53 protein-coding genes and 3 pseudogenes (1 of these 56 cut by a window edge) are annotated in these 55,516 nt (G+C 70.2%); 24 read left to right on the forward strand and 32 right to left on the reverse strand.

Features of this window, described 5'->3' with window-relative positions:
* Positions 1-179: 179 nt before the first annotated feature.
* Both ACZ60Q_RS33285 and ACZ60Q_RS33290 read right to left on the reverse strand, forming a co-directional pair.
* Entirely contained in the window at positions 180-335 is a 156-nt protein-coding gene (locus ACZ60Q_RS33285; protein ID WP_469641302.1) for a hypothetical protein, read from the reverse strand.
* Between the two features lie 174 nt (positions 336-509).
* Positions 510-1,028, reverse strand: a complete 519-nt coding sequence (locus ACZ60Q_RS33290) for a hypothetical protein (RefSeq protein WP_469641303.1) — start codon at positions 1,026-1,028, stop codon at positions 510-512.
* Positions 1,029-1,420: 392 nt separating this feature from the next.
* Here ACZ60Q_RS33290 and ACZ60Q_RS33295 point away from each other — a divergent pair, with 392 nt between their 5' ends.
* The 3 genes from ACZ60Q_RS33295 (at position 1,421) to ACZ60Q_RS33305 (ending at position 4,519) form a co-directional block, all read left to right on the forward strand.
* Entirely contained in the window at positions 1,421-3,058 is a 1,638-nt protein-coding gene (locus ACZ60Q_RS33295) for a penicillin-binding transpeptidase domain-containing protein (RefSeq protein WP_469641304.1), read from the forward strand.
* Between the two features lie 94 nt (positions 3,059-3,152).
* Positions 3,153-3,671, forward strand: a complete 519-nt coding sequence (locus ACZ60Q_RS33300) for a YbaK/EbsC family protein (RefSeq protein ID WP_469641305.1) — start codon at positions 3,153-3,155, stop codon at positions 3,669-3,671.
* Entirely contained in the window at positions 3,668-4,519 is an 852-nt protein-coding gene (locus ACZ60Q_RS33305) for an EamA family transporter (protein ID WP_469641306.1), read from the forward strand. The genes ACZ60Q_RS33300 and ACZ60Q_RS33305 overlap by 4 nt, the downstream gene beginning before the upstream one ends.
* A 61-nt stretch (positions 4,520-4,580) precedes the next feature.
* On the opposite strand, the gene ACZ60Q_RS33310 is transcribed toward ACZ60Q_RS33305, so the two are convergent.
* The 4 genes from ACZ60Q_RS33310 to ACZ60Q_RS33325 all read right to left on the reverse strand — a co-directional run bounded on the left by ACZ60Q_RS33310 (position 4,581) and on the right by ACZ60Q_RS33325 (position 8,072).
* Entirely contained in the window at positions 4,581-6,125 is a 1,545-nt protein-coding gene (locus ACZ60Q_RS33310; protein WP_469641307.1) for an alanine/glycine:cation symporter family protein, read from the reverse strand.
* A 635-nt stretch (positions 6,126-6,760) separates the two neighbouring features.
* Complete coding sequence (locus ACZ60Q_RS33315) at positions 6,761-6,961, reverse strand: DUF397 domain-containing protein (RefSeq protein ID WP_469641308.1); 201 nt, start codon at positions 6,959-6,961, stop codon at positions 6,761-6,763.
* Positions 6,962-6,987: 26 nt separating this feature from the next.
* Positions 6,988-7,197: a DUF397 domain-containing protein gene (locus ACZ60Q_RS33320; protein ID WP_469641309.1), complete on the reverse strand. Its 210-nt coding sequence runs from the start codon at positions 7,195-7,197 to the stop codon at positions 6,988-6,990.
* Positions 7,194-8,072, reverse strand: a complete 879-nt coding sequence (locus ACZ60Q_RS33325) for a helix-turn-helix domain-containing protein (RefSeq protein ID WP_469641310.1) — start codon at positions 8,070-8,072, stop codon at positions 7,194-7,196. Before ACZ60Q_RS33325 ends, ACZ60Q_RS33320 begins: the two co-directional genes overlap by 4 nt.
* Before the next feature lie 164 nt (positions 8,073-8,236).
* On the opposite strand from ACZ60Q_RS33325, the gene ACZ60Q_RS33330 reads away from it, so the two are divergent.
* Together ACZ60Q_RS33330 and ACZ60Q_RS33335 are read left to right on the forward strand one after the other, a co-directional pair.
* Complete coding sequence (locus tag ACZ60Q_RS33330; RefSeq protein WP_469641311.1) at positions 8,237-8,680, forward strand: ATP-binding protein; 444 nt, start codon at positions 8,237-8,239, stop codon at positions 8,678-8,680.
* 339 nt (positions 8,681-9,019) lie between these two features.
* A complete protein-coding gene (locus ACZ60Q_RS33335; protein ID WP_469641312.1) occupies positions 9,020-10,066 on the forward strand; it encodes a hypothetical protein in 1,047 nt (348 codons plus the stop codon).
* A gap of 54 nt (positions 10,067-10,120) precedes the next feature.
* Here ACZ60Q_RS33335 and ACZ60Q_RS33340 read toward each other — a convergent pair.
* Positions 10,121-10,258 (reverse strand): annotated as a pseudogene (locus tag ACZ60Q_RS33340) (MerR family transcriptional regulator); the annotation flags it as partial.
* Here ACZ60Q_RS33340 and ACZ60Q_RS33345 point away from each other — a divergent pair.
* A complete protein-coding gene (locus ACZ60Q_RS33345) occupies positions 10,235-10,642 on the forward strand; it encodes a GNAT family N-acetyltransferase (protein WP_469641369.1) in 408 nt (135 codons plus the stop codon). The pseudogene ACZ60Q_RS33340 and the gene ACZ60Q_RS33345 overlap by 24 nt on opposite strands.
* Positions 10,643-10,826: 184 nt before the next feature.
* Here the strand turns inward: ACZ60Q_RS33345 and hemC are convergent, their stop codons facing one another.
* From hemC to ACZ60Q_RS33380, 7 genes and pseudogenes are all read right to left on the reverse strand, one after another.
* Positions 10,827-11,759, reverse strand: coding sequence for a hydroxymethylbilane synthase (gene hemC / locus ACZ60Q_RS33350; protein WP_469641313.1), 933 nt, complete (start codon positions 11,757-11,759; stop codon positions 10,827-10,829).
* 18 nt (positions 11,760-11,777) lie between these two features.
* The gene (locus ACZ60Q_RS33355) at positions 11,778-12,353 is read right to left on the reverse strand and encodes an O-methyltransferase (RefSeq protein WP_469641314.1); all 576 of its coding nucleotides are present in this window, start codon (positions 12,351-12,353) and stop codon (positions 11,778-11,780) included.
* Positions 12,346-13,326, reverse strand: coding sequence for a hypothetical protein (locus ACZ60Q_RS33360; RefSeq protein WP_469641315.1), 981 nt, complete (start codon positions 13,324-13,326; stop codon positions 12,346-12,348). The genes ACZ60Q_RS33355 and ACZ60Q_RS33360 overlap by 8 nt, the downstream gene beginning before the upstream one ends.
* A 118-nt stretch (positions 13,327-13,444) precedes the next feature.
* Positions 13,445-13,900: pseudogene (locus tag ACZ60Q_RS33365) on the reverse strand (GNAT family N-acetyltransferase); the annotation flags it as partial.
* A 55-nt stretch (positions 13,901-13,955) separates the two neighbouring features.
* Positions 13,956-14,762, reverse strand: a complete 807-nt coding sequence (locus ACZ60Q_RS33370; protein WP_469641316.1) for an SDR family NAD(P)-dependent oxidoreductase — start codon at positions 14,760-14,762, stop codon at positions 13,956-13,958.
* Positions 14,759-15,925: a serine hydrolase domain-containing protein gene (locus tag ACZ60Q_RS33375; RefSeq protein WP_469641370.1), complete on the reverse strand. Its 1,167-nt coding sequence runs from the start codon at positions 15,923-15,925 to the stop codon at positions 14,759-14,761. The genes ACZ60Q_RS33370 and ACZ60Q_RS33375 overlap by 4 nt, the downstream gene beginning before the upstream one ends.
* A gap of 351 nt (positions 15,926-16,276) precedes the next feature.
* Positions 16,277-16,498, reverse strand: a pseudogene (locus ACZ60Q_RS33380) (hypothetical protein); the annotation flags it as partial.
* A 390-nt stretch (positions 16,499-16,888) separates the two neighbouring features.
* Here ACZ60Q_RS33380 and ACZ60Q_RS33385 point away from each other — a divergent pair.
* The gene (locus ACZ60Q_RS33385; RefSeq protein ID WP_469641317.1) at positions 16,889-17,323 is read left to right on the forward strand and encodes an SsgA family sporulation/cell division regulator; all 435 of its coding nucleotides are present in this window, start codon (positions 16,889-16,891) and stop codon (positions 17,321-17,323) included.
* Between the two features lie 20 nt (positions 17,324-17,343).
* Here the strand turns inward: ACZ60Q_RS33385 and ACZ60Q_RS33390 are convergent, their stop codons facing one another.
* Complete coding sequence (locus ACZ60Q_RS33390; protein ID WP_469641318.1) at positions 17,344-18,129, reverse strand: helix-turn-helix domain-containing protein; 786 nt, start codon at positions 18,127-18,129, stop codon at positions 17,344-17,346.
* Positions 18,130-18,352: 223 nt separating this feature from the next.
* Between ACZ60Q_RS33390 and ACZ60Q_RS33395 the strand changes: the two genes are divergently transcribed.
* The 3 genes from ACZ60Q_RS33395 (at position 18,353) to ACZ60Q_RS33405 (ending at position 20,874) form a co-directional block, all read left to right on the forward strand.
* The gene (locus ACZ60Q_RS33395) at positions 18,353-19,018 is read left to right on the forward strand and encodes a DUF4097 family beta strand repeat-containing protein (RefSeq protein ID WP_469641319.1); all 666 of its coding nucleotides are present in this window, start codon (positions 18,353-18,355) and stop codon (positions 19,016-19,018) included.
* Positions 19,019-19,117: 99 nt separating this feature from the next.
* Complete coding sequence (locus tag ACZ60Q_RS33400) at positions 19,118-20,080, forward strand: ATP-binding cassette domain-containing protein (RefSeq protein ID WP_469641320.1); 963 nt, start codon at positions 19,118-19,120, stop codon at positions 20,078-20,080.
* Positions 20,077-20,874, forward strand: a complete 798-nt coding sequence (locus ACZ60Q_RS33405; RefSeq protein ID WP_469641321.1) for an ABC transporter permease — start codon at positions 20,077-20,079, stop codon at positions 20,872-20,874. The genes ACZ60Q_RS33400 and ACZ60Q_RS33405 overlap by 4 nt, the downstream gene beginning before the upstream one ends.
* 200 nt (positions 20,875-21,074) lie before the next feature.
* Here ACZ60Q_RS33405 and ACZ60Q_RS33410 read toward each other — a convergent pair whose 3' ends face one another.
* A complete protein-coding gene (locus ACZ60Q_RS33410) occupies positions 21,075-23,294 on the reverse strand; it encodes an MMPL family transporter (RefSeq protein ID WP_469641322.1) in 2,220 nt (739 codons plus the stop codon).
* A gap of 120 nt (positions 23,295-23,414) precedes the next feature.
* The gene (locus tag ACZ60Q_RS33415; RefSeq protein ID WP_265601105.1) at positions 23,415-23,987 is read right to left on the reverse strand and encodes a TetR/AcrR family transcriptional regulator; all 573 of its coding nucleotides are present in this window, start codon (positions 23,985-23,987) and stop codon (positions 23,415-23,417) included.
* A 195-nt stretch (positions 23,988-24,182) separates the two neighbouring features.
* Between ACZ60Q_RS33415 and ACZ60Q_RS33420 the strand changes: the two genes are divergently transcribed.
* Complete coding sequence (locus tag ACZ60Q_RS33420; protein WP_469641323.1) at positions 24,183-27,578, forward strand: S41 family peptidase; 3,396 nt, start codon at positions 24,183-24,185, stop codon at positions 27,576-27,578.
* 830 nt (positions 27,579-28,408) lie between these two features.
* Here ACZ60Q_RS33420 and ACZ60Q_RS33425 read toward each other — a convergent pair.
* From ACZ60Q_RS33425 to ACZ60Q_RS33440, 4 genes are all read right to left on the reverse strand, one after another.
* Positions 28,409-28,603: a hypothetical protein gene (locus ACZ60Q_RS33425; protein WP_469641324.1), complete on the reverse strand. Its 195-nt coding sequence runs from the start codon at positions 28,601-28,603 to the stop codon at positions 28,409-28,411.
* Between the two features lie 99 nt (positions 28,604-28,702).
* A complete protein-coding gene (locus ACZ60Q_RS33430) occupies positions 28,703-29,596 on the reverse strand; it encodes an SDR family oxidoreductase (RefSeq protein ID WP_469641325.1) in 894 nt (297 codons plus the stop codon).
* Positions 29,593-30,546 carry an alpha/beta fold hydrolase gene (locus ACZ60Q_RS33435; protein WP_469641326.1) on the reverse strand — a complete coding sequence of 318 codons (954 nt, stop codon included), beginning with the start codon at positions 30,544-30,546 and terminating at the stop codon, positions 29,593-29,595. The genes ACZ60Q_RS33430 and ACZ60Q_RS33435 overlap by 4 nt, the downstream gene beginning before the upstream one ends.
* Entirely contained in the window at positions 30,543-32,141 is a 1,599-nt protein-coding gene (locus tag ACZ60Q_RS33440; RefSeq protein WP_469641327.1) for a flavin-containing monooxygenase, read from the reverse strand. The genes ACZ60Q_RS33435 and ACZ60Q_RS33440 overlap by 4 nt, the downstream gene beginning before the upstream one ends.
* Before the next feature lie 168 nt (positions 32,142-32,309).
* Between ACZ60Q_RS33440 and ACZ60Q_RS33445 the strand changes: the two genes are divergently transcribed.
* A complete protein-coding gene (locus ACZ60Q_RS33445; RefSeq protein ID WP_469641371.1) occupies positions 32,310-32,954 on the forward strand; it encodes a MerR family transcriptional regulator in 645 nt (214 codons plus the stop codon).
* A gap of 136 nt (positions 32,955-33,090) precedes the next feature.
* Here the strand turns inward: ACZ60Q_RS33445 and ACZ60Q_RS33450 are convergent, their stop codons facing one another.
* Entirely contained in the window at positions 33,091-33,906 is an 816-nt protein-coding gene (locus ACZ60Q_RS33450; protein ID WP_469641328.1) for an exodeoxyribonuclease III, read from the reverse strand.
* A gap of 118 nt (positions 33,907-34,024) precedes the next feature.
* On the opposite strand from ACZ60Q_RS33450, the gene ACZ60Q_RS33455 reads away from it, so the two are divergent.
* Positions 34,025-34,516: a GNAT family N-acetyltransferase gene (locus ACZ60Q_RS33455; RefSeq protein ID WP_469641329.1), complete on the forward strand. Its 492-nt coding sequence runs from the start codon at positions 34,025-34,027 to the stop codon at positions 34,514-34,516.
* Between the two features lie 49 nt (positions 34,517-34,565).
* Here ACZ60Q_RS33455 and ACZ60Q_RS33460 read toward each other — a convergent pair whose 3' ends face one another.
* On the reverse strand, positions 34,566-35,027 hold the full coding sequence (locus ACZ60Q_RS33460) for a GNAT family N-acetyltransferase (RefSeq protein WP_469641330.1): 462 nt from the start codon (positions 35,025-35,027) through the stop codon (positions 34,566-34,568).
* A 44-nt stretch (positions 35,028-35,071) separates the two neighbouring features.
* Complete coding sequence (locus tag ACZ60Q_RS33465) at positions 35,072-36,613, reverse strand: sigma-70 family RNA polymerase sigma factor (protein WP_469641372.1); 1,542 nt, start codon at positions 36,611-36,613, stop codon at positions 35,072-35,074.
* Between the two features lie 139 nt (positions 36,614-36,752).
* On the opposite strand from ACZ60Q_RS33465, the gene ACZ60Q_RS33470 reads away from it, so the two are divergent.
* Positions 36,753-37,841, forward strand: a complete 1,089-nt coding sequence (locus ACZ60Q_RS33470) for a helix-turn-helix domain-containing protein (RefSeq protein ID WP_469641331.1) — start codon at positions 36,753-36,755, stop codon at positions 37,839-37,841.
* Positions 37,842-37,895: 54 nt separating this feature from the next.
* Here the strand turns inward: ACZ60Q_RS33470 and ACZ60Q_RS33475 are convergent, their stop codons facing one another.
* The gene (locus ACZ60Q_RS33475; RefSeq protein ID WP_469641332.1) at positions 37,896-39,107 is read right to left on the reverse strand and encodes a S1 family peptidase; all 1,212 of its coding nucleotides are present in this window, start codon (positions 39,105-39,107) and stop codon (positions 37,896-37,898) included.
* 631 nt (positions 39,108-39,738) lie between these two features.
* Between ACZ60Q_RS33475 and ACZ60Q_RS33480 the strand changes: the two genes are divergently transcribed.
* The 3 genes from ACZ60Q_RS33480 to ACZ60Q_RS33490 all read left to right on the forward strand — a co-directional run bounded on the left by ACZ60Q_RS33480 (position 39,739) and on the right by ACZ60Q_RS33490 (position 41,989).
* On the forward strand, positions 39,739-40,077 hold the full coding sequence (locus tag ACZ60Q_RS33480; RefSeq protein WP_469641333.1) for a hypothetical protein: 339 nt from the start codon (positions 39,739-39,741) through the stop codon (positions 40,075-40,077).
* Between the two features lie 161 nt (positions 40,078-40,238).
* Positions 40,239-40,877, forward strand: coding sequence for an RNA polymerase sigma factor (locus tag ACZ60Q_RS33485; RefSeq protein WP_469641334.1), 639 nt, complete (start codon positions 40,239-40,241; stop codon positions 40,875-40,877).
* A complete protein-coding gene (locus tag ACZ60Q_RS33490; RefSeq protein ID WP_469641335.1) occupies positions 40,874-41,989 on the forward strand; it encodes a CU044_5270 family protein in 1,116 nt (371 codons plus the stop codon). The genes ACZ60Q_RS33485 and ACZ60Q_RS33490 overlap by 4 nt, the downstream gene beginning before the upstream one ends.
* A gap of 295 nt (positions 41,990-42,284) precedes the next feature.
* On the opposite strand, the gene ACZ60Q_RS33495 is transcribed toward ACZ60Q_RS33490, so the two are convergent.
* Positions 42,285-42,845: a TetR/AcrR family transcriptional regulator gene (locus ACZ60Q_RS33495; protein ID WP_469641336.1), complete on the reverse strand. Its 561-nt coding sequence runs from the start codon at positions 42,843-42,845 to the stop codon at positions 42,285-42,287.
* Positions 42,846-42,941: 96 nt separating this feature from the next.
* Between ACZ60Q_RS33495 and ACZ60Q_RS33500 the strand changes: the two genes are divergently transcribed.
* Complete coding sequence (locus ACZ60Q_RS33500; protein ID WP_469641337.1) at positions 42,942-43,535, forward strand: DUF2867 domain-containing protein; 594 nt, start codon at positions 42,942-42,944, stop codon at positions 43,533-43,535.
* 44 nt (positions 43,536-43,579) lie between these two features.
* Here the strand turns inward: ACZ60Q_RS33500 and ACZ60Q_RS33505 are convergent, their stop codons facing one another.
* Both ACZ60Q_RS33505 and ACZ60Q_RS33510 read right to left on the reverse strand, forming a co-directional pair.
* A complete protein-coding gene (locus ACZ60Q_RS33505) occupies positions 43,580-44,236 on the reverse strand; it encodes a YdcF family protein (RefSeq protein WP_469641338.1) in 657 nt (218 codons plus the stop codon).
* 535 nt (positions 44,237-44,771) lie between these two features.
* Positions 44,772-45,608 carry a S1 RNA-binding domain-containing protein gene (locus tag ACZ60Q_RS33510; RefSeq protein WP_469641339.1) on the reverse strand — a complete coding sequence of 279 codons (837 nt, stop codon included), beginning with the start codon at positions 45,606-45,608 and terminating at the stop codon, positions 44,772-44,774.
* A gap of 217 nt (positions 45,609-45,825) precedes the next feature.
* On the opposite strand from ACZ60Q_RS33510, the gene ACZ60Q_RS33515 reads away from it, so the two are divergent.
* Positions 45,826-46,371 carry a hypothetical protein gene (locus ACZ60Q_RS33515; protein WP_469641340.1) on the forward strand — a complete coding sequence of 182 codons (546 nt, stop codon included), beginning with the start codon at positions 45,826-45,828 and terminating at the stop codon, positions 46,369-46,371.
* 199 nt (positions 46,372-46,570) lie between these two features.
* Here ACZ60Q_RS33515 and ACZ60Q_RS33520 read toward each other — a convergent pair whose 3' ends face one another.
* Positions 46,571-46,888 carry a helix-turn-helix domain-containing protein gene (locus ACZ60Q_RS33520; protein ID WP_469641341.1) on the reverse strand — a complete coding sequence of 106 codons (318 nt, stop codon included), beginning with the start codon at positions 46,886-46,888 and terminating at the stop codon, positions 46,571-46,573.
* A 72-nt stretch (positions 46,889-46,960) separates the two neighbouring features.
* Between ACZ60Q_RS33520 and ACZ60Q_RS33525 the strand changes: the two genes are divergently transcribed.
* The 5 genes from ACZ60Q_RS33525 to ACZ60Q_RS33545 all read left to right on the forward strand — a co-directional run bounded on the left by ACZ60Q_RS33525 (position 46,961) and on the right by ACZ60Q_RS33545 (position 51,177).
* Positions 46,961-47,893: a hypothetical protein gene (locus tag ACZ60Q_RS33525; protein WP_469641342.1), complete on the forward strand. Its 933-nt coding sequence runs from the start codon at positions 46,961-46,963 to the stop codon at positions 47,891-47,893.
* Positions 47,890-49,686, forward strand: a complete 1,797-nt coding sequence (locus tag ACZ60Q_RS33530) for a hypothetical protein (protein WP_469641343.1) — start codon at positions 47,890-47,892, stop codon at positions 49,684-49,686. The genes ACZ60Q_RS33525 and ACZ60Q_RS33530 overlap by 4 nt, the downstream gene beginning before the upstream one ends.
* Positions 49,687-50,149: 463 nt before the next feature.
* Positions 50,150-50,551, forward strand: a complete 402-nt coding sequence (locus ACZ60Q_RS33535; RefSeq protein WP_469641344.1) for a hypothetical protein — start codon at positions 50,150-50,152, stop codon at positions 50,549-50,551.
* Between the two features lie 52 nt (positions 50,552-50,603).
* Positions 50,604-50,771 (forward strand): hypothetical protein, encoded by a 168-nt coding sequence (locus ACZ60Q_RS33540; protein WP_469641345.1) that lies wholly within the window; start codon positions 50,604-50,606, stop codon positions 50,769-50,771.
* Positions 50,772-50,976: 205 nt separating this feature from the next.
* Positions 50,977-51,177, forward strand: a complete 201-nt coding sequence (locus ACZ60Q_RS33545) for a hypothetical protein (protein WP_469641346.1) — start codon at positions 50,977-50,979, stop codon at positions 51,175-51,177.
* A gap of 431 nt (positions 51,178-51,608) precedes the next feature.
* Here the strand turns inward: ACZ60Q_RS33545 and ACZ60Q_RS33550 are convergent, their stop codons facing one another.
* The 3 genes from ACZ60Q_RS33550 to ACZ60Q_RS33560 form a co-directional block, all read right to left on the reverse strand.
* Positions 51,609-52,703 carry a 2-oxoacid:ferredoxin oxidoreductase subunit beta gene (locus ACZ60Q_RS33550; protein WP_469641347.1) on the reverse strand — a complete coding sequence of 365 codons (1,095 nt, stop codon included), beginning with the start codon at positions 52,701-52,703 and terminating at the stop codon, positions 51,609-51,611.
* Complete coding sequence (locus ACZ60Q_RS33555; RefSeq protein WP_469641373.1) at positions 52,696-54,549, reverse strand: 2-oxoacid:acceptor oxidoreductase subunit alpha; 1,854 nt, start codon at positions 54,547-54,549, stop codon at positions 52,696-52,698. The genes ACZ60Q_RS33550 and ACZ60Q_RS33555 overlap by 8 nt, the downstream gene beginning before the upstream one ends.
* Before the next feature lie 205 nt (positions 54,550-54,754).
* On the reverse strand, positions 54,755-55,516 hold the 3' portion of the coding sequence (locus ACZ60Q_RS33560; RefSeq protein ID WP_469641348.1) for a dihydrolipoamide acetyltransferase family protein. Its footprint extends 543 nt past the window's final position; 762 of the gene's 1,305 nt are visible here — the last part of the coding sequence; its start codon lies off the right edge, out of view; the stop codon is at positions 54,755-54,757.

Raw genomic sequence — 55,516 nt, forward strand, 5'->3', positions numbered from 1 at the left:
CGGCGGGGCCGCGGGGGGGGGGCCGTTTGTGGGGGGCCCCCGGTGTTCGCCCCCCCCCCGCCCCCCCCCCCGGGGCCCGGGGGGGGGGGGGCCCCCCCCCCGGGCCCCCCCCCCCCCGCCCGCATTTCACAGGATCCCGTTCGTTGACGGAATTCCCGGCTTCTCCTCACCCCCGAGGGTCAGAAGAAGTGCTTTCGCCCACCGACCGCGCGGCCGGTCGCACCCAGGATCCAGAGGATGGCGCCCACCAGGACAAGGACGCCGCCGACCGTCGTCAGCAGGCCCATACCGACAAGCAGGCCGATAATCAGCAGAACAAGCCCAAGGAGGATCATCTTCGTTTCCCATCGTCGATTCCGTTTCAGACGCGTATACGCCTGCGCTTCACAACGACCTCAGGGCAACCCACCGGCATATCCCGGCTCCGAATGCCGCCAGGACCTCGTTGCGAAGGTCCGTGTGCCCGGCAATTCGACGCTCACACACATCACTCACACACATCTTCCGAATCATGTTCGCCGCTGTCGTGCCAGAAAGACCGCGGCCGCCCCCGACAGCAGCAGGAAGAACGCGGCGGCCCCGGCCGACAGCCACGCCAGCAGGGCCGCGCCGCCGCCCCCGACATCGTCTTCGCGGGCGACCACCCGCGGATCATCCGCCTGGTACCGGACGGTCATGGCGGCGCCGACGGATTGCTTGCCGCCTCCGCTGCCCACCGGGAGGTCGGCCACCACGGTCCGCCCACCGGCCTCGAACCTCACCTCGCACTGGCCCGACATGCACGCTCCGGCCGTGTGCAACGTCGCCCGAGCCCGCTCGCCGCCCTGGAGGGAGCGCAGGTGCTGGGCCGCCGGAAACATCACCAGCGCCGACAGCGCCCCCAGCAGCAGGGCGAGAGCCAGCGACATCAGCATGGACGCGCGAGGCCCCACGCCACTCGCGCCGCCGCCGGCCGTGTCCGCGTCCGCGCTCGACGGGGCGCGCACCCCGGGCGCACCCCCGTTCGCTCTGCCGTCCAACCGGCCCACCCCCCTTGCCCGTCGGCACCGCGCCGACGTTTCGTTTTCTCATGTCCGAGCAGGGTAGGCGGGTCAGCGAGGTGAATTCAGTGGGTGATGTCGGCACACAGGGCCCGGCCCGACTGCCTGTTGTCGGCAACCACGGCCGGGGTGTCAGCGCTCCCGCGCAGGTTGAGCGCCGTCGCAGTCGAACAGAAGGCGCAGGGCATCGCAGCGCAGCGCGGGGAGCACGCCACCCCGGACCGCCCCGCACCGCCCCGTACCGCACGGCAGAGAGCGCTTCCGGCCGAGCATTCCGGTCCGGTAACAACGCCCTCACCGTCTGCCATACCCCTTTAGGGTTCCTCACAGTTGCCCCTTGAACGCGTTCAAGGGGCTCTCCTGGGGAGGGGGACCGCGAGATGCGCAGTGGAGCGAAGGTCGCCGTGATCGGCGGAGCGTTCGTCCTGATGGCCGGAGGGATCGGTTACGGGGCGTACAGCATGCTCGGGGACACGGTCGGCGGGGACGGCGGGCCGCGGAGCGCGTCCGAGTCGTCGGACGTGAAGACGGGACCGCCGAGCGCGGAGGAGATAGCGGAGACGTCGAAGGGCTTCCTCGACGCGTGGGCGGCGGGGGACGCGAGGGCCGCGTCCCTCCTCACCAACAACGAGGCGGGCGCGGAACCGGTGCTCGCCTCGTACGGCGAGGACGCCCGCATCGGCGAGGTGAAGATCACCCCGGGCCCGGCCGTCGGCACGAAGGTGCCCTACAAGGTCAAGGCCACTGTCTCGTACGACGGTAATTCCAAGCCCCTTGTCTACGCCTCGGAGTTGACCGTGGTGCGCGGCCTGACGACGGGCAAGGCCCTGGTCGACTGGGCCCCGACGATCGTGCACCCGCAGCTGACGGAGGGTGCGACGCTGAGGACGGGCGAGTCCTCGACGCCGACGATCGAGGCCGTCGACCACAACGGGACGGCGCTGACCAAGGAGGAGTACCCCTCGCTCGGGCCGATCCTGGACACGCTGCGCGAGAAGTACGGGGCGAGCGCGGGCGGTTCACCCGGCATCGAGACATGGATCGAGCCCGCCGACGAGACCCAGCCGGACGTCATTCTGCTGACGCTGGCCAAGGGCAAGCCGGGCAAGGTGCGGACGACGATCGACGCGGGCGCTCAGGAGGCGGCCGAGCGGGCGGTGAAGAAGTACGCGGAGGCCTCCGTGGTCGCGGTGAAGCCGTCGACGGGGGCGATCCGCGCGGTGGCCAACAATCCGGCGACCGGGTTCAACACGGCGATGCAGGGAAAGCAGGCGCCCGGCTCGACGCTGAAGATCATGACGGCGGCGATGCTGCTGGAAAAGGGCCTGGTCACGGCCAACGGGGCGGCGGAGTGCCCCAAGGAGGCCAGGTACTACACCCGCACGATCCACAACCTGAAGCACTTCTCGCTGCCGGACGGCTCCACGTTCACGCAGAGCTTCGCCAGGTCGTGCAACACCGCCTTCGTCAAGCTGATCGACGAAGTCGACGACGACTCGGCGCTCGCCAAGGAGGCGCGGGAGGTCTTCGGGATCGGCCTGGACTGGAAGACCGGTGTCGTCACGACCGACGGCAGCGTGCCGGAGGAGGTCCAGGGTGAGGCCGCCGCCCAGTACATCGGCCAGGGCACGGTCCAGATGAACGCCCTCAACATGGCGTCCATCACCGCCACCGCCCGCACCGGCACCTTCCGCCAGCCGGTCATCGTCCCGCAGTCCCTGGACGACCGGCAGTTGGCGACGGCATCGCGCTCACTGTCGCCGTCCGTCACCCAGCAGCTCACCACGATGATGCGCGCCACGGCCGCCTGGGGCACCGGCGCGAAGGCGATGGCCTCGGTGGGCGGCGACAAGGGCGCGAAGACCGGTTCGGCGGAGGTCGACGGGCAGGACACCTCCAACAGCTGGTTCACCGGCTTCAGCGACGACCTCGCGGCTGCCGCGGTCGTCCAGACCGGCGGCCACGGCGGCGACGCGGCGGGCCCGGTCGTGGCGGAGGTGCTGCGCGCGGGCCGCTGAGGCCGCAGCCGTTCGACGCACGGGGCGCGGGGCACTGGGCACGGGGCACTACGTCCCCTCGCGTGCATACTGCACCGACCGCTAGCGTGCAGCCATGAACACATCCGAACCCCCCGAAACCACGCTTGCCGCCCCCGTCTCCCCCGCCCACCCCCGGTTCGCCGAGGCGCTGGCCGAGCTCGGCCTCCAGGCAGAGGTGCGCCGCTTCCCGGACGCGACCCGTACGGCGGCCCAGGCCGCGGCGGCGGTCGGCTGCTCGCTGAGCGAGATCGTCAAGTCCCTGGTGTTCACGGCGGACGGCGTGCCCGTGCTGGTCCTGATGGACGGCTCCTCGCGGGTGGACGTCGAGCTGGTACGGCGTGAACTGGGCGCGCGGAAGGTCGAGCGGGCGGACGCGGACCTGGTCCGGGAGGCGACCGGGTACGCGATCGGCGGCGTACCGCCCTTCGGCCACGCCACCCGGACCCGGGTGCTGGCGGACCGGCGGCTGCTGGACCACGCGGTGGTGTGGGCGGCGGCGGGCACTCCGCACACGGTGTTCCCGCTCGACCCGAAAACGCTGATCGCCCACGCGGGCGCGAGGGTCACGGATGTGCGCGAGCCCGCGAAGTGACCCCGCTGGTCACCCTCGCGGTCCTCATGGCTGCCCTCACACACGCCAGTTGGAACGCCATCGCGCACGCGATCAAGGATCAGCTGGTCTCGTTCACCCTGATCTCCGGCGGCGGCCTGCTGATCGGCGTGGTCATGGCTCTCTTCGTCCCGCTTCCGGCGGCGGGGGCCTGGCCCTATCTGGTGGCATCGGCCGTGCTGCACGTCGTGTACATGCTGCTGTTGATGCGCTCGTTCACACTCGGCGACTTCGGGCAGATGTACCCGATCGCCCGGGGCACGGCCCCGCTGGTGGTGACGGTCCTGGCGGCGGTGTTCGTCGGCGAGCGTCCGAACGGCTGGGCCACGGCGGGCGTGGCGGTGGCCTCGGCCGGGCTGGTCGGGCTGGCGCTGTGGGGCATCCGGGGCTCCGGCAAGCGCCCGCACTGGCCGGCGATCGTCGCGGCCCTCGGCACGGGTCTGGCCATCGCCGGATACACGACGGTGGACGGCGTCGGCGTCCGGGCCTCCGGCACCCCCCTCGGCTACATCGCCTGGCTGATGATCCTTGAGGGCCTGGTGATCCCGGCGTACGCGTACTACCGCCACCGGGCCGAACTCCTCCCGCAGCTACGGCTCTACGCGGTACGCGGCCTGCTCGGCGCGGTCCTCTCGGTGGCCGCGTACGGGCTGGTCCTCTGGGCCCAGACGAAGGCCCCGCTCGCCCCGATCGCGGCGCTGCGGGAGTCGTCGATCATCGTGGGCGCGGCGATCGGCACGATCTTCTTCAAGGAGCGCTTCGGTGGCCCGAGGATCGCGGCGGCGGGGCTGATGGTGGTGGGCATCGGGCTGATGCTACGCACGAGTTGATGCCTCCCGCCCTGCGTACGCACAGGATGGGAGGCATCAGGAGGGATCGGGACGGCAGGACTCAGACGCTCGCCTTCGCCGACTCCTCGTCCTTGTCCTCGCTCTTGTCCTCGTCCGTTCCGTCGGCCTTGTGGGTGCGGACGTATTCGAGGAAGGTGTTCAGCTCGCGTTTGACGACGGGCGCCAGGAGGTAGAGGCCGATGATGTTGACGACGGCCAGGGAGAAGAGCACCGCGTCGGCCAGGTCGATGAGGGTCTGGAGGGTGAGCAGGGACCCGGAGACCGCGAGCAGGGTGTAGAGGGACTTGAAGACGATCTCGCTGGTGCGGCTGCGACCGAAGAGGTACGTCCAGGCCTTGAGGCCGTAGTAGCCCCAGGTGAGGACCGTGGAGATCGCGAAGAGCAGCACGGCGACGGTCAGGACGTACGGGAACCAGGGCAGCACGGTCTCGAAGGCGTCCGAGGTGATCGTCACGCCGCCGATCGACTCACCCTCGCGGGCCTCGCCCCAGCTCGCCGGGTTGGCGATGACGATGGTCAGCGCGGTCATGGTGCAGATGACGACCGTGTCGATGAACGGCTCCAGCAGGGCGACCAGGCCCTCGCTGGCCGGGTGCTTGGTCCTGACAGCGGAGTGGGCGATCGGCGCGGAGCCGAGGCCCGCCTCGTTGGAGAACGCGGCGCGCTGGAACCCGATGATCAGTGCGCCGAGCACACCGCCCGCGACGCCCTCGGGGTTGAAGGCACCCTCGATGATCGTGCCGATCGCGGCGGGCACGGCGGTGACGTTGACGAGGATGACGACGAGGCAGGCGACGATGTAGATCCCGGCCATCGCGGGAATGAGCCGGCTGGTGACCGAGGCGATGGAACGGATGCCGCCGAGCAGCACGATCCCGACGAGGGCGGCGACGAGGACACCGAAGAAGAGCGCCCCGGCCGAGGAGCCCATCGCCCCGTCCTCGCCGCCGGTGACGGAGACGAGCTGGGCGTAGGACTGGTTGACCTGGAAGAGGTTGCCGCCGAAGAGCCCGAAGAACAGGATCATGATCGAGGCGAGGACGGCGAGGAACTTGCCGAAGGTCTTGCCGTTCTTCCCGAAGCGTTCGCCGAGCCCCTTGGGCAGGTAGTGCATCGGTCCGCCGGAGACGGTGCCGTCGGCGTGGACCTCGCGGTACTTCACACCGAGGGTGACCTCGACGAACTTGGTGGCCATGCCGAGGAGACCGCAGAGGATCATCCAGAACGTGGCCCCGGCGCCGCCGATGGAGACGGCGACGGCCACACCGGCGATGTTGCCGAGGCCGACGGTGCCGGAGACGGCGGCGGTCAGCGCCTGGAAGTGGTTGACCTCGCCCGCCGATTCCTTGTCGTCGTACTTGCCGCGCACCACGTCGATGGCGAGGCGGAACTTTCGTACCTGGACGAATCCGAACCATCCGGTGAAGACGAGGCCCGCCACCACCAGCCAGGCGACGATGAGCGGAAGGTCCGTCCCGCCGACGGGGACGGCGTAGAAGACGATCTCGCCGAGCCATTTGGCTATGGGTTCGAAGAACCCGCTGACAGCTCCGTCGACGTTCTCGGTTATGGATTCGAGTGACACGTTGGCTACCTCGATGGAGCGGGAACGGCGGACAAGTGGGGTGTCCTGGCCGGTCGGTGTGCGATGGGGGGACGCTTCTGGAGGGACGAGCGAACGTCGTTGCCCGGTCAACGACCTGGCGTGTCCCATGAGTTGGACGACGATGACGGTCGCTCCGGCCTGCCGCCGGGGCGGTCCCGGCACTCCGCTTCGGCGAGGTTTCCGCCTACGAAGTTGGGCATTTTTACCATGCTTTTTACCTGATCTTTAGTGATGCAGGTCACTTTTCCAGAGAACGCGAGTGAAGATCCTGGGTGGGCGGTGTCACCGCTGCGCGGAGACGCGGATACGTCAATCGGACACCTGTCGGCAGGTCGGAGGGGGCACTTCTCCCGTCGCCTACCCCGCCGGTCGCCACGTAGACAGGCCGGTGCGACGCGTCAGCGGCGTCGAACGGGCCACCGCGAGCGGCAAGGATCCGGGGGGCGGTGGCGGCCAAGAGGGGGACGGGAACCCTCAGCCGGACGAGGCCCGAGCTGGAGAGCGGCATCCGCCCGACGAACTGCGGGACGTCACAGGCGAGCGCGACCGCGCCGTCCTGGTCGGACCACTATCGGTATCGCAGGGCGCCTACCCTCGCGACCGGGCCGTGCGGCTTACCGCGTTGCGGCGTACGCCACGAAACCCGCCCACGCGGCGGGCCCGACGGCGAGACGGGGGCCCTGAAGGTTCTTGGAGTCGCGTACGTGGACGGCGCACGGGGCGGTCGCGACCTCGACGCAGTCATTGGGATTGCTGCTGTCGCTGTAACTGCTCGTGAACCAGAGCAGTTCGGACGGGTCCACGGCAGAAGGCATCTGATTCACGTCGCTCCCGAAGAGGGTCAGTGCGTTGCGGCGTACGCCACGAAACCCGCCCACGCGGCGGGCGCGACGGCGAGACGGGGGCCCTGAAGGTTCTTGGAGTCGCGCACAAGGACGGCGTACGGGGCGGTCGCGACCTCGACGCACTCGTTGCTGTTACTGCTGTCGCTGTAGCTGCTCTTGAACCAACTCAGCTCGGACGCATCCCCGGCAGAGGTATCGCTGATCATGTCTCTCCCAGCACTTGCTCGATGAAGGCCCGCGACTCCCTCGGGTTGAGAGCCTGCGCCCGGATGATGCCACACCGCAGTTCGATGAACCGTAGGTGCTTCGGATCGGAGACCGGCCGACTGCCGAAGTCGCCCTCGGAGCGCCCGATCGCCGAGCCGTCCTTGAACTTCAGCACCTGCATCTCACCTCCCATTCCGGCATGCTCATCGCGACTGGTCGGCATCACCTGAATGTCGACATGGCGCAACTCGCTGACCTCGAGGAGGTGTTCGAGCTGTCGACGCCACACCATTCTGCCTCCGAGGTGGCGTCGCAGGGTCGCCTCTTCTTGGACGAAGCTCAGCTCGGGTGCGGGCGAGCGGCTGAAGATGGACTGCCTCGCCACACGAGCAGCCACCAGTCTCTCCACTTCGTCCTGTGAGAACGCGGGCCTGCGCATCCCGAACAACGCCCGCGCGTCCTCCTCGGTCTGCAAAAGACCGTGAATGTTGTGGTTTCCGTACGCCGAGAGCTCCACGGCCGCAGCCTCCAGCTTCGCCAGCTCCCGGATCTTCTTCGGGTACCGCACCTCCGCCAGGTCGGACTTCATCGCCGCGAGCTTCCCGCCCGCCCCCACCGCCAGATCCACCGCATCCATGAACTCCGGTCGGGGGATGCGCCGGCCGCCCTCCACCTTGTAGACGAGATCCTCGCCGTACCCCATGGCGGAGCCCAGCTCACCCGCCCGCATACCCGCACCCTCGCGCCACGCCCTGATCTGACGGCCCACGGCGGCCACTACCGCCACCCCTGACTCGTCGTCCGGGTCGACCTCCCAGCCGGGCTCGTCCACCCCGCCGTCCCCGCGCTCCGTACCGTCGCCAACCATGCTCATGAGAGCCCCACTTCCGACGTGCGTGCCGTTCTTTCCTCAACCGCTTCCGTTCCCCGCACGTCACCCCCGACGGCCCGGACAACACCGGACAAGCCCCGGACACTCACCGTACGCAAGGGCTTCATCACTGGGCACGGTACGTCGGGACGGCCACGCTGAGTGACATGAATCAGGAAATCCACCGCGCCCATCACACGCCCATCGAACGGGCGTTCACCGTGCTGCTGTCCCCCACCCGCCGAGGGGCCCGGCTCGCTCGGCTGCTCACAGCGGCCCATCTCGGAGCGTGGGGGCTCCCATCCGAAGCGGAGACGGCGGCACACATCGTGGCCGAACTGGCAGCCAACGCGACGGTGCACGGGCGCGTGAAGGGCCGGGACTTCCAACTCGGCCTCACCGTCAGCGGAGGCACGCTGCGGATCGAGGTCACCGACACGCGTGGCGACAGCATTCCGCCCGGCCCGGGAGCGGTGAAGCCGCCCGAGGACGACGACTCCGAGACAGGACGGGGCCTGCTCATCGTGGAGGCGCTGGCGGACCACTGGGGCATCACGCCCGGACCCGTCCCCCGTAAGACCGTGTGGGCGGAGATCGGCCTCGTACGGTGACGACCCCCACCGGGTCGTGCGCCGCCGCGACCCGGTGCGTCCCAGCAGCCCCCCGACCGGATCGTTCTCGACCGCGACCCGGCGAAGCGCGACATCAACTACTCAAAGAAACAAGAGAAATAACCCCACCCGACCCACCCCCCGGCGACCACCTGACGCATCCCAGGGGCCCACCGGAACCTCGTCACCCACACGAGTGAGATTTCCCAACTCAGCTCGCTTTCGGGCGGGTTGTCCGGCATATGCTCACGCCAACACCCCACCGGACACACGTCGGCCCCCGACCGGGACAGCAATCCCAACCGAGGGCCTGGCCACCAAGGAAGTTAGGGCTTCCCGATGGATACCCAGCAGAATACTGCGCTCAGCCGCGCCCTGGCGGAGATTCCCGGACCACTGCCCACCAGCGGCGTGATCCACATCGCCATCCCGCACACCGACCGCTTCACCGTCGTCGGCAACCACCTCGCCCAGCACCCCGACCTCAGCTGCACCGCAGTCGGCATCGCCGTCCGCATCCAGTCGCTGCCCCAGGGCGTGGAAGTGAGCATCAAAGCACTCGCCGCCCGCTGCCGCGAAGGCGAGAAGCGCATCGCGGCCGGCCTGCGCGAACTGGAGAACTTCGGCTACCTGCAACGCGTCCGGGACCGGCTCCCCAGCGGCCGGGTCATCACCCGCACGGTCTTCTGCAACCAGCCCACCGCGCTGTTACGCCCCCGCAGTCCGGAAGCGCCGCAACAACCCGCCGAGCCACCCCCACTCCAGTCACCGGCACCGGCACCGGCACCGGCACCAACCGAGCCACCCAGGTCCACTCCGGACCCGGCACCCGCACCCGAGCCGGACAGGTCCGCACCCCCGCACGTACCGCCGCCACTCCCCCGCGAAACGCCCCCGGCCCCCCTCTTCGTACCGCCGATCCCGCCCCCGACCGCACCCAAACCACCACCCGCACCCCTCCCCCAGCCCGACGAACCCACCCCCGAACTGAACCGAGCGGCCACCGCACTCCTCAGCGACCTACGCCGCCACACACCACAGTTCACCCTCTCCGAAACCGACATCCGTCAACTGGTCCCCGGCGTCGCGGCCTGGCTCGAACGGGAAGCCCACCCCGACGCCATCCGCCGCACCCTCACCACCGACCTGCCCCACCCCCTCAGACACCCCGCCAAACTCCTCAAACACCGACTGACCACCCTCCTGCCCCCACCCCTACCCGGCTCACACGACCTGACCGCCCCCACCCGCCCCCGCACCACCATCACCCCCTTCCAGACCTGCGACGACTGCGACCGCGCCTTCCGCTCCCCCACCCCCGGCCACTGCCGCGACTGCCGCGAAGACCGCACGTACCGAACCGACCCCGTACGAACTGCCGCCTGAGCCACTCGTTCCTCGCCCCGTTCCGACGTTCCGGCGCTCCGGTGCTCCGACGGCTCAGGCCACCAGAAGGCGGAGCCCCAACTCTGCCGTGTCGAGGGCGGCGAGGTCGCGGTTGCGCTCGGCCCACCGGCCCGAGGACAGGTCGTCGCGGAGGCTGTCCACCGCCCGCTGCTCGGCCTCCGGCCCGACCCGGACCGTATCGACGTCGGCCTGGTGCACCACTGGCTCTCCACCGACGCCTTTTGGGCACTCGGCCGCAGCCGTGACCTCGTCGAGCGGTCCATGCGCGGTTCGCTCAACTTCGGTGTCTACGGGCCCGACGGGGCCCAGGTCGCCTACGCCCGGATCGTCACGGACCGGGCGACCTTCGCCTGGCTCTGCGACGTGTACGTGGACCCGGCGCGCGGCCGGGGCCTCGGCGTGCGGCTGGCGACCGCCGTGCGCGACCACCTCGCCCCGTACGAACTCAAGCGGACCCTCCTCGCCACGCTGGATGCCCACGAGCTGTACGCCAAGATCGGGTTCGTCCCCGTGGCCGACCCCACGATGCTGATGGTCCTGAGCGCTGAGCGGTAGGTGAGCACCGTGCCGGACGGAGACGGGACACTGCCTCGCGCCAGCGGTTCACACCGCCCTCGCTGCTCTGACATCAGGGGAGTTGGGCGCGGAGTTCGAGGCGGTCCACGCCCCGGAGACGGTCATCTCCCGGCTCCGCGCGCGGCTGCGGCGTTGCGGCTGAGGCATCCGGGTGGGCAGGCGGTCAGTGGGCGATGCCGTCGATCAGCTCCCTCGCCCCCTGGCGCAGCAGGCTGACCGCGACGGAGGTGCCCAGGGTGGCCGGGTTCAGCGCCCCGGCCCATTCATGGGCGTTGAGGACGGTCTTGCCATCGGGGGTGAAGACCTTGGCCCGGAGCGACAGGTCGCCGTTCCGTTCCACTTGGGCGTACCCGGCGATGGGGCTGTTGCAGTGCCCCTGCAGCACGTGCAGAAACATCCGCTCGGCGGTCGTCTCACGGTGTGCCGCCGGGTCGCCGAGCCCGCTCACGGCGTCGATGAGGCCGGTGTCGCCCTCGCGGCACTGCAGAGCGAGGACCCCGGCACCGATCGGCGGGCACATCACCTCGGGCGACAGGATCTCGGTGATGACGTCGGGGCGGCCGATACGCTCCAGCCCGGATGCAGCGAGGAGCAGCGCGTCGGCGTCACCTGCGGCAAGCTTGTCCAGCCGCCGGTTGGCGTTGCCGCGCATCGGTACGCAGCGGAGGTGCGGGTGCGATGCGGCGAGCTGGGCGGCGCGGCGGACGGACGACGTCCCGATACGCGTCCCGGCGGGCAGCTCGTCGAGGTGCCGGCCGCCGGGGTGGATCAGCGCGTCGCGGATGTCGTCGCGCCGGAGGAAAGCGGCGAAGGCCGTGCCGGCGGGCAGGGGCCGGTCCGCCGGGATGTCCTTGACACAGTGCACCGCGAGGTCGGCTTCCCCCGCGAGGAGGGCCGCATCCACCTCCTTCGTGAACGCGCCCTTGCCCTCCACCGCGCTGAGGTCACCCATCCACTTATCGCCTGTCGTCCTGACCGGGACGACCTCCGTACGGGTGTCGGGGTGAAGGGCGGCCAGCTCGGCTCGGACGCGCTCCACCTGGGCGAGTGCCATGGGCGAGTCACGGGACACGATGCGGATCAGATCGGCGGGCATGGCACTCACGATAGACCGTCAGATACGGGTTCCGACGAGAAGCCCCGACGCCCATGTTGCAGTGGTTCCAAGCATGTTGGATTGCTCGGGCAGGTGTGCGAGGAAGCCGTCGACCCGCGCCTGATGGTCGCTGGGCCAGGTGGGCTGCGGCAACAGGTCGTCGACGATGTACAGGCCGCCAGGCTCCAGCAGTCCGATTAGGTCGTCCAGGCGATGGAACTTTCCGGGGCGGCAGTCAACGTAGGCGAGGGCGAGAGGCGGCCCGGCGTAGCTGTCGAGCCACGCTTCGGCGTCTGCCGTCACGAAAGACACGCGGGTGTCGTGGCCCAGGTGGGCTGCGGCAACAGCCTGGTGCGCGAGGTCCATCTCGACGCTGGTCAGGTGGGCGTCGGCGCGCATGCCATGAAGCAGCCAGGACGCCCCGGCACCTGCTCCCGTGCCCAGTTCGACCATGTGCCCACCGGGCTTGGACGCAGCTAGCGTGGCGAGGAGGGAGCCGGTGCGGTCCTCGCACGACATGGCGAATCCGAGGCGCATCGCGTCGGCGAGGAGGGCGTCGAGGGCAGCCGGTCGGAAGTACGGACGGTCATCCACGGTTCTGCTCCAGGTGTGTGGCAACCTGTTCGGCGGCGAACGTGAGCACGTGGTCCGCGCCCGCGCGCTGAAGCATGGCGATGTACTCGGTCATGCCCTCGCATCCCAGCTCTCTCAGAGCAGGCCACTCGCCGGAGGTGGAGTACGCGACGAGCGGTGCCTCTTGGTCGGCCCGGAGCCTTACGAGGACGTCGACTGCGGTCATGACCGGCTGGAGAGTGAGCGAGTCTGCACCCTCGGAGATCCAGCGCCGGGCCTGGACCACGGTGTCGCGCTGGGCACGGCCCTGTTCGAGCTGCAGTCCACGCCGGTGGCCTGCAGGCGGGTCGGTAGTCATCAAGGTCTTGAACGGCCCGTACAGCGTCGTGTGGATCGCCAGATTGGGGTTCACCCCGATGTCGCGGAGCCCACTGTCGTCCAATGCAGCGCGGACAGCGCGTACCGAGCCCTCAAGCATCGCGGTGGGCGATACGACATCGGCTCCGGCCTCAGCGTGCTGAACTGCCATCTCACCCATCAGCCGGTAGGTCGCGTCAAGGTCGATACCTCCGGCGGGGGTGCGCAACACGCACTCGCCACTGCTGGTCCAGGAGCAGCCGCACACTTCCGTGGTCACGGCCAGATCCGGTGTGGCTTCTCTGATCGCCGAGACTGCCTGAACCATGAGGTTGCCTGCGGACAAGGCGTTTGACCCGGCGTTGTCGCGGTCGTGGCCAAGGGCGAATGCCTTGACGCCCCCGATGCCGAGCCCCCTCCAGCGGGCCACGGTCCGCCGTACGTCCGAAAGCTGCACCGCTCCAGGGAGCCTTCCGGCCCCCGGGTGCCCATCAGGGAGCGCGAGGAGCGGGGCACTTAGGTGTGCGGAGGTAAGCGCTGGGCGGGTGTAGAGGGCGCGCACGGCGGACCGGGCACGCGAGGGATTGACGCCGTCGGGGCGGGCGGCCGGTAACGGCCGTTCGGTGAGTGTGGTCATGCGCTCAGTAGATACCGACACCCTGTCGGCAAGATAGGGCGCGCGGAATCAATACAGGGAGCGCGAGCAGCACGCGAGCACTCTCCCGGGGAGCGGCCGGAAGCCGGAGCCTCCCCCACTCCGCCACCACCTCCCCGTCTTCCTCCACCCCGTCGGGCGGAAGCCGAGTGAGGCGTACAGGTGCGCGGCTGCCTGATTCTCCGGGGCGTGGGAGAGGCGCACCACCGTGCCGTCCTCGCGGGAGGAGAGCCAGGACGCCAGGGCCCGTACGGCGGCCCGGCCGATGCCCGCGCCCGGTGGGCGGCGTCGATCAGCATGTCGCCGATCCAGTGCGCACCGTTTTCGTCCCGGGCCCACATGAGGTGTCCGGCCACCTCGTCGCCCGCGCAGACGGCGAGCGAAGTCCCGGTCTCCTCGCGGCTGCTCAGCACCAGGAAGCGAGCGGCCAGGGCCGGGACCCCGTTGCGCTGGTCGTCGCGGGGCGCGCTGTCGGCGACCGCCCGCCCGTTGTCCGCGTCCACCTCGCGCAGGTGACGGGGCGGCCGGTCCTGTCCGTGTGTCCGTGGTCGATCATCCGCGCGAGGTAGGTCCGCCGGGCGGTGCCCGACCACGGATTTACGGCTGCGTGTTCACGGCTGCGTCATCGCCTGCCGGAAGCCCGTGTTCACCGCGAGGATCCCGCCGTCCACGCGCAGCGTCGTCCCGGTGATCCAGGCCGCGTCGGTGGAGGCGAGGAAAGCGACGGCGGACGCGATGTCCTCGGGGGTGCCGACCCGGCCGAGCGGGTAGAGGGCGGCGGCCCGGTCCAGTTCGGCGTCGCGGCCCGCCCAGGCGTCCGTGCGGATCGTGCCGGGGGCGACCAGGTTGACGCGTACGCCGCGCGGTCCGGCGTGGCCCGCCAGCGTACGGGTGAGGCTGGTCAGGCCCGCCTTGGCGGCGCTGTACGCGTGGCCGCCGAAGTCCTGCTCGCCGTTGACCGAGCCGATGGTGACGATCGCACCCCGGCCCGAGGCGACCAGGTGCGGCAGCGCGGCGCGGGCGCAACGGAACGGGCCGGAGAGGGTGATGTCCAGGTCGCGTTCCCAGACCTCGTCCGTCTCGTCCTCGAAGAGCGGGGTGTCCTGGCCCGCCGCGTAGGCGTTGTTGACCAGGACGTCGAGCCGGCCGAAGGCGGCGACCGCGTGGGCGACGGCCGCCTCGACCGCCGCCCGGTCGGCCACGTCGCAGACGAGGGATTCGGCGGCGCCGCCCGCCTCGCGTATCGCCGCCGCCGTGTGGGCGGCACGCTTCGCGTCCAGGTCGGTGACGAGGACGGAGGCGCCTTCCGCCGCCAGGCGGCGGGCTGTTGCCGCGCCGATGCCCTGGCCTGCGGCGGTGATCAGGACGCTGTATCCGGCGAAGCGGGTGGCCGGGGTCCGGGCGGATGCTGGTGTCATAGCGCCGACCGTACTGCCCTGACCAGGGCCTGGGCACGGGGGTCTGCCGTGACTCCCTTCTGGAGCCCGTTGGTGACATAGCCCAGCGCGATGCCCGACTCCGGGTCCGCGAAGCCCAGCGAGCCGCCCCGGCCCGGGTGGCCGAACGAGCCGGGACCCAACAGCGGCGCCGCCGGGCCGTGCAGCATGTAGCCCAGGCCGAAGCGGGTGTTGACGACCAGGACCCGGTCCGGACCCGCCGACTCCTCCGTGCGGGCCAGGGTGAGCGTGGCGGGCGCGAACAGGCGGCGGTGGCCGTCGACGGGGCCGATCATCGCGGCATAGCAGCGGGCCAGGCCCCGGGCGGTCGCGATGCCGCCCGAGGCGGGGAGTTCGGCCGCACGGTAGGCGGGGTCGTTCTCGTCGGGGAACGGGTCGATCGCGCCGAACGCCCTGCGGGTGAGGGAGTCCGGGTCCCGGTAGGCCTCGACGACGGAGCGTTTGGGGCGTACGCGCAGAGCGCCCGCCGCCGCGGCGGCGGCCGGGGGCTCCACCGGGCCGATGCGGCCGACGCGGTGGGCCTCGTCGGCCGGGAGCCCGAACCAGAAGTCGAGGCCGAGCGGGCGGGCGATCTCCTCGGCGATCCAGCGGCCGATCGTGCGGCCGGTGGCTCGGCGGACCAGTTCGCCGATCAGCCAGCTGTAGGTCTGGGCGTGATAGCCGTGGTCGGTGCCGGGCTCCCACTGCGGGCGCTGGGCGGCGACGGCGGCGGGCCCGGAGACCCCGTCGGCGGCCTCGGCGGGGGTGAGGGCGGTGTCCAGGGCGGGGACCCCGGCCCGGTGGGCGAGGAGGTCGCGGACGAGGACGCGTTCCTTGCCGTTCGCCTTGAACTCCGGCCAGTAGGTGGAGACCGGGGCGTCCAGGTCGACCTGCCCGCGCTGGTGGAGGAGGAGCGGGACGGCGGCGGCGATGCCCTTGCCCGCCGAGCGGACGATCTGGACGGTGTCGACGGCCCAGGGTTCGGTGCCGTCGACGTCTCGGGTACCGGCCCACAGGTCGACGACCTTGCGCCCGTGGCGGTAGACGGCGACGGCCGCGCCGCGCTCCCCGCGCTGCTCGAAGTTGCGGACGAACGCCTCCGCGACCGGTTCGAACCCGGGCGCGACCGTGCCCCGTACGTCCACGGCGACGGCTTCGGTCACGGTCACGGCTTCGGTCACGGCCTCGGTCACGTCCGCTCCCGTGCGTGGTTCGGCTCCCGTGCCTGTTCCCGCTCCCGTGCGTGGTTCAGCCCCCGTGCCTGTTCCCGATTCCGGTCCCGATTCCGGTCCCGATCCCGATCCCGAATCCGCGCCCGCCGTCGTGCTCACTCCCGCGCTGCCGCTCATCCCCCCATGGTGCACGTCCCGGCGGGCTGCTCGGGGTGCGGGTCGCCGTGACACCGGGCTGTCACGGCCTGTTCACACCGACGGAACGCTGACGGAGCGCGGGGCGAAGCCGAACGGCAGCTCCAGCCGGTGGGAGCACATCAGTTTCTCCTCCATGCCGACCTGCTTCAGCGCGCGCAGGACCAGCTCCTCCAGCTCCGGGCCGCGCAGTCCGGCGGAGGCGGGGCCGAACGCGACGTCCTCGCGGACGGTGGGCGTGAACAGCTGGTCGTCGGGGTCCTGGAAGACGATGCCGACCCGGCCGCGGATCTCGGCCAGATTCCGCTCGGTGACCGGGAGTCCGGCGACGCGCACCGTGCCCGAACCCGCGCCCACTGGGCGCGGGTGGCGGTCGCCTCGTCGAGCCCCGGGAGCGGCGGGCGATCGGCATGCGGCGCATCTCGTCGGTGACGACGTCCCCGTACCGCTGACGGCTACCGCGCCGACCGCGACCACCCCGGCGGCCACGGAGACAGGTGCGTCGATGAAACCATCGGGTACACGCTTGGGAGGCTCCGCTTCCTGCGGGGTCCGCACAGTCTCCACGCCCGCGCGGACGAGGTCCTGCGGGCGGGGTCATGAACCCGTCAACAATAGCGCCCTCCTGTGAACCGTACGCAAGAGCGGAAGCGCAGCAGGTGGATCGGGCTTTCACCGTGCCGCTTCCGCGAAATATGGGACATTGGATGACAGAGATGCACATATAGGAGGAGCCGGCCCATGCCCCCTGTGATCGAAGTACATACGCGCGCCCGGCTCATCACCGATGGCCCCCTGACCCGCCCGGTCCCCGTCGACCTGCGCTACGACCCGGCCGACGAGCGACGCACCGTCCACATAGGGCTGCCCGACGGCACCGACTGGGCGTTCGGCCGCGACCTCCTGGAACGCGGCCTGCGCACCCCGATCGAGCGCGGCGACGTCCGCGTCTGGCCGTGCGGCCGTACGCAGCTGATCGTGGAGCTGCACTCGACAGACGGGGTCGAGGTGTTCCAGTTCGAGATCAGGACACTGATCCGCTTCCTCGCCCGCACCCGGGCACAGACACCGACCACCCCGCCGGACACCGGCCGGGAGCCGCAGCCGCCGTCCCGGACCGCCCGGCCGGAGCGGGGCGCGCAGCCGGAGCGGGGCACACAGCCCGCCCGCGGCTGAAGCGCCACCGGGAGGGTCGCCTATCCGCCACCTGAACCCGACCCGGCAGGGCCGTCCGAAGGCGCCTCCGGCGCCACGGCCGGTGCCGGTGCCGGTGCCGGTGCCGTGTGGAGAATGTCGCGGGCCTGCTCGGCGGCGCGCGCTATGCCCTCGGAGACGAAGTCGAGGAAGCGGGCGACGCTCTCCATGCGGACGGCGGCGGGAGTGCCGGGACCGAGGACGTCGACACCCTGCCGCGCGGTGTCGACCATCTGGGCGGTGGCCCGGGCGCTGACCATCATCGACTGGTACCAGATGTCGTCGTCGACGATGTAGCGCTCGCGCCGGCGTTCGTCGCGTTCCCGGCGGATCATGCCCTGGCTGTCGAGGAAGGCGATCGCCTTCGAGATGGACGCCGGGCTGACCTGGAGGCGCTGGGCCAGCTCGGGCGCGGTGAGGCTGCCCGAGTCGGTGAGGGTGAGGCAGGCCAGCACCCGGGACATCATCAAAGGCATGCCCGAACCCATGATGACGGTGGTGAACTGCTCCTCGTACGCGCGCACGGCCTCGGCATCGCGCCCGTAGGGCTGCGCCGACGCCCGCGGCTCCCGGGGGACGGCCTGCTTCCGCCGGTGCGCACGGTGTTCGGTGGCACGGTGGGCCAGATCGGCGCGATAGGCGGCGGGGCCGCCGTTGCGCATCACCTCACGCGTGATGGTCGAGGTCGGACGGTCCAGACGTCTGGCGATCTCCGCGTAGGCCAGGCCGTCGGCCAGCCCCAGCGCGATCTGCTGACGTTCCTGCTGAGTGAGTCTGCCTCCCGGCATCGCGGTTCTCCTTCGTGGTCCACGGAGTCCCCATCATAGCGTTCACCCTCAATCTATTGCAACGCAACAATGGTTGACGTTGCGTTAAGCGCGAAGGGCATTGCAACGAATTAATGGCCGTGACCTGCGAAGATGGCGATTACTTGCAACGATCCCGTTGAGCAATCCGTAAATGCAACGTAGCTTTTCCCTCATCGGAAACGACGAGTGCAAGGAGAGCACGATGCAGAAGTTCGACACCACCGCCCCGGTCACCGCCATCCTCGACATCCCCGCCGGGCGCATCCAGTTCATCGCCGCCGACCGGGCCGACGCCACCGTCGAGGTCCGGCCCGCCGACTCCTCCCGGAGCCGGGACGTGAAGGCCGCAGAGCGGACCGAGGTCGCCTACGAGGACGGCGTCCTGCGCGTCGCGGTCCCGGCGGCCGGAAACCGGGTCCTCGGCGACTCGGGCTCCGTCGAGGTGACCGTCCAACTGCCCGCCGGGTCCCACGTCGAGGCGCGCTCGGGCGCCGCCGAACTCCGCGGCGTCGGACGCCTCGGCGATGTCGCCTTCGACGGCGCCTACCGCCGGATCAAGATCGACGAGGCGGCGAGCCTCCGCCTCACCGCGATCGAGGGCGACATCGAGATCGGCCGGCTGGGCGGTCCCGCGGAGATCAGCACCACGCGGGGCGACATCCGGATCTCCGAAGCCGCGCGCGGCACGGTCGTGCTCCGCACCCGGTCCGGCGACATCTCGGTCACCGCCGCCGCCGGTGTCTCGGCCTCCCTGGACGCTGACACCGCCAGTGGCCGCGTCAGCAACGCCCTCAGGAACGACGGCACCGCCGAACTCGACATCCGCGCCACCACGTCCTACGGCGACATCACCGCCCGCAGCCTCTGACCCCAGGGCCGCCGAACACCCCTGCCGAGCACCCCCGAACACCAACAGAGCCGGCCGAACCGGCCGAACCGGCCGAACATCTTCTGAGGAGCAACGACCATGACCCATCCGGCCATCGCGGCGAACAGGCTGCGCAAGTCCTACGGCGACAAGGTCGTGCTCGACGGCATCGACCTGTCGGTGCCCGAAGGCACCGTCTTCTCCCTGCTCGGCCCGAACGGCGCGGGCAAGACCACCGCCGTCAGGATCCTCTCCACCCTCGTCACCGCCGACGCCGGTGAGATCCGCGTCGGCGGCCACGACCTCGCCACCGACCCGCAGGCGATCCGCGCCGCGATCGGCGTCACCGGGCAGTTCTCCGCCGTCGACGGCCTGATCACCGGTGAGGAGAACATGCTGCTGATGGCCGACCTGCACCACCTGTCCCGGCGCGAGGGGCGGCGGGTCGCCGCCGAACTGCTGGAGCGGTTCGACCTGGTGGAGGCGGCGAAGAAGCCCGCCGCGGGCTACTCCGGTGGCATGAAGCGGCGGCTCGACATCGCGATGACGCTGGTCGGCTCCCCGCGGATCATCTTCCTCGACGAGCCGACCACGGGTCTCGACCCGCGCTCCCGCCACACCATGTGGGGCATCATCCGCGAGCTGGTCTCCGACGGCGTCACCGTCTTCCTCACCACGCAGTACCTGGAGGAGGCCGACGAACTCGCCGACCGCATCGCCGTCCTCAACGACGGAAGGATCGCCGCCGAGGGCAGCGCCGAGGAGCTGAAACGCCTGATCCCCGGCGGCCACGTCAAGCTCCGCTTCACCGGCCCGGACGCCTACCGGTCAGCCGCCTCCGCCCTGCGCGAGGCCTCCGGGGACGACGAGGCCCTCGCACTGCGGATACCCAGCGACGGCAGCCAGCGCGAACTGCGCTCCATCCTCGACCGGCTGGACTCGGCCGGCATCGAGGCCGACGAGCTGACCGTGCACACCCCCGACCTCGACGACGTGTTCTTCGCCCTCACCGGCTCCGACGCGCCCGCCCGGAACAACCAGCCCAAGGAGACCGCCCGATGAGTTCCCTCTCCCTCGCCGTACGCGACTCGAACACCATGCTGCGCCGCAACCTCCTGCACGCCCGGCGCTACCCCTCCCTCACCCTGAACCTCCTGCTCACGCCGATCATGATGCTGCTCCTCTTCGTCTACATCTTCGGCGACGTGATGAGCGCGGGCATCGGCGGCGGAGGGGCCGACCGCTCCGACTACATCGCCTACATCGTGCCGGGCATCTTGATGATGACCATCGGCTCCACCGTGATCGGGGCCGCGGTGTCCGTCTCCACCGATATGACCGAGGGCATCATCGCCCGCTTCCGCACCATGGCGATCCACCGCGGTTCCGTGATCATCGGGCATGTCGTCGGCAGCGTCCTTCAGGTGCTCGCCAGCCTCGTCCTCGTCGGAGCCGTGGCCGTGGCCATCGGGTTCCGCTCCACCGATGCCACCGCCCTGGAGTGGCTGGCCGCGTTCGGGCTGCTCTCCCTGTTCACCCTCGCGTTCACCTGGATCGCGGTGGGGATGGGCCTGGCCAGTCCGAACGCCGAGGCAGCCGGCAACATGGCCATGCCGCTGATCCTCCTCCCCCTCATCTCCAGCGCCTTCATCCCGGCCGACACCATGCCCGGCTGGTTCCGGCCGATCGCCGAGTACCAGCCCTTCACCCCGGCCATCGAGACCCTGCGCGGCCTGCTGCTGGGCACCGAGATCGGCCACAACGGCTGGCTCGCCGTCGCCTGGTGCCTGGCGCTGACCACGCTCGGCTATCTCTGGTCGAAGTCGCTGTTCCACCGCGACCCGGCGGCGCACTGATCGCGTGCGGCACCCCGCCCGCGCCTCGCCCGCCCCCGACAGTCGAAGCGACGCAGCAGGAAAGCCCCCGTGCCGTTCGCACGGGGGCTTTCGCTGTGCCCCGGTCCCCGTCCCCACAGGTAACCGGCGCTTCCGGAGCCGCGCTCCGCTCGGACGCGGACCCGGAGCCAGGAGGGCCTGTCCGGCCCACGCGGGTCGGATCAGACGCGCGCGAGTTCGCGCTCGCCGGTTTCCCCGCCCTCGGAGCCGGGCTCGTCGATCAGCTGCTTCTGCAGCTTCTCGCCCTCCACGTCCACGTTGGGCAGCGCCCGGTCCAGCCAGCGCGGCAGCCACCACGCCTTCTTGCCGAGCAGGGCCAGGACGGCGGGCACGATCGCCATCCGCACCACGAAGGCGTCGAAGAAGACGGCGATGGCGAGCGAGAAGCCGATCATCTTGATCATCTGCTCGCTGGAGCCGATGAAGCCGGAGAAGACCGCCATCATGATCACGGCCGCGGCCGTGACCACCCGTGCGCCGTGCTGGAAGCCGGTCACGATGGCCTGACCCGGACTCTCGCCGTGGACGTACGCCTCGCGCATCCGGGTGACGAGGAAGACCTCGTAGTCCATCGCGAGACCGAAGACCACACCGACCATGAAGATCGGCATCATGCTCATGATCGGACCGGTCTGCTCGACGCCGAAGAGCGAGCCGAGCCAGCCCCACTGGAAGACCGCGACGACCGCGCCGAGCGCCGCGACCACCGAGAGCAGGAAGCCCAGGGCCGCCTTCAGCGGGACGAGGATCGAGCGGAAGACCAGCATCAGCAGCAGGAACGCGAGGCCGACGACGAGCGCCAGGTAGGGCAGCAGCGCGTCGTTCATCTTCTGCGAGAAGTCGATGTTCATCGCGGTGGCGCCGGTGACCAGCACCTCGGCCCCGGTGTCGGACCTCACGTCCGCACCCGCGTCCCGGATGTCGTGGACGACCTCCTCCGTGGCATGGGAGGACGGCCGGTCCTTGGGGATGACCGTGATCGTCGCCGTGTCGCCGGCCTTGTTGAAGGCGGGCGGGACGACGGCGCTGACGCCGATCGACTCGATCTCCTCCGCGACCCGGTCGGCGGCGGCCTTCCCGTCGGAGCTGTTCTTCGTGTCGACGACGACCAGCAGCGGACCGTTGAACCCGGGGCCGAAGCCGTCCGAGAGCACGTCGTACGCCTGACGCTGCGTGGTCGACTTCGGCTGGGCGCCGTCGTCGGGCAGGCCCATCTCCAGCGAGGCGGCGGGTACGGCGATGATGCCGAGGCCGAGGATGCCGACGAGCATCACCCAGACCGGCTTGCGCAGCACGAACCGTGCCCAGCGGGTGCCCATGTTCGGCTTGGCCTCGGGGCTCTTCTCCGCCTCGGCGGCCTTGCGCACCTTACGGCCCATGATCCGCTTGCCCGCGAAACCGAGGGCGGCCGGGACGAGGGTGAGCGCGATGAGGACGGCGATGGCGACCGTGCCGGCGGCGGCGAAGCCCATCTTCGTCAGCATCGGGATGTTGACGACGGCCAGGCCCACCAGGGCGATGACCACGGTCAGGCCCGCGAAGACGACCGCGGATCCGGCCGTTCCCACGGCCCGCCCGGCGGCTTCCTCGTGCTCCCGGCCCTCGGCCAGTTCGGCACGGTAGCGGGAGACGATGAAGAGGGCGTAGTCGATGCCGACGGCGAGGCCGATCATCATGGCGAGGATCGAGGTGGTGGAGCCCAGGTCCAGCACATTGGCCAGCGCGGTGATCGTGGAGACCCCGATACCGACCCCGACGAGCGCGGTCACCAGCGGAAGCCCGGCGGCGACCAGCGAGCCGAAGGTGATGACCAGGACGATGGCGGCGATGACGACGCCGATGACCTCGGCGGTCCCGGTGTGCGGCATGACCTGGAGGGCGTCACCGCCGATCTCCACCTTCATGCCGCTCTGCCGCGCGTCCTTGCCCGCGTCCTTCAGGGCGTTCGTGGTGTCCTTGCTCAGCTCCATGGAGCTGACCTCGTAGGTGACCGAGATATACGCCGTCGAACCGTCCTGGCTCACGGCCTGCCGCTCGAACGGGTCGGCGACCGACGCGATCTGCTCCGATCCGGACTGCAGCTTCTTGACGATGCCGGTGATCTCGCTCTTGTTGGCGGGATCGGTCACCTTCTCGTCCCCGGGCGCCTTGAAGACGACGCGGGCGGTGGCTCCGTCGGCACTGGTGCCGGGGTTGCGCTGTTCCAGCAGGTCGAAGGCGCGCTGCGCCTCCGTACCAGGAATGGAGAAGGAACTGGAGGTGGCGGCGGGCGCGGTGGCCGCACCGATTCCGGCGACCGCCAGCAACGCCACCCAGATCAGGGCGACGAAGCGGCGGCGGCGGAAGGTGAGCCGTCCGAGCTTGTAGAGGAAAGTGGCCACGGGGGCGTACTCCCGGTCAGGTCGTATGAGTGGAATTGGGCATGAGGAACCAGCCCGACGACGAGAGCGGCGTGTCAGGTGGAGCGTCGGGGAGAGGGCCGTACGGGTGGGACGGGGACGTCAGACACCGAGGGCGGGGAGAACCACGGAATCCACGTAGTCGATGAGGAACTCCTGGTCGACAGGACGGTCCTCGATCAGCTGCCGGGCGGCCAGCGCGCCGACCAGCATGTGCGGGATGTACTTCAGCGCCGGATTGTCCGGTCGCAGTTCACCCCGGTCCATCGCCCGTTGCAGCATCTGGTCGAAGCCGGTCATCTCCGGCTCGATCAGCAGCTCGCGCAGGGCCTGGAGCAGCTCGGGGTACTCATGGACGGCATGGCTCAGACCCCGCATCAGCGCGGCGTCCTTCTCCATCTGGCAGTCGTCGGTCCGGCTCAGCGCGGCATGGAAGTCCCCGCGCAGCGAACCGGTGTCGATGTCCGCGAGGTTCCCCGGCTTGTTGTGCCGCAGCGCCTTCGCGACCAGCTCGGGCTTGGAGCCCCACTGGCGGTAGAGGGTGGCCTTGCTCGACCGGGTACGGGCAGCGACGGCGTCCATGGTCAGGGCGTCGTAACCGACCTCGCGGAGCAGGTCGAGGACGGCCTCGTACAGCTCGCCCTCACGCTCGGGGGTCAGCCTGGTGCGTGCCATGTGCCGACCTCCTTCGCGTGCGCCGTGCCGGCCGGTGTCCGGCTCGGCAGTCCCGGTCAACAGCCCCGCTCAGCATCGAACGAAACCGTTTCGTACACCTGAACCGTACTCGCACACTTCAGCGAAACGAAATCGTTTCGCTTGTGTCCTGCACCACAAGTTGCCCCGGGCCCCGCGCACCGAAAACATTGGGGGGTGAGTGACGACGTCGCGTATCTCCGTTTCCCGCACCTTCACCAGGACTTGCTGTGCTTCGCGGCCGAGGACGACCTCTGGGTCGCCCCCCTCGCCCCCGCCGGGCACCGCCCCGCACGGGCCTGGCGGGTGACCGTCGACCGGACCCGGGTCAGCCATCCGCGCTTCTCGCCCGACGGCTCCTCCATCGCCTACACGACCTGGCGCACCCTGGACCCCGAGATCCACCTGGCCCCGGTGGACGGCGGCCCGGCCCGCCGGCTCACCCACTGGGGCTCGACCGACGCCCGGGTCTGCGGCTGGAGCCCCGATCCGGGCGGGGCCTGCCAGATCCTCGCCGTGTCCTCGCACAACCAGCCGTTCTCGTACTTCTCCTGGGCCTACAGCGTCCCCACCGACGGCGGCCCCGGCGGGGGACTCCCCTGGGGCCCGGTCTCCGACATCGCGGTCGCCGACATCGACGGCGAGCGCCGCACGCTGCTGCTCACCGGCACACCCCCGCACGAACCGGCCGCCTGGAAGCGCTACCGGGGCGGGGCCACGGGCCGCCTGTGGCTGCACGGCGAACGCCTGCTCCCGGACATCGGCGGCCACCTCGCCAACCCGATGTTCGTCGGCCGCCGCATCGCGTTCCTCTCCGACCACGAGGGCGTCGGCAACCTCTACTCCTGCCTGATGGACGGCGCCGACCTGCGCCGGCACACCGACCACGACGCCTTCTACGCCCGCAACGCCTCCAGCGACGGCCACCGGGTGATCTACCAATGCGCGGGCGAGCTGTGGCTGGTCGAGGACCTGGAGTCACCCGACGCCACCCCGCGCAAGCTGGAGGTGCGCCTCGGCGGCCCGCGCACCGGCCGGCGCGTCCACCAGGTGCCCGCCGCCAGCAACGTCGACTCGCTCTCCGTCGACGAGACCGGCCGGGCCAGCGCCGTCACCGTACGCGGCAGCCTCTACTGGCTCACCCACCGCGACGGCCCCGCCCGCACCATCGCCGACACCCCGGGCGTCCGGGTGCGGCTGCCGGAGATGCTCGGCAGCGGCGGTCAGGTCGCGTACGTCACCGACGCGGACGGCCCCGACGCCGTCGAGATCGCCTACCTGCCGCGCGCCAGCGGCGACCGCCCCCCGCGCAGACTGGCCTCCGGGCTGCTGGGCCGGGTCCAGGAGATGATCTCCGACCCGGACGGCGAGCGCCTCGCCATCGCGTCGAACGACGGCCGTCTGCTGCTCCTGGACACGGGAGAGCCGGAGCCCCTGGAAACGGGGGAGCCCGAACCCGTGGAGAAGGCCCCCAGCGGCTCGACCCGCGCCGACCTCCACACGGCCACGGGCGCGGCAGTCCCGGACAGCACCGCGCCGGTCGACGAACACCCCGGGCTCACCGAGCTGATCCGCTCGGTCAACGGCCCGGTCCGCGATCTGGCCTTCTCCCCCGACGGCGCCTGGCTGACCTGGTCCCACCCGGGCATCGGCCGCTCGCTGCGGCAGATCAAGCTGGCCCGGATCTCCGGCCCCGGCACCCCGGTGATCGTCGACGTCACCAACGGCCGCTTCGAGGACGAGAACCCGGTCTTCACGGAGGACGGCCGCTATCTGGCGTTCCTGTCCTGGCGGGGCTTCGACCCGGTGTACGACGTCCACACCGGCGACCTGTCCTTCCCGCTCGGCTGCCGCCCTTATCTGGTCCCGCTCTCCTCGGCCACCCCGTCCCCCTTCGCCCTCTCGCCCGACGGCCGTCCGGCGGCGGGCGGTCTCGACCCGGTGGACGTGCCCGAGGGGGGTACGCCGGAGGGGTCGACGGTGATGGTGGAGTTCGAGGGCCTGGAGAGCCGGGTGACACCGTTCCCGGTCTCCGCCTCCAAGTACTCGGCGCTGGCCCCGGTGAGCGGCGGCGGTCTCGTCTGGCTGCGCTGGCCGATCTCGGGGGCGCTGGGCGAGACGTTCGCGAACCCGGCCGACATGTCGGGGCGGCCGACCCTGGAACACTTCAACATCGCCAAGGCCCGCAGGACCGAACTGGTCGATCACCTCGACTGGTTCGCGGTCAGTGGCGACGCGTCCCGCCTCGTCGTGATGGACGACGGCGAGCTGCGCGCCCTGCCCGCGACCGAACCGGGCGACACCGACTCCACGGTCTACCTGGACCTGCGCCGCATCCTGCACGAGGTGGACCCGGGGGCGGAGTGGCGGCAGGCCTACGGCGAGGCGGGAAGGATCATCCGCTCCTACTTCTGGGAACCGGACATGTGCGGCATCGACTGGGACGGGGTGCTGGACCAGTACCGCCCCCTGGTCGAACGGGTCGCCTCACCCGACGAGTTCGCGGACCTGCTGCGCGAGGTGCTGGGCGAGCTGGGCACCTCGCACGCGTACGTCTCCCCCGCCCGCCGCAACGAGGGCCCGCCGCACTACCAGCGCGCGATCGGCCTCCTCGGCGCCAACCTGGTCTGCCGGGACGGCGCCTGGACCATCCAGCGCATCCTGCCCGGCGACTCCTCGGACTCCAAGGCCCGTTCGCCGCTGGCGGGCACGGGGATCAGGGAGGGCGCGGTGCTCACCCATGTCGACGGCCGCCCGGTGGACCCGGTCGCCGGCCCGTACCCCCTGCTGACGGCGGCGGGCGGTACCACGGTGGAACTGACCTTCTCCCCGGCGGGCGGGGGCCCCTCCCGCCGGGTGGCGATCATGCCCCTGGTCGACGAACGCCCGCTGCGCTACCAGGACTGGGTGGCCAAACGCCGTGACGTCGTACGAGAGCTGAGCGGCGGGAAATGCGGCTACCTGCACATCCCGGACCTGGGTGGCTCGGGCTGGGCCCAGTTCAACCGGGACCTGCGCCTGGAGGTGTCCCGCCCGGCCCTGATCGTGGACGTACGGGGCAACGCGGGCGGCCACATCAGCGAGCTGGTCGTGGAGAAGCTCACCCGCACGATCCTCGGCTGGGACCTGACCCGCAACGCCCAGGCGGTGAGCTACGCCTCCAACGCGCCGCGCGGCCCGGTGGTCGCCCTGGCCGACGAGGCGACGTCCTCCGACGGAGACATGATCACCGCCGCGTTCCGGCTGCTGAAGCTGGGCCCGGTGGTGGGCCAGCGCACCTGGGGCGGGGTGGTCGGCATGACCGGCCGCCACCGGCTCGGCGACGGCACATCGATCACGGTCCCGATGAACGCGGCCTGGTTCGACGCATACGGCTGGTCGGTGGAGAACCACGGCGTGGAACCGGACGTGGAGGCCCTGCGCACCCCGCTGGACTGGGCGGAGGGCCGGTACGCCGTCCTCGACGACGCGGTCCGCCTGGCGCTGGAACTGCTGGCCGCGCACCCGGCGGCGACACCACCGTCGTACGACACGGCCCCGGACCTGCGGAGACCACCGCTGCCGCCACGGTGACCCCGGGGGCTCCGCACCGGGGCTCGGAGGCCGGACGAAGCGCCCACGGGCGGGCAGCACTCAGCAGCTTGATCAGAGTCCGGGCGGCGGCTGAAGACCGTCCGAGGGGCCCGACGAGATGCCGGAACACGCGGTGGCCCCGGCCCTTGACCGGGCCGCCCTACAGCAACCTCTCGAACATGCGCTGAACTTGACGTCCATGGTCTGCATGCGGGCGACATATCAAGGGGTCGCGTCACCTTGCTCGGTTTGAGCCCGGTGGACGTCGTCCAGATGCCTTCCCTGCCGCCTCACCAGCAACTCGTCGATGGGTTCGAGGACTCGATCCCATGCGCGTTCAGCCCCACGTGACGGGTTGGGAGTCCGCGCATAGACCTGAGCTGCGGCGATCGCCTTGTCGTAGAGGTGGCAATCCGTCGGGAGGGCGGTCGACCGCTCACGACGCAACCACGCGATCAGCCACGGCATGTCCCGGGACCAGCCCGGGTTCGCCAAGGAGCGCACGCGCAGATATCCCAGTTGATCCCACCATCGGCGGCTGTGCCACTTACGTGAGTCTGCTGGCGGCAGACCGGGGGGTAGCTCCTTCACTGGACCCATATTGCCTGGTGGCGGCAGTGGGGACTACGGAGTTTCCGTTCAAGCAGTGCGTCGGGTTCGGTGCCTGTCTTGTGGTGGCTTCGTCGGGAGCGATGTTGCCGACCTGGTGGAAAAGGGGACTCGGGTCCCCACGCGGGAAGGAGGCGCACCCGGTCACCCGGATGCGCCTCCTGAAGCGACGCGTACGCACGCGCGAACCGCAGCACGCACGCGTCACACCTCAGCGACCGTCAACGGTCAAAACGCTCGCGTGCCTGGTCCTTCGCGTCCCGGGCACGGTCCTTCCCGCCCGGGGAGGAGTCCGGCTCCTGGTCACGGGGCCGGGAGGCCCGGTCCTGGGCCTCGCCCTTGCCCTGACCGGCCTTCTGCTTGGCCTGGTCGGCGAGCTCCTGCGCCTTGTCCTTGAACTGGTCTGCGATGCCCATGCTGTTCACTCCTGTGGGATGCGTGGGGTACGTGGGGGCGGCCCCCTGCGGGGCCTCGCCCAGCGTTGCACGCCCCGACATCCCACGCATTTCGTACCGCTACGGTCGGTCAGCACGCTCCGCACGCGTGTCCTGGTCCGCCGCTCCCCCGGCCCCCACCAGCCCCTTCGACACCGTGTGGAGCCGCGGTTCGACGCGCCGCATCTCGCGCTGCCCGCCGATCGCGACGACGGAGGGCAGATAGCCGCGGACCGACTGCATCCCGCGCAGCCACCACTGGGCGTACACATGCGGGGAACGCCGCGCGATCCCGTCCACGATCCGGTCGACGGCCGGGCCGAGCGGGTACGTACGGTTCATCGGCCACGGCAGCCGCCGACGCAGCTCGCGCATCACGTCGTCCTGGTCCGCCCCGCGCACCATGTCGGTGTCGGTCCAGGAGAGATAGCCGACGCCGACCTTGACGCCCTTGTAGCCGACCTCGGCGCGCAGACTGTGCGCGAAGGCCTCCACACCCGACTTGGACGCGCAGTACGCGGTCATCATCGGAGCCGGGGTGATCGCGGCCAACGACGCTATCTGGAGGAAGTACCCGCGGCTCTCCATCAGCACCGGCAGGAAGGCCCGCCCGGTGACCGCGCCGCCGATGAGGTTCACCTCGATGACCCGCCGCCAGGCGTCCGGGTCGGAGTCGGCGAACAGGCCGCCCGAGGCGACGCCCGCGTTGGCGACGACCACGTCGACCTTGCCGAAACGCTCCTTCACCTCGCGCGCCACCTGGGCCATCGCCTCGTGGTCGGTGACGTCGGCGAACCAGTGGCCGCTCTCGCCGTGCAGCCGCTCGGAGACGTGCTTCAGCTCATCCGGCTCCAGACCGACCAGTGCGAGGGTCGCCCCGCGTGCCGACAGCTTGCGGGCCAGCAGCTCGCCCACGCCCCGGGCCGCGCCGGTGACGACGACGACCTGCCCCTCCAGACTCCGCTTGCCGCTCATGCGACATCCTCCTTCTCCGCCGAGGCGGCTTTCCGCTTGGCGTCCGCCCCCGTGGCGACGTACCGGGTGACCAACTCCCTGATCTTCGCCGTGACGGCCTCCGGGGCCTCCACCGGCGTCATATGCCCCACGCCCGCCAGCTCGGTCAGGCCGATCCCGACCGGCAGCGCGGCCGCGATGGCCCGTGCGTGGACCGGCGGGGTCAGCCGGTCCTCCGTGCCGGCGATCACGGCGGTCGGCACCCGCAGCCCGCGCACGCCCGCCCCGAGATCCAGCCCGGCGAGCACCTGACCCCACTCCACTCTCGCGCGGCGCGGGCAGGCATGCACGATGCGGGCGCAGACGTCGACCCGGTCCGGAGCCGAACCGGTCCCCATCGTCGCGTATTTGAGGACCTTCCTGGAGACCGGGTTGACCGGCCCGAGCGGTGCTTTCGCGCCCAGTACGGCGGTGGTGAGCCGGGTCCGCAGCGCACCCGCGCGCAGCGGCAGGACCCGGGCCTCGGCGGCCAGCCGCGTACTGCCGGTGGAACAGAGCAGCACGGCGGCGGCGTGCTCGCGCAGTCCGGGGCGCGCGGCGGCGGCCATCACCGTCATCCCGCCCATGGAGTGCCCGGCGAGGACCGCCTTGCGGCCCGGGGCGAGCGCGGCGGCGAGGACCGCCTCGAGGTCGTCGGCCAGCGCGCTCGTGCTGTAGCCGCCGGGCCCCGGTTCGGGGGTGAGCCCGTGGCCGCGCTGGTCGTAGGCGATGACCCGGTGGTCGGCGGCCAGATCGCGTATCTGGGCGTCCCAGAAGCGGGTGTTGCAGGTCCAGCCGTGGGCCAGGACCACCGCGGGCCCGTCCTCGGGGCCGTGCAGTTCGACGTGGATCCGCGACCCGTCGGCGGAGCGCGCGGTCAACTCGGCGGCGGGCACCGGCGGTACGGTGCCGCGGTTCGGGAGGCGGCTCATCGCGCGGCCTCCTCGGCGACGGACGCGGACTCCGAGGCGGTGGTCATGGCCTCGCGATCGGTACGGCCGGGCTGCTCCGGTACGCGTCCGGCCCCGGCGGCCCGCTGCTTTTCGCCCGCCGCGGCGGCCCGGACGACGTCGTACTCCGCGAGGTCCACCGAACGCGTCTGCCGCCGGAACTCACCCGTGGTGCCGGGCCAGACCGTGGTGTTGCGGCCCTCCGCGTCCAGGTACCAGCTGGTGCAGCCGCCGGTGTTCCACACCGTGCGCTTCATCCGCCGCTGGACCCGGTCGTTCCACGCGGTGACGGCGGCGGAGCGGGCGCCGAGTGCGGCACGCCCGCCCAGCACGTTCAACTGCCGCAGGTAGTCGGCCATGTAGTTCAGCTGGGACTCGATCATCAGGATCATGGAGGAGTTGCCGAGCCCGGTGTTGGGGCCGATGACCGTCATCCAGTTGGGGAACCCGGCGGCGGTCGCACCACGCAGCGAGTTCATCCCGTCCTTCCAGGACTCGGCGAGCGTGATGCCCTCCTCGCCGACGACCCGCTCCGCGATCGGCATGTCCGTCACATGGAAGCCGGTGCCGAAGATGATCGCGTCGACCTCCGCCTCGCTCCCGTCGGCGGCGACCACCGTGGAGCCGCGTATCTCGCCGAGCCCGGAGGCGACGACGTCCACGTTGGGCTGGGCGAGGGCCGGATAGTAGGTGCTGGAGAGCAGGATCCGCTTGCAGCCGATGCGGTAGTCGGGGGTCAGCTTGGCCCGCAGGGCCGGGTCCTTGATCGCCCGCGCCATGTTCGACTTGGCTATCCTCTCCACCAGGCCCAGCTGATCGGGGTGCTTGGTGAAGGCGCTGACCTGCAACTCCCTTATGCCCCACAGCAGTCCGCGGCGCGCCGTGCCGGTGACGGGGACGGCCCGGTGCAGTGCCCGCTCGGCCTTGCTTATCGTGCGGTCCATACGCGGCATGACCCAGGGCGGAGTGCGCTGGAAGAGCGTGAGCTTCGCGGTCCTCGGCTGTATCGCCGGGACGATCTGGATCGCGGACGCGCCCGTTCCGACCATCGCGACGCGCTTGCCGGCCAGCTCGTAGTCGTGGTCCCAGCGCGCGGAATGGAAGACCTTGCCGGGGAAGGAGTCGAGCCCGGGTATGCCGGGCGTCTTCGGGTCGGAGAGCGGCCCGGTGGCGGAGACGACGACATCCGCGTGGAGCACGGCCCCGCCGGCGGACTCGATCACCCAGTACAGGTTCTCCTTGTCCCAGGTCATCAGCTTCACCTCGTGGTTCAGCCTGATGTGCGGGCGGAGCCCGAAGGTGTCCGCGACGTGCTCCAGGTAGGCCCGGATGTGCTCCTGCCCGGAGAAGGTGCGCGGCCAGTCGGGGTTGGGGGCGAACGAGAAGGAATAGAGGTGGGACGGTACGTCGCAGGCGCAGCCGGGATAGCTGTTGTCGCGCCAGGTGCCGCCCACCGAGTCGGCCCGCTCCAGGACGACGAAATCGGTGATGCCTTCGCGGCGCAACCGTACGGCGGCCCCCAGGCCCCCGAATCCGGTTCCGATCACCGCCACACGCACGTGCTCCTGCTGGGCCATGCTGCCGCCTTCCGCGGTACGTCACACGACTCTGCCAGCAATCACTGGCATCATTCGGAGGGTAGAGCAGGACCGTACCGATGGGTAGGGGGCGTACCGGGGAAAGTTACCGGCGGTACAACATAGGGTGCCCCTGTGGCCGAAGGACGCGAGCACCGCGAATACCGCATGGAGGAGCTAGCCAAGGAGGCCGGCATCACCGTGCGGACCCTGCGTTTCTACCGGGAGCGCGGACTGATCCCGCCACCTCGCCGCGAGGGCCGCATCGCCTGGTACGACGACCACCACCTGGCCCGGCTGCGGACCATCTCGGGCCTTCTGGAACGCGGCCACACCCTGAACGGCATCGCCGACCTGGCGGCCACCTTCGAGAGCGGCCGGGACGTCGCGGAGGTCCTGGGCCTGGGCGAACCGACCGAGGAGACCCCGGTCCGCCTCACCCCGGAGCAGCTCGCGGACTACTTCGAGGGCGAGGTCACGCCCGAGAACCTCGCCACCGCACTGGACCTGGGCTATCTCGCCACCGACGGGGACGAGATCGTACACATCAGCCGCCGCCTCCTGGAGGTGTCGGCCGAGCTCGTACGGGAAGGGGTCCCACTCTCCACCGTACTCTCCTCGGGCCGCCGCGTCCGCGAGCACGCGGACGCGCTCGCCGAGATCTTCGTACGCGTACTGCATGCCCACACCAAGGAGACCGAACCGGCCCAACTCCGCCCGCTGGCGCGTGCGGTGGTGGACGCCGAACTGTCCATGGCCCTCGACCGGAGGCTGCGCCGCGAGGACGGCACACAGCCCCCGAAGTCCGACTGACGCACCCTTGCGGGGATGACCGATCACGGACGACCGCCGACCGGAACGGTCAGCCACCGCCGACCGGAACAGCCAGCCATCAGCGACCGAACCGGTCGCCCCCGGCCGGCCACCGGCCGGGGGCCACCGACCGGGGCTACCGCTCGTAGACGACCGTCACCGGCGCGTGGTCGCTCCAGCGCTCGCCATGGGTGGCCGCCCGCTCCACCCAGGCCTTCACCGCGCGCCCGGCCAGCCCCGGGGTCGCCATCTGGTAGTCGATACGCCAGCCACTGTCGTTATCGAAGGCGCGCCCCCGGTACGACCACCAGCTGTACGGCCCCTCGGCATCCGGGTGGAGCGCCCGTACGACGTCCACGTAGGCGGCCTCCTCCAGGACCCGGGTCAGCCAGGCGCGCTCCCCGGGGAGGAAGCCGGAGCTCTTGCGGTTGGCCTTCCAGTTCTTCAGGTCCGCCTCCTGGTGGGCGATGTTCCAGTCGCCGCAGACCACGACCTCGCGGCCGTCCGCCGCCGCCCGCGCCTTCAGCCCCTGGAGGTAGGGCAGGAAGGCGGCCATGAAGCGCTCCTTCTCGTCCTGGCGCTCGGTGCCGACCTCACCGGAGGGCAGGTACAGGCTCGCGACGGTGACACCGGGGAGGTCGATCTCCACATACCGGCCGCTCGTGTCGAACTCCTCCGCCCCGGGGACCCCGAAGCCGCCGAAGCCGGTCTGGACCCGCTCGGGGACCTGCCGCGAGTAGAGCGAGACGCCGGCGCGGCCCTTGGCGGCGGCCGGGGCATGGACGGTGTGCCACCCTTCGGGGGCGCCCACCCCTTCGGGCAGCTGGGCGAGCTCGGCCCGCACTTCCTGGAGGCAGACCACATCGGCGTCGGTCCCCGCCAGCCACTCGACGAAGCCCTTCTTGGCGGCGGCGCGGAGCCCGTTAACATTCACGGAGGTCACTGTGAGCACAACATGCTCCCCATCTTCACGAGCTTTCGGAGACTGCTCAGCACACTTTCAGAGGTCACTGTGAGCATGCCGGAACAGTACCCACTCCACCCCTACGCATAGATGTACGATATTTAGCATGATTATTCAGACTCGCCCTTTCGATCACCCCGACGCCGTCAAACTCAACGACCAGGTGCAGCTCGAATACGAGGTGCGCTACGGCGATGGGGGCGATCTCACACCGCTCGACCCCTCGATGTTCCTTCCACCGCGCGGCCTGTACCTGCTCGCCTATGACGAGCTGGACCGCCCGGTGGCGACCGGCGGCTGGCGGACCCAGGACCGCAACGCCGAGGGCTACGGGGACGGCGACGCCGAGATCAAGCGGATGTTCGTGATACCCGAGGGGCGCGGCAGGGGTCTGGCCCGGCGGATGCTGGCCGCCCTGGAGGAGGACGCGCGCGCCGCCGGCCGGATCCGGATGGTCCTGGAGACCGGCGACCAGCAGCCCGAGGCCATCGCGCTGTACGCGTCGAGCGGCTACACGGAGTGCGAGAAGTTCGGCCACTACCGGGAGTACGAGAGCAGCATCTGCATGTCCAAGCCGCTCCAGCAGCCCGGAGCCTGATCCGGGCCGTCGGCCCCCGGGGCGCCGGGCCGCCCGGCGGGGCGCTCACTCAGGCTCCCCCGTCGAGCACCAGGAGCACGTGCTCGTCCTCCCCGTGCCGCACCGTGCCGGTCGCCGAGAACCCGCACTTCTCCAGCAGACGTATCGAGCCGGTGTTCCCGGCGGCCGGGTCCGCGTACAACGGGCGTACCGCCTCCCGCTCCAGGAACGCGGTCAACGCCCGGGTCCCGATGCCCCGGCCCCAGTACGGACGGCCGAACCAATAGCCGATGTAACGCCGCTCCCCCTCCCACCAGGCCACGATGTTCCCCGCCGTCCCGCCGTCCACGACAACCGTCTGCACGAGGTTGGCGGGGTCCCCCAGCACCCTCGACGTCCAGTGCGCCATGAACGCTTCCCGCTCCCGCGGAGGGAAGCGCGATCTCCGGACCGCCTCCGGGTCGTGCTCGTACGCGAGAAAGACCTCCAGGTCCGCTGGTTCGACATCCCTGAGAAGCACGCTGTTCTCCATGCCGACCGAGTCTGGCACCCGCCACTGACAACCGGCCCCGCCGCTCAGCGCGGGGTGGCCAGCACCTGGGTCCAGTAGGGGCCGCGCGGGGAGTCGGCGATGCCCACGCCCACATGGACGAAGTCGCAGTTGAAGATGGAGTCGTCGCCGCGGCCCGGGTTGTCGCGCCACTCCTCGACGACCGCGGCCGGATCGCTCATGCCGGTCGCGATGGTCTCCCCGACGGCCGACCAGTCGTAGCCCGTGGCGTCGACCCGGTCGCCCGCGCCCCGGCCCGAGGAGTCGGTGTGGTCGAGGTAGTCGCGCGCGGCCATGTCCTCGGAGTGCCGCCGGGCCACCTCGGTCAGCCGGGGATCGGTCGCCAGCTCCGGGCAGCCGTTCGCGGCGCGCAGGGTGTTGACCCGGGTGACCACGCCGGCTTCCGGGCGGGGGCGCGGCTCGGCGGCCTCGGATGGGACGGAGGGCGAAGGGGCGGCGGCGGGCGGCCGGGAGGCGGCGGTGCGGCTCGGCGTCGGGGTCAGCGAGGGCGACGGCGACGGCGACGGCGAGACCGTGGAGGGCGTGGGGAGCGGCTCGGCCAAGGCGGCAGCGGGCGGCGGGGGCGAGGGGCTGTAGGTGACGCCCCCGCCCCGGGATTCGGGCGGGGCGGGGGCAACGGGCCAGATCAGTACGGCGAGGACGGTCACGGCAGCCGCGCCGGCCATGAGCCCCGCCGCCGTTCCGGCCGGGAACGCGGCGGAGGTGGCGGGGGCCGAGGCGGCCGGTGCGGAGACGGACGCGACGGCCGGGGCCGCCGAGGAGGCGACGGCCACCGCCACCTGCTGCCCGCTGTCGTAGAGCGGCACCACGAGGGCGAGCCCGGAGAGCAGGCCCTCCGGCGGGACCAGCCCCGCGCTGCCGTCGGAGCAGGAGGCGCAGCCGCGTATATGGCGGGCGATCCGCTTGCGCCACAGGGGCGTCGGTGTACCGTCCCAGTCGCCCAGCAGATCCGTGAGGGCCGGGCAACGGGGGTCGGACGCCAGGGTCCGGACGACCGCACGGCCGACGTCGAGCTGGTTCTTCACCCGCTGGACGCGTACGGCGGCGTGCTGCGGGGAAAGCCCGAGCGCCTCGGAAAGTTCGGGCCGGGTGAGGTCGCCGGTCGTCTCCAGCCACCACAGGGACAGCACGTCACGCTCGGCGTCGTCCAGCCAGCGGGTGGCCTCGGCCGTCTCCCGCCGCTGGCCGGAGAGTTCGAGGCGCAGGATCGTCAGGTCGACGAAGTCGGCGGCGGGGTCGGCGGGCTCCTCGGTCGCCTCCAGCGGGGCGGGGCGGTGGCCGAGACCGGACCAGCGGGTGCGGACCTGGTTCATGGCGATGGCGACGAGCCAGGAGCGGAAGCGGGACGGATCGCGCAGCGAGGGCAGGCCGGACAGCGCCCGGAGCATGGTCTCCTGCACCAGGTCGTCCACGTCCGGGTGGCCGTTGAGGGCGCGCCCGACGACGTTGTAGACCAGAGGGAGGTACTGGGCGGCCAGCCGTTCCCCGGCGGCCCGGTCGCCCTTCCGCGCCGCGATGACCAGAGCGGTGCTGTCCACGCCGTTCACGCCCTTCTTTCGGTTCGCCACCGGGATGTGGGACAGGTCACTCCTGAGGGTTTTGTTATCCGTCCCCCGTCCGGTGGTCAACCAGTATGCGGGGGCCCGTAGGCCGTCCCGCCGAGAGAGTGCCGGGAACGGGAGGGACATGTCGAGCGATACGGACAGCGACGTCACGCTGCCGGAGGCCATGGACGGCGGAGCGAGCGACTCCACCGGTCCGGACACCACCGGAGCGCGGGTCGCCGAGGCGCACGCCACCGCGGCGCGGACGGGCGAGGCGATCACCGCCTCGGCCCTGCACGCGGCGGCGACCGGCGCCGACACCTTCCCGGGGGCGCTGCGGGAAGCGCTGAACCGCCGCGGGCTGTCCCTGGAGCGGGTGAGCGAACGGCTCAGGGTGCGCGGCATCACCATCAGCCAGGCCACCCTCAGCAGCTGGCAGCGCGGCCGCAGCCAGCCCGAACGGGCACGGTCCCTGCGCGCGGTGGAGGTGCTGGAGGAGATCCTGGAACTGCCCGCCGGAGCCCTGCGCTCGCTTCTCGGACCGCGCCGCCCGCGCGGCCGGATCACCCCGCCCGGCGCGGAGGGGGCGGCACTCCAGATCCTCGGGGAGGACTCCGTCGTGGAGAAGGCGCTCGGCGCGCGCTTCCGCCACTTCAACCAGGAGAGCAGCTCTCTGATGGTCCACGACATCGTGAGGATGGGCGAGAGCGGCACACTGAGCGCGATCTCCACCACGAACGTGCTGCGGGCCGGCCGGGCGGGGGCCGACCGGGCGATCTTCGTGCTCAGCTTCGACGACGAGGCGGCCGAACCGGTCGACATCAGGGTCAGCTGCGGACGCCTCGCCGAGGCCACGTATCTGAAGGGGCTCAAGTCCCTGGTGCTGGAGATCCGCTTCGGCCGGGAGCTGGCCAAACTGGATACCACGGTGGTGAGTTACGCGGTCGAGGTGAGCCCGTCGAAGACGCCTGCCACGCACTATGAGCGCTGGTCGCGGACGAACCTCCACGAGTACCTCCAGCAGGTCTTCTTCCACCCCGGCGCCCTGCCGTCGGACTGCCACCGCTATGTCCGGGACAAGGTCGGCGCCCCGCCCCGCGGCCGTCGGCGCATCCCGCTGAGCGAATCGCACGACGTCCATGTGCTCACTTCCCGGTGCAAGCCCGGTGTCCACGGGGTGGCGTGGGACTACGGGGCGGGAGCAAGGGGAACGGGAGACCGCCCAGGATGAGTGGACGGTCTCCCGCGTCCGGGGGCCTTCGGCCGGTGCGGATCCGTGGTGCGGCTACTTGGTGTTGAGCGTCAGCCCGTAGTACGCGAGGGCGTCGTCGAGCGGCTGGAAGTAGGAGGAGCCGGGCGAGTTGACCTGGCCGTTGCAGCGCTGGTTGCTGGGACCGCCGGACGTCATGCCCTGGGCCTGGTCACCGGAGATGTACGCGCCTCCGCTGTCGCCTCCCTGGGTGCAGACGCTGGAGCTCGCCAGGCCGGTCACGACGGTGTCCGGGCCGCCGTTCTGGTCGGTGTAGGTGACGCTGACGTTGTACGAGCCGACCTTGCCGCAGGTCCAGTTGGTGGTCTGGCCGGACTTGCAGAGCGCCGCGCCGGAGGGTGCCCGCTTGCTGCCCTTGACCGGGACGGTGCCGGCCCTGCCGTACGTGGTGACGTCGAGGCCGATCGAGTTGCCCGCGTCCACGGAGGCGATGCCCATGTCGACGCTGCGGGTGCCCAGCGCGAACCGGGTGTGGGTGCCCTTGGCGAACCGGTTGCCGTTGTAGGCCAGTTCGGGCAGACCCTCGATACAGTGTCCGGCGGTCACGAGCACCTGCTTGCCACCGCGGTCCTTGGCCCCGTAGCCGACGGAGCACAGATAGCCGTTGAAGGTCATTCGGCTGCCGGGCGGAACGACCGCCTGGGTCTCCAGCTTCTCCTGGCCCTTCACGACGCGTACGGCGTCGCCCTTGCTCTTCGCCGCCTTGAGGAAGCTACGGGTCGCGGCGTCGGAGTCGCCGTTGACCTCGACGGTCACGGTGTCCGACGCGAGGTCGACGGACCACGCGGACACCCCGGCCGGGGCGCTCCTGAGCGCCTTGGCGTCGAGCTGCGCCTTGATCCGGTCGAGTTCGCTCTCGCCGCGCTCGGGAACGCGGGCCTTGAGCCCCGCGGCCCTGACGTCCTTCGCCGCCCCGGCGTCGGCGGCGTTGACGACCAACGACCCGTCCTCGGTGAAGAAGGCCCCGAGTGTGCTGACCCGGTCCTCCCGCAGCTCCGCCAACCGGGCCTGCTGCTCCGCCTCACGGTCCAGCCGCTCCGCGGCGGACTTCTCGCTGACGCCCAGGGTCGTGGCGAGCGCCTCGACCATCTCCGGCTGGTACGCCGGAGCCGAAGGCTCCGCGGCCGTACCGGCGTGGGCCCCTGTGGCGACTCCGGCCGACAGAAGGACGCCGATCGAGGCGGCCACGATGGATCTGCGCGCGTTCTTGTTCCTGCTGTGCTTCACGCGATTCCTTCCGCTACGCGGGCAGCATCCAGACAATGGGGGGGTGGCCACACCGCGCCTGGGGAAGCGCGATGTGTTCCATGGACACTGCCCGGCGGCGATGACATGTTCCTGTCGCCGCGCCTCGAACTCTGGCGCAGCCGGAACTGCCTCGACAAGAAGCGGAGATGGGGCTCTTTTCTACAGAACTGGCCGAGAACTGTAGAGAAGGCGAAGATCATTCACCGGCCGCCACCCGGCCGGACCCGCGCAGTCCCCGTCAGCGGCACCACGCCGACGCACTATCGGCGCTCACCGCACTCACGGCGACTCGGACGACCGGCGTCACCCGGGGACGACGAAATCCCGCCCGATCGAAATGAGCGGACGGGAAACCGTCAACCATCCCCGAGCCGACTCAAGAACAGTCGCACTGTGGGGTGTTCACGAGGAGCGTTGGCCTGGCCCGACAGGACGGCCTGAAGATCATTTCCCAGGGTGCTCGGGATCATTCCCCGGTGGGGCCGGCCCCGGGGGCCGGTTCGCACCCTGGCGGTGTTGTCGGTGGCCGCTCCTCCGGCCCGGCCCTGCCCGGCAAGCCCCTGACCGACCAAAGCTTCATGGTGGAGGACCTGTTGGCGGCGGGCTGGAAGTGGTCCTCGCTGATGTCCACGGTCTCGGCACCCCTCCGGCGACGGTCCGCACCGGCGTCGCGGCCGGCCTCGCCGCCCGCATCCGCCAACTCCCCGCCCACCCTCCGGCCCCGCACCACGCACCCGCCACCCTGCCGACGCGGCGCACCGCACCCCCGTACCCCCCGTACGCCACGACTGCCGCGCCCCCGGCCTTCCGAGCCCCGGCCGCTGCCCCGACTGCCGCACCGGCCGCCGTACGGGCCCGGCCGCCGCCGACCGCGCAGCAGGCCGCCGCACACAGCGCGGCACTGACCCGCGCCGCCTGCCGGGATGCCCTGGAGCGGGTACCCGCTTGACGGCTGCGGGCGGGCCCGGGCGGCAGAAGCGGTCGATACAGTTCCGCTTGAAGGCAGTGCCCCGACCGCGGCAGTCGTGGCGTACGGGGGAGCCGCCGACCCTCGGCGCCGGCGTGATCCAGATCACCGGAACCGGGCACCGGCGGCGGACAAGGCATTTCGTGGACTACTCACTGCAAGCCCGAATACGCGCGGGAGACCCCGAAGCGTTCAGGGAACTCTTCCGCGACCATGCCTCCTTGGTCCATCGGTACGCCGTCCGTGTGGGCGGCGACCGGGACCTCGCCGAAGACGTCGTCTCGCTGACCTTCCTGGAGGCCTGGCGGCTGCGTGACCGGCTCCTTGACCACGAGGCCGGCCCGCGCCCGTGGCTCATGGGCATCGCCGTCAACGTGCTGCGCAACACCCGTCGTGCCGCCCGCCGCCACCAGGCGGCCCTCGGGCGCATCCCCGCCCGCGACAGCATCCCGGACTTCTCCGACGAACTCGTCGGACGCCTGGCCGACGCCGACCAACTCACTGCCGCACACCGGGCGTTGAAGCAGCTCCGCCGCACCGAGCGCGAGGTGTTCACCCTCTGCGTCTGGTCCGGGCTGGGGTACGCCGAGGCCGCCGCCGCGCTGGACGTACCCATCGGTACCGTGCGTTCGCGCCTGTCACGTGCCCGCACGCGACTGCGCAAACTCGCCGAACAAGAGCTGAAGAAGAACCGGGAACCGCTTCCGCGCCCCGGACAAGTACAGGTTGGCCGCACTCGCGCGGCCCGGTCGTACGAGTCGCACGAGGAGACGTACGGATGACCCGCAAGTTCTGGAAGCGGACCGAGCCCCTGGACACGGAGCTGGACCACGAGGAGCTCGCCCGGCTGCTGCCGGCACCGTCAGCCGTCCAGATGGCGCACGACCGCCAGCTGCTTTTCGAGGAGTACCTGTTGAACGAGATCCGCACTCCCTCAGCCGCCCCCGCCCCCGCCCCCGCTGCCCCGAAGCGGCCGGCCCGGCGCATCATGCTGATCGGCATCCCGGTCACCGCAGCCGCGCTCACCGCCATCGTCGCCGTCAGCGCGCTGGACAACGGCGTCGGCTCGCAACGCAGGGGGCCGGCCACCGTGGCAGCGCCCGTCGTGGCCATCGAGGCCGGCAGCGACATCCAGCTCGTCGCGACCGTCCGGCAGATCGCCTCCGCCGCGAGCACCCGGCCGACCCCGGAGCCGGGGCCCGGCCAGTACATCTACATCAAGAGCACCGTCTCGTTCGTGTCCCAGACCCAGAACGGGGACAGCCGGGAGTTCAAGACCCAGGTGCAGCCGCTGCACGAGCGTGAGATCTGGAAGTCCCCCGACTCTCTCGGCGGCTGGCTCAACGAGCCCGGCTACCAGCCCGACGGCGGCATCGGCCTCGGCGACGACAACCCCCACTCCAAGCCCGTGAACGGCAAGGACATCCCGGGCGAGGCCCTCCGGCTGTCGTACAACTGGATCAAGGCCCAGTCCACCGACCCGGACGTCCTGCTGAAGGAGATCTACAAGACCGTCGACGGCCCCCGCCACCCCGACCAGGAGGCGTTCCAGACCATCAAGTCGATCATCGACGAGCAGCTCGTGCCGTCCACCAGCGCCGCCGCGCTCTACCGGGCCGCCGCCAAGATCCCCGGCGTCGTCGTCGTCCAGAACTCCCAGGACGCCGCCGGCCGCAACGGCCTCGCCCTGGCCCGCGTGGACGACCGGTCCGGCGAGCGCTTCGAGCTCGTCTTCGACCGCACCACCTTCGCCTACCTGGGCAGCCGCGCCGTCCAGGTCAAGGAGGTCGACAACATCAAGCCCGGCACGGTCACCGAGCGCACCGCCGTCCTGGAGCGTGCCGTCGTCGACGCCAAGAAGGACCGCCCCACCGCAGCCGGCAAGACCGCCTGACCCGAACCCGCAACAACAGCCGTGCCGCCCGGAGCCCGCTCCGGGCGGCACGCGCGCGCCAGCCACCGGCCCCCGCAACCTCGGCCGACCCCCGGTCCCCGGGTCCCCCGGTCCCCGCAGGGAAGCACTCGCCGCATCGTTCCCCGGCCCCCGTACTGCCGTGAACCCCGCGCGCCCCTCTCCGCCCCTCCAGCTCCCCGTGCGGACGATGGACCGGGGCCGCGCCCGGCTTTGCACAGCCGACAGCCCGGACCTCATCTGGCGCCCGGCCCCGGGAACCGCCGCGTCGGGGCTGCTACTTCATCAGGCGCTGCCTGATGAGCTCCATGACTTCCACGCGGCTGAGCCTGCCGTTGTCGGCCGCGTTGAAGTGGTTGCCGATCCGCAGCGACAGGACGAGCAGGCTGCGGACCTCGACCTCGTCCTGGTCCGGGCAGAAGGAGGAGAAGAGCGAACGCAGGTAGTCCATACGCCGGTTGTCCACGCGGCGCAGGCGCTCGGCGACGCCCTCGTCCCGGCGGGCCCAGTCGCGGATCACCATGTCGGCGGTGAGGCCCCGCACCGGCCCGTCGGCGGCGGCCGAGACGACGGCGAACAGCCGGTCCAGCCTGGCCCTGGCGTCTCCCCCACCGCTCTCCACCTGCTCGATGACGCCCTCGGCCACCTCGTACTCCCAGGTGTCGAGAATCTCGGTGAGCAGCGCACCCCGGTTGCGGAAGTACCCGTAGAAGCCGCCCTTGCTGACACCGAGCGCCTGCGCCAGCGCCTCGATCCGAACGGCTTCGGGGCCGCCGGCGACCAGTGCCCGCAGGCCTTCCTCGATCCACTTGCCGCGGGGTGTACGGGTCGCTCCCATGGTGTTCGGCTCCTCAACGCCCCTGCCGAATATACGGGGCCGTATAGATGGGTCTACGCTAGATCTATACGCCATCGTATAGATAGGGGTCCACCCGTGCGACTTCCCCGAACCGCCCACACCGACCGCCTCTGGCTGATCCACGGAATCGCCGAGGACTTCACGGTCGAGGACGTGTGGGCCCTGCCCACACCCGGCGGACCCGACGACCACGCCCGGCTGGTAAGCCAGTTCACCGACAACATGAAGAACGGAAAGGCGGCAGAAGGCCCCATCATCCGCGCACTCTTCGCCGCCCGCTGGAAGCTCGGAGCACTCTTCGGCTGGGACAAGCCCGACAGCGAATCCGACCTGCCCACCCTTCGCGACCGACTGCCCGTCGACCTCCGCGAGGACCCGCAGCCCGACCTCGGCCCCCTCTCGTTCATCCCGCTCTACCGGACAGGTGACGAATGGGCCGCCGAAATCAGCAACAAGACCGTGCACGCGGTGATGCACATCAGCTGGGTACCGGACGGATCCGGCCGCTACCGGGGCCAGATGGCCGTCCTGGTAAAGCCGAACGGCCTCCTCGGCGCCTTCTACATGGCAGCCATCAAGCCCTTCCGCCTCCTCGGCGTCTACCCCGCGCTGATCCGCTCCATCGGCCGCGATTGGCAGGCGAGCACCCCCGAACACCCCAAGCACTGACCGGGGGCACAAGGGTCCGGCCGGGCCGGGCAGAGACTGGGACATCAACTCCCGCCGGCCCGCCCGGTCCACCGAGCCCTTGGGCCGCCGGGCGTATCGACGACACCACCCCCAGACATGGCACCGCGCCGGCCCGGGCCGGAGACCGAGAACGCGCTCGGCACATGCCGCAGCAGCCAAGGAGACTGCCGCCCGGGGGCCGACTGCGCACGGTCAGGCGAGAAGGCGGCCGGTGAAGCCGGCCTCAACGAGCCTCCGGCAGGCGTCGAGGACACTCCCGGGTACGTCCTGGGCGACAGCGAACCCCGCTTCAGGTACTCGACGACCCGCTGGAGGTCTCCCACCAGGCTGTCGATCACCAGGTGATCATCGCCGATGGATTTCACGTACTCGTGCGGGTCGACCGGGGTGGAGGTGCACACCACGTCCACCTCCGGCCAGAGCTTCCGGCAGGCGGCATACGCCCGCCGCTCCATGTAGGGCATCGAGACGAGCAGCACCGAGGCAACCTCGACCCCGGCTTCGGCCAGAACCTCCCTGCTGAACGCGATGCTCTGCCCGGTGCTGCGCGCGTCCGGCTCCCGTAGGATCGCGGCCTCCGGAACCCCGAGAGAGAGGGCGCGTTCGACGAGCGCACGGCCTCCCCCAGCGGGAACGCCTCCGGCCCGGACGGGTTCGGCCCGCCAGTGAAGACGATCCACAACAGGCCGCGCAGGTACAGCCCGGCCCGAGCCCCCGGACAGGTCACCCAGACACTCCTGATCTCCATCATGATCAGCATCGGGAACCTGGACATCCTCGAGTCCTGGCTGTTCAGAAGCACCGGTGAGCACCTCACTGACATCGACTACGAGCCCAGCCCCGGACCTGTCCCGCCGGCACCCGAACCCCAGCCCCGCACAACACCGGACGGCACCCACCACCAGCCCACTGACCACCACGCTGGACAACCGCACAGCAGCACCACCACCGGCCCCGGATCCCCGAGGCCCACAGCCATGCCCGCACCACGACAAGACCCGGGCCGAACCACCTCCGCGCCCATCATCCGGCCGGCCACCGCCCCGGACAGACATCGAACAACCCCCGGAAACGACGAAATCCCGCCCGATCAAAAGATCGGACGGGATCCCGTCAACCATCCCCGAGCTAACTCAAGAACAGTCGCGTTGTGAGGTGTTCACGAGTAGCGATCTCCTGGTGCGATACAGGGCACCAGGAGATCGCTTCCCGTTGTCAGGTGGATCGTTTCCCGTCTCGCGGCAGATTTCTGGCGGACAGGGTGAGGCGGTGGCGTGCGAGGTCGACCTCGACGATCCGTACGGTGATCTTGTCGCCCTCGCTCACCATCTGGCCGGGGTGCTCGACGGGCTCTTCACAGAACTCGGTGTTGTGCAAGAGGCCCTCGACGCCGTCGGCGATGCGGACGAAGGCTCCGAACGGGATCAGCTTGGTGACCTGCCCGGTCGTGACAATGCCTGCTTGGTCGGCGAAGGGTACGAGTGGGTCCCCTTGAAGAGCTTTCAGCGATAGCTGAACCTGTCCACGCCGGGTGTCTATGCCGATGATCTCGCCGATGACCCGCTGGCCGGCCGTAACGGCGTCTGCGGGATGGTCGATCCGCCGCCAGCTCAGTTCGGGGCCCCTGATGAACCCGGTGCACTGGTTGGCCGGTTCGCCGTCGAGGTTCACGAAGACACCGAAGTTGTGGACGCTCTGCACCTGCCCCTCGTGTTTTGCACCGCGCCGAAGGCCAAGAAGGAACGCTCGCAGAGCCGGGTCCTCACACGCTGAAGCGGATGCCCAGACGCACTCCTGCTGCCAGTCGACGGCGATCACTTCGAAGGTGAGTTGCTGCCCGATGCTCGCGGCTTCGGAGGGATGGCCGATCACCTTGCGGGTCAGATCGCCGCGGGGGATGCGGCCCACCGCTCTCCCTGGGCCGGGAAAACCGTCCAGTTCGACAAGCACCTCCCGGTCCTCGATGTTGGTGACGCGGCCGGTGCGGACTTCGCCGGCCCGCAGCGTGTTGAGGAAACTCGTCAATGCCTCGCTCGAGTGGGGTTCGGTCACGCTCCTGACCCTACGACGCAGAGGCCGTGCAGTGGCAAGGCCATTGCGGGCGCGAGTTGTCTGTTAGCGAAGGAGTGCGGACGCGCGGCGGGCGGGCGTGGTCGTTTGGGAGCATCTGCGGTCACCCTCTGCGATCTTGTTGCGGCTCACCCTACGTTTGGCTGGGGCTTCCAGTGCCGCGAGGCCCCGATGCCGGCTGGGTGAAGGCGGGGCCGAGATGACGTCGCTCTTCGAGCGTCTTGACACGGAAGAAGCCCTCGTGCGCGCGGAGTTGTCCACGCTTCGCGAGAAGATCGCGACTGCGGAGGAGCGTCTGGCCCACCTGGCGATCACACGGGAAACTCTGCGCTCCCTCACAGGCCATGCCGATACTGCCGATGACAGCGACGAACCTCAGTCGCAGGAGCAGGGATCAGCTGGCGGCGAGAATCCCTTGGATGCGTCGATGTCCGAAGCACCGCCCGACGATGTCGCGGATTCGGGTGGCCCGCCAGGCTCGTCGGGTCCACTGGAGTTGGCGGTGGCCCGCGAACGGATGCTGGTGCTGCTGGCGGGCGCCGGGCGGGCGATGAAGGTGCAGGACATCGCCGCGGCGATCGGTGAGGACGTGTCTGATACCTCGAAGGGGCGGAGGGTGGAGACGACCCGGTCCCGGCTGAAGGCGCTGGCCAGGGAGGGGCGGGTAGTCGAGGGCCCGACGGCCTGGTTCGCGATCGCCCCAGCCGCTGGCAGGACCGAGGGCGAAGGGGCTGCCATGGCCTGAGCGCGGCCGCGAGCGCGCGGCATTTCAGGTGGCACCGCCGAGGGACTACCAATCGACTCGGCGGTGCCGGGTGCGTGAGCGCCTACCAGGTGGCTCGCGCGTTTCCGAGCGTAGTAGAGGCTTTCTCCGCTCGGTGCGCGGAGCCGCGAATTTCGTCATGTCCGGTCGCCGGTTGGCGTTTCCGGGCACGGATCGAGGCTCAATGCGTTTTCTTCCGTTCGGTGTTGGTGCTGTCGGGCCACAGGTCGGTTCCGGTGAAGTGGGCGAGGCGGGCGACGGTGGCGATGTCGGGCCAGGACCGTCCGGCGAGCAGGTCGGCGATGGCCTGCCGGTTGACTCCGGCCCCGGCGGCGGCCGCACGGAGGCTCAGGTTGTGGTCGGCCAGGGTCCGGCTGAGGGTCCGGGCGATGTGGCGGACGGCTTCGGCAGCTGTGTCGGTGCAGGGCTGTTCGGGCCAGGCTTCCGGATCCTGGGTGAGTTCCCGGGGGGAGCGTGCGCGGGCGCGTCCGCCGACCATGCGCGCACCATCCTCTCTGTTGAAGTCGTGCGGTTGCGGAATGGCTGCTTGTCCAGCCGGTATGCATGGACCGTGGCCCTTGATCCCGTCACGTCCGCGAAGATCACCCGGTACCGCCCGAGGGCGGCGCCGCCGGTCTGGGTGGAGGTCGCGCCGCTGGTCAGGTCGGTGGTCGCGGCCACGGTGAGCACGGTGCCCTACGACGTGGAGAGGCTGTTGCACGTCACGGGCAGGCTGGCGCTGTGGGCGGAGGCGGCGGGGCTCGAGCGTTCCGCGGACGCGTGGTTGCGCAATGAGGTGATCGACGCGTTCGTGCTCTCGCGGGCCGGGGACATCGAAGCGTCGTCGGTCCGGACGTACCGGACGTGGCTGTTGCGGGTGCGGGACGCGCTGGCCTGGAGCGAGCGCGCAGAGGTCGCTCCGGCACGGATGCACGCGGAGGCGAAACCGCATCAGCCCTACACCACGGCAGAGTTGGCGGGTCTGCGGCACTGGGCCGCGCATCTGCCCCGGCAGCAGAGGACCGATGCTCTGGCGCTTCTGGGGCTGGGCGCGGGCCTGGGGCTCATGCCGAAGGAAGTGGCCGCCAGCCGTGGCCTGGATCTGCGGCGCCTGCGGCAGGACGGGCCACTGCTGCACGAAGGTGTCAAGAGGCTGGTTCCGCTGGTCGCCCGGGCGGGCTGGGACCCTGTGCTGGGCGACCTGGCGGAGCGGGCGGGTGGCGGGTACTTGTTCCGGCCGCGGCGGACCGTCGTGTATTCCAAGAACCTGATCGGCTCCTGGTCCCTGCTCCACCGGCCGCCGGGCGATCTGCCCGCGGTGTCGGCGGGCCAGCTGCGGGCGACGTGGATCGTCGAGCTGATGCGCGCCCATATCGATCACCATCTGATCGCCCAGGCCGCCGGGCTCGCGTCCGCCGCGTCCCTGGCCCGCTGGCAGCACCTGGTGCCGCCCGTGGACGAGGTGACCGCGGCCCGCCTTCTGCGAGGGCCGGAACAGCCGTGACCAAGCCCCGGGCCTGGCGGAGCCAGGAGAAGATCAAACAATGCCGGCCCCGGCCGGTCACCGACGCACCGGCTCTGATCCCCGACTCGAAGGTCGGCCAGCTCAGCACCCTTCTCCACGAGTCCGGAGTCCTTGAGCTGATCGACACCGAGCTGGAGGGCCGGCCGGGCCCGAAAGGGCTCCCGATGAGGACCGTGCTGGTGGGGCTCCTGCTCTCGCTGCACTATCACCGAAGTGCCGGTCTCGCGGATGTCTGCCGGGTGCTGCTCGATGAGCTGCGGGCTCCGGCACGGTCCTGGCTCGGTGTCCCGGACGGCAGCCGGTTCGACGATCACGCCAGGATCGCGTTCTCCCGACGCGTCTACCGGGCCTTCGACCGGCTGACGACCGCTCTCGATCCCCGCCGATGCGACCGGCGCCGCCGGCTGCCCGCCCATGAGGCCGCGGAGGTGGCCGCGGCCTGGGAGGACGCAGACGCCGAGCACCAGCGGCGGAGGGAGCTGTTGCAGGAGGTCAGCGACCGTCTGGTGCTGGTCACCGTCCGGCTCGCCCACCGCCGGGGGCTGTTCAAGGGATGGCGGGGCGACATCGGCGCCGACACCACCCCGGTCCCCGCCTGGCACCACCCCCACAGCCAACGGCGGAGCCTGGCCTCGGTCGACATCACCGCGGGCTGGCACTACTGCGGCGGCTCCGAGGAAGGGATCTTCGGGCACTCCGCCACCCTTCTGGTCGCTGCCGGCCGTCGGCACCCCAACGGACACCCGCAGGCCGGTGAACGCGTCAGCCGGCATCCGCAGCTGGCCCTCGGTCTGGTCCTGGACACCCCGGGAAAGCGCACCGGCCCGAACGTGATCCACTGCCTCACCCGGCTTGCCCCCTTCGGCTTCCCGGCAGGGCTGCTGGCGGCCGACCGCGCCTACACCGACCAGGTCACCGCCCGTTTCGCGACACCCGCACGCCGTCTGGGCTACCAGCTGGTTCTCGACTACAAGAAGGAGAACCGCGGCCTCCAGGGCACCCACCAAGGCGCCCTCCTCGTCGACGGATCCCTCGCCTGCCCCGTCATGCCCACCGCTCTGGTCCATGCGACCGTCGGCCTCGACGACAAAGCCGTACGCGGCATCGACGACAGCACCGAACTCCGCGACCGGATCGCCGCCCGCGAACCGTACTTCCTCAAACTCAAGGAATCCGCCGACGAGCGGGGCGCGATCAGGCTCCAGTGCCCAGCCAGTGGGCCCTCGCCCGCCGTGACCTGCCCCCGCTTCAACCAGCTCCACCACATCCCGGCACCCCGGCCGGCCATGGTCGACCTCACCAGCAAGCGGGCCACCGCCGCCCACAGCGCGGCGAAACCCACCGTTCCGATCCCCCCGGCCGAACGGCTGCGGCCCCTGCCGAAGAAGGAGCTGCCCCGAATCTGCCAGAAGCCCACGGTCACCGTCCGGCCCGGCGACCTCGGCAAACTGGACAAGTTCCGGCAGGACCGGCACTACCTCCACCCCACCTGGCAGGACGCCTACCGGCCCGAGCGGGCGAACATCGAGGGCCTCAACGGCAGAGCCAAGAGCCACGGCATCGACATCTCCGACCCAACAAAACGACTCGCTCACGGACGCGTCGCGCAGACCATCCTGCTCGCGCTGATGATCTGCAGCATCAACCTGCACATCCTCTTCGCCTGGCAACAGACCCCCAGCAGCCCAGCGACCGCCACCGCTCACGAGACCGCCCCAGCAGCCGAACCCGCAGCACGGCAACCCGACACAACCGGACTGCCTCCCCCATAAGACCGGAGATCCACACGACCACCTGACGCCCCAGCACCACACACCGGGATCACTCACGCCCACCCACAGCCCCCGAACGCCCCACGCACCCGAACCACCCCGAACCATCAGGCCGGCCCTGTTCATGAGCACCGCCCTCATTCGGACACCGCCTCGAACAACCCCCGGAAACGACAAAATCCCGCCCGATCAAAAGATCGGACGGGATCCCGTCAACCATCCCCGAGCTAACTCAAGAACAGTCGCGTTGTGGGGCGTTCACGAGTGCATCTGACCTGCGGCGATGTGGTGCCCTCGACACCCCCTTCCCGCGACATCACCACTCGCTTCCCATAGAGATATGAGCATGACAAGTCCATCACTCTTACACTTCGCAGAAGTGGCTACTTGATTAGCCGAACGTGAAGCTCTATTCATGCGTAGCCTCCCCGCCCCCCGCTTCAGACGCGTCGTAAAACTCGTCGTGATCGACTCCGCCCATAGGATCGCCCTGCTCCCTCGCCATTCCGGAAACCGAACGTGGGTGCTGCCCCAGCGCTGTGCACGGCTCGACGAGACGTACGGAAACGCGGTCGCCGAACTCTGCGGAGATCTGCTCGCCTCCTACCCGATCCGGCTCGGCAGCGTCACCGGGCGCCGCTGGGCTCCGGCGCCGGAAGGTCTCGCACCACGAGCGGAGGCTCGCTTCTACATCGTCCGGGTCGACGCGCAACCGGTTGACGAAGGCCCGGGACGGAGCACCTTGTGGGCACCTCGCGCCATGCTCGGGCTCTGGCTGGGGCGTCCCGATGTCGAAACAGTCAAGGCTCTCGTGGACGGGTACCTCGACGGCTGGCTGCCGGACGGGCCGATCACTCTAGACTGAGCCAGGAATGGCGGAGTGCCCAGCGGGCCTTCCAGAGGCACTTCCAGTAAATGTGGTTAGAGGATGCGGAAGCCTGGGCGTACTGGAGTTCGGCGCAGCGCTCCCTGCGCACTGCGCCGCCGAGGAGAACACGCTCCTCACGGCGGTCCTGCAGCGCCTGTCAAAGAAGGAGAAGCGGCCGGGCACCGTCGAGCTACGCTTCAACCTCGCCATGACCTGATCGGCGCCCCGCGGTCGTCTTCCTCGGCGAGCCGACCGCCGGCCTGTACGCGAGTTCCTTGCGGCAAGGGATCTTCAACCACTGCGGGGATCGGGCGCAGAGCGACCGTCGATCTTCGCGCGGCCGCCCGATAGCGGGCCGGTTCACCTGCAGCTTCGGGCCTAGACGCCCTCAGTGTCAGCCCTGAGACCTACTCATCCGACGCATGAGCGACGAAGTGGGCAAACACGTCTTCATCTCCTACGTCCGTGAGGACTCGGATCAAGTGGACGGCCTCTGCGCCGTCCTGGAGGCGGCACAGATCCCGTACTGGCGGGACCGCGTCGTCGTACCTACGGCCGACGGCAAAGACAAGCGTGAACGCATAGACCATGGCACATGCCGGACGTTGTCACTCGTTCCTTGAAATCCAGAGCCATGCACCCAGGGAGAGGCCGAGCGCAGCGCTGGAGGTAAACTCAATGTGCGTCGCAGTCGGGCGGAATGCAGGTGGAGACCTCGGGGGCCGGTAGTCCGGGAACCCGACGACCACAGAGTCTCCACCGATCCGCCGAGCGGGCTGAAAGCTCCTCTGCCGGGCGAGGTGAGGGTCCCGTCCTGTTTGCATGTCCAACCAGGGGGCTTCTTCTCGGCCGCCGCCAGCGGTCGTACGTGGCGTGGGAGACACACAGTTGCCGGAGACCAGGCTCCGCCTGCCGGATCCCGTGGCGCGGCCTCGTGATGGGGCCCCAGGCCTCTGGGCCGTACGGCGGGCCACCACATGCTTTGGCTCGGCAGTTTGGTACGTCCGCGCCGGGCTGGCTCGCAACTCTGCGGGTATTGGGAGTATCCGGTCGATCACGGCGTCGCACGGGCGTCGTGACCGGATACGGTCCAGGTGTCGGCCCCGGCGAGGAGTGCGCCGAGGTCGCCCTTGCCGTCGCGCTCCACGGCGGCGTCCACCTGGTCGGACATCAGGGTGTCGTAGACCGGCCGCTGGACGCTGCGCAGCACCCCGATGGGGGTGTGGTGCAGGGTGTCGGCGTCGGCGAGGCGGGACAGCGCGAACGCCGTGGTGGGGGAGTCGGCGTGGGCGTCGTGGACGAGGACCTGGGAGCGGTTCTCGTCGGTGACGGCAACGACCTCCAGGTCACCGGTGGCCTGGTTACGGACCACGCCCTTGGTGCCCTCGGCGCCGAAGAGGATCGGCTGCCCGTGTTCGAGGCGGATGACGGCCTCGGCGGCCTGTTCCTTGTCCTTCAGGGCCTCGAAAGCGCCGTCGTTGAAGATGTTGCAGTTCTGGTAGATCTCCACCAGTGCCGTGCCCGGGTGCTCGGCGGCCGCGCGCAGCACGCTGGTGAGGTGCTTGCGGTCGGAGTCGACCGTCCGCGCCACGAACGTCGCCTCCGCCCCGATCGCCAGCGACACCGGGTTGAAGGGGGCGTCGAGCGAACCCATCGGCGTCGACTTGGTGATCTTCCCGATCTCGGAGGTGGGGCTGTACTGGCCCTTGGTCAGCCCGTAGATCCGGTTGTTGAAGAGGAGGATCTTCAGGTTGACGTTGCGGCGCAGGGCGTGGATGAGGTGGTTGCCGCCGATGGAGAGCGCGTCGCCGTCACCGGTGACCACCCAGACCGAGAGATCGCGGCGGGAGGTGGCGAGCCCGGTGGCGATGGAGGGGGCGCGGCCGTGGATGGAGTGCATCCCGTAGGTGTTCATGTAGTACGGGAAGCGGGAGGAGCAGCCGATGCCGGAGACGAAGGCGATGTTCTCCTTCGCCAGCCCCAGCTCCGGCATGAACCCCTGGACGGCGGCCAGGACGGCGTAGTCGCCGCAGCCGGGGCACCAGCGCACTTCCTGGTCGGACTTGAAGTCCTTCATGGACTGTTTCGCCTCGGCCTTGGGCACCAGCTGCAGCAGTTCGTTGTGCTGCAGTTCCTGGGTGTCAGGCATCGATGGCCTCCTTGAGGGCCGTGGCGAGCTGCTCGGCCTTGAACGGCATTCCGTTGACCTGGTTGTAGCTGTGGGCGTCCACCAGATACCTAGCCCGCAGCAGCAGCGCGAGCTGGCCCAGGTTCATCTCCGGGACGACGACCTTGTCGTAACCCTTCAGCACCTCGCCGAGGTTTCCCGGGAAGGGGTTGAGGTGTCTCAGGTGGGCCTGGGCGATGGGCTGCCCGGCGGCGCGCAGCCGGCGGACGGCGGCGGTGATCGGCCCGTACGTCGAGCCCCAGCCGAGCACCAGGGTGCGGGCGCCGGCGGGGTCGTCGACGACGAGGTCGGGGACGGCGATGTTGTCGACCTTCGCCTGGCGGGTGCGGACCATCAGGTCGTGGTTGGCCGGATCGTAGGAGATGTTCCCGGTGCCGTCCTGTTTCTCGATCCCGCCGATGCGGTGTTCGAGGCCGGGGGTGCCGGGGACGGCCCAGGGGCGGGCCAGGGTCTGCGGGTCGCGCTTGTAGGGCCAGAACACCTCGGTGCCGTCGGCCAGGGTGTGGTTCGGGCCGGTGGCGAAGGGGGTGGTGAGGTCGGGCAGGCCGGCCGTCTCCGGGATGCGCCAGGGCTCGGAACCGTTGGCCAGATAGCCGTCGGAGAGCAGGAAGACCGGGGTCCGGTACGTCAGGGCGATCCGGGCCGCGTCGATCGCGGCGTCGAAGCAGTCCGCCGGCGTCTGCGGAGCCACGATCGGCACCGGGGCCTCGCCGTTCCTGCCGTACATCGCCTGGAGCAGGTCGGCCTGCTCGGTCTTGGTCGGCAGGCCGGTGGAGGGCCCGCCGCGCTGGATGTCGATGATCAGCAGCGGCAGCTCCAGGGAGACCGCGAGCCCGATCGTCTCCGACTTCAGCGCCACACCCGGCCCCGAGGTCGTGGTCACGCCCAGCGCCCCGCCGAACGCGGCACCCAGCGCCGCCCCGATCCCGGCGATCTCGTCCTCGGCCTGGAAGGTGCGCACGCCGAAGTTCTTGTGCTTGGACAGCTCGTGCAGGATGTCGGAGGCCGGGGTGATCGGGTACGAGCCCAGGTAGAGCGGCAGGTCCGCCAGCTGCCCGGCGGCGATCAGGCCGTAGGAGAGGGCCAGGTTCCCCGAGATGTTGCGGTAGGTGCCGGTGGGGAACGCCTGGGAGGCCGGGGCGACCTCATAACTGACGGCGAAGTCCTCGGTCGTCTCGCCGAAATTCCACCCGGCCCGGAAGGCGGCCACATTCGCCTCGGCGATCTGCGGCTTCTTCGCAAACTTCTGCCGCAGGAACGTCTCCGTCCCCTCGGTCGGCCGGTGGTACATCCACGACAGCAGCCCGAGCGCGAACATGTTCTTCGACCGCTCGGCCTCCTTGCGGGAGAGTCCGAACTCCTTGAGCGCCTCGATCGTCAGGGTCGTCAGCGGCACCGGGTGGACGTTGTACGCCTCCAGCGACCCGTCCTCCAGCGGACTGGTCGCATACCCGACCTTCGCCATCGGGCGCTTGGTGAACTCATCGGTGTTGACAATGATTTCGGCACCGCGCGGCACGTCGTCGATGTTCGCCTTCAGGGCGGCGGGGTTCATCGCGACCAGGACGTTGGGGGCGTCGCCGGGGGTGAGGATGTCATGATCGGCGAAGTGCAGCTGGAAGGAGGAAACCCCTGGCAGGGTGCCTGCGGGGGCCCGGATCTCGGCCGGGAAGTTCGGCAGGGTGGAGAGATCGTTCCCGAAGGAGGCCGTCTCCGAGGTGAACCGGTCACCCGTGAGCTGCATCCCGTCACCCGAGTCACCCGCGAAACGGATAACGACCCGATCAACGCGCTTCACCGTCTTCATCGAAGTGTCGACCAACACAGAACGCTCCCAATTTCATCGCTGCGGTGTGACAGGAAGGCGGGTTGGCCCCCAACCGGGGGAACCGTTGGGGGCCAACCCTGTCACGGGAGGGGGAAACACAGTCTGCGGAAGCTGCCTGCAAGGGCTCTGCATTTCCCCTGGAAAGTCCTTGATCCAGCGGCTCACCCCGAGTGCTGTACGAGCATCAGCCCCATGTGATCAATCGCTTGGGTCGTTCGAGAACCGCCGCAATGTCCGCAAGAACCTTGGAACCCAGCTCACCGTCGACCAGTCGATGATCGAAGGAAAGCGCGAGCGTGACTACCTGACGGGGCCTAATGCGCCCCTTGTGGACCCACGGCCGGAGGTTGACGGCACCGATCGCAAGGATTGCGGCCTCCCCCGGATTGAGAATCGGAGTACCGGTGTCAATTCCGAAAACGCCGATGTTGGTGAGAGTGATCGAGCCGTCTTGCAGCGCAGCGGGGGAAGTTCTCCCTTCACGTGCCGTTGACACCAGCTCCGAGATGCTCTGAGCCAGTTGTGGTAGCGACATCGCATGGGCGTCCTTGATGTTCGGCACGATCAGTCCGCGCGGCGTGGCGGCGGCAATGCCGAGATTGACGTAATGCTTCTGCGCGATCTGCTGCGCGGTCTCGTCCCAGGTGGCGTTGATCTCAGGGTTCCTACCGATCGCCACGAGAAGCGCCCTGGCCACGAGGAGAAGCGGCGTGACCCGGCTCCCGGACATTTCCGGATACTGCTTGAGCTCCGCCACCAGTTTCATCGTGCGCGTCACGTCGACCGACACGAATTCCGTGACGTGCGGCGCGGTGAATGCGGAGGCAGTAACCGCCGCAGCGGTGGCTTTGCGTACTCCCTTGACCTGGGTCCGGGTCTCACGGCCCTCGGGCACCGAAGGGGACTCAGTCGACACCGGTTGAGACACCGGCTCTGCGTTCAGGGC

It is taken from the genome of Streptomyces sp. NPDC104313 (assembly GCF_055583985.1).

What these genes read in the sequence shown, in the direction of transcription:
- ACZ60Q_RS33445 (WP_469641371.1), top strand. Translation starts at nt 32,310, where the DNA reads ATGGAGGAGCTAGCCAAGGAGGCCGGCATCACCGTGCGGACCCTGCGT.
- ACZ60Q_RS33550 (WP_469641347.1), bottom strand. Translation starts at nt 52,703, where the DNA reads ATGCCTGACACCCAGGAACTGCAGCACAACGAACTGCTGCAGCTGGTG.
- ACZ60Q_RS33440 (WP_469641327.1), bottom strand. Translation starts at nt 32,141, where the DNA reads ATGGCCCAGCAGGAGCACGTGCGTGTGGCGGTGATCGGAACCGGATTC.
- ACZ60Q_RS33285 (WP_469641302.1), bottom strand. Translation starts at nt 335, where the DNA reads ATGATCCTCCTTGGGCTTGTTCTGCTGATTATCGGCCTGCTTGTCGGT.
- ACZ60Q_RS33435 (WP_469641326.1), bottom strand. Translation starts at nt 30,546, where the DNA reads ATGAGCCGCCTCCCGAACCGCGGCACCGTACCGCCGGTGCCCGCCGCC.
- ACZ60Q_RS33325 (WP_469641310.1), bottom strand. Translation starts at nt 8,072, where the DNA reads ATGAGCATGGTTGGCGACGGTACGGAGCGCGGGGACGGCGGGGTGGAC.
- ACZ60Q_RS33320 (WP_469641309.1), bottom strand. Translation starts at nt 7,197, where the DNA reads ATGATCAGCGATACCTCTGCCGGGGATGCGTCCGAGCTGAGTTGGTTC.
- ACZ60Q_RS33315 (WP_469641308.1), bottom strand. Translation starts at nt 6,961, where the DNA reads ATGCCTTCTGCCGTGGACCCGTCCGAACTGCTCTGGTTCACGAGCAGT.
- ACZ60Q_RS33335 (WP_469641312.1), top strand. Translation starts at nt 9,020, where the DNA reads ATGGATACCCAGCAGAATACTGCGCTCAGCCGCGCCCTGGCGGAGATT.
- ACZ60Q_RS33425 (WP_469641324.1), bottom strand. Translation starts at nt 28,603, where the DNA reads ATGGGCATCGCAGACCAGTTCAAGGACAAGGCGCAGGAGCTCGCCGAC.
- ACZ60Q_RS33415 (WP_265601105.1), bottom strand. Translation starts at nt 23,987, where the DNA reads ATGGCACGCACCAGGCTGACCCCCGAGCGTGAGGGCGAGCTGTACGAG.
- ACZ60Q_RS33495 (WP_469641336.1), bottom strand. Translation starts at nt 42,845, where the DNA reads ATGGGAGCGACCCGTACACCCCGCGGCAAGTGGATCGAGGAAGGCCTG.
- ACZ60Q_RS33300 (WP_469641305.1), top strand. Translation starts at nt 3,153, where the DNA reads ATGAACACATCCGAACCCCCCGAAACCACGCTTGCCGCCCCCGTCTCC.
- ACZ60Q_RS33395 (WP_469641319.1), top strand. Translation starts at nt 18,353, where the DNA reads ATGCAGAAGTTCGACACCACCGCCCCGGTCACCGCCATCCTCGACATC.
- ACZ60Q_RS33470 (WP_469641331.1), top strand. Translation starts at nt 36,753, where the DNA reads ATGTCGAGCGATACGGACAGCGACGTCACGCTGCCGGAGGCCATGGAC.
- ACZ60Q_RS33360 (WP_469641315.1), bottom strand. Translation starts at nt 13,326, where the DNA reads ATGACCACACTCACCGAACGGCCGTTACCGGCCGCCCGCCCCGACGGC.
- ACZ60Q_RS33555 (WP_469641373.1), bottom strand. Translation starts at nt 54,549, where the DNA reads ATGAAGACGGTGAAGCGCGTTGATCGGGTCGTTATCCGTTTCGCGGGT.
- ACZ60Q_RS33295 (WP_469641304.1), top strand. Translation starts at nt 1,421, where the DNA reads ATGCGCAGTGGAGCGAAGGTCGCCGTGATCGGCGGAGCGTTCGTCCTG.
- ACZ60Q_RS33430 (WP_469641325.1), bottom strand. Translation starts at nt 29,596, where the DNA reads ATGAGCGGCAAGCGGAGTCTGGAGGGGCAGGTCGTCGTCGTCACCGGC.
- ACZ60Q_RS33515 (WP_469641340.1), top strand. Translation starts at nt 45,826, where the DNA reads ATGACGTCGCTCTTCGAGCGTCTTGACACGGAAGAAGCCCTCGTGCGC.
- ACZ60Q_RS33405 (WP_469641321.1), top strand. Translation starts at nt 20,077, where the DNA reads ATGAGTTCCCTCTCCCTCGCCGTACGCGACTCGAACACCATGCTGCGC.
- ACZ60Q_RS33330 (WP_469641311.1), top strand. Translation starts at nt 8,237, where the DNA reads ATGAATCAGGAAATCCACCGCGCCCATCACACGCCCATCGAACGGGCG.
- ACZ60Q_RS33545 (WP_469641346.1), top strand. Translation starts at nt 50,977, where the DNA reads ATGAGCGACGAAGTGGGCAAACACGTCTTCATCTCCTACGTCCGTGAG.
- ACZ60Q_RS33390 (WP_469641318.1), bottom strand. Translation starts at nt 18,129, where the DNA reads ATGCCGGGAGGCAGACTCACTCAGCAGGAACGTCAGCAGATCGCGCTG.
- hemC (WP_469641313.1), bottom strand. Translation starts at nt 11,759, where the DNA reads ATGCCCGCCGATCTGATCCGCATCGTGTCCCGTGACTCGCCCATGGCA.
- ACZ60Q_RS33490 (WP_469641335.1), top strand. Translation starts at nt 40,874, where the DNA reads ATGACCCGCAAGTTCTGGAAGCGGACCGAGCCCCTGGACACGGAGCTG.
- ACZ60Q_RS33400 (WP_469641320.1), top strand. Translation starts at nt 19,118, where the DNA reads ATGACCCATCCGGCCATCGCGGCGAACAGGCTGCGCAAGTCCTACGGC.
- ACZ60Q_RS33370 (WP_469641316.1), bottom strand. Translation starts at nt 14,762, where the DNA reads ATGACACCAGCATCCGCCCGGACCCCGGCCACCCGCTTCGCCGGATAC.
- ACZ60Q_RS33460 (WP_469641330.1), bottom strand. Translation starts at nt 35,027, where the DNA reads ATGGAGAACAGCGTGCTTCTCAGGGATGTCGAACCAGCGGACCTGGAG.
- ACZ60Q_RS33520 (WP_469641341.1), bottom strand. Translation starts at nt 46,888, where the DNA reads ATGGTCGGCGGACGCGCCCGCGCACGCTCCCCCCGGGAACTCACCCAG.
- ACZ60Q_RS33455 (WP_469641329.1), top strand. Translation starts at nt 34,025, where the DNA reads ATGATTATTCAGACTCGCCCTTTCGATCACCCCGACGCCGTCAAACTC.
- ACZ60Q_RS33385 (WP_469641317.1), top strand. Translation starts at nt 16,889, where the DNA reads ATGCCCCCTGTGATCGAAGTACATACGCGCGCCCGGCTCATCACCGAT.